The 45,112-nt window shown below is 62.9% G+C and carries 42 protein-coding genes, 1 tRNA gene and 1 pseudogene; 25 read left to right on the top strand and 19 right to left on the bottom strand.

Annotated features, from left to right (window positions below; translation table 11 throughout):
• From ASD63_RS19115 to ASD63_RS19085, 6 genes and pseudogenes are all read right to left on the bottom strand, one after another.
• Positions 1 to 310: pseudogene (locus ASD63_RS19115) on the bottom strand (electron transfer flavoprotein subunit alpha/FixB family protein); the annotation flags it as partial.
• A gap of 121 nt (positions 311 to 431) precedes the next feature.
• Positions 432 to 1,181, bottom strand: a complete 750-nt coding sequence (locus tag ASD63_RS19110) for an electron transfer flavoprotein subunit beta/FixA family protein (RefSeq protein WP_060518495.1) — start codon at positions 1,179 to 1,181, stop codon at positions 432 to 434.
• Between the two features lie 515 nt (positions 1,182 to 1,696).
• Positions 1,697 to 2,494, bottom strand: coding sequence for a rhomboid family intramembrane serine protease (locus ASD63_RS19100; protein WP_034797866.1), 798 nt, complete (start codon positions 2,492 to 2,494; stop codon positions 1,697 to 1,699).
• Between the two features lie 77 nt (positions 2,495 to 2,571).
• Positions 2,572 to 3,150, bottom strand: a complete 579-nt coding sequence (locus tag ASD63_RS19095) for a cob(I)yrinic acid a,c-diamide adenosyltransferase (RefSeq protein ID WP_034797864.1) — start codon at positions 3,148 to 3,150, stop codon at positions 2,572 to 2,574.
• Between the two features lie 67 nt (positions 3,151 to 3,217).
• A complete protein-coding gene (locus ASD63_RS19090; RefSeq protein WP_034797863.1) occupies positions 3,218 to 3,421 on the bottom strand; it encodes a twin transmembrane helix small protein in 204 nt (67 codons plus the stop codon).
• Between the two features lie 24 nt (positions 3,422 to 3,445).
• Positions 3,446 to 4,279, bottom strand: coding sequence for an SDR family oxidoreductase (locus ASD63_RS19085; RefSeq protein ID WP_034797862.1), 834 nt, complete (start codon positions 4,277 to 4,279; stop codon positions 3,446 to 3,448).
• 181 nt (positions 4,280 to 4,460) lie between these two features.
• On the opposite strand from ASD63_RS19085, the gene ASD63_RS19080 reads away from it, so the two are divergent.
• Positions 4,461 to 5,369 (top strand): YihY/virulence factor BrkB family protein, encoded by a 909-nt coding sequence (locus ASD63_RS19080; RefSeq protein ID WP_034797861.1) that lies wholly within the window; start codon positions 4,461 to 4,463, stop codon positions 5,367 to 5,369.
• On the opposite strand, the gene gluQRS is transcribed toward ASD63_RS19080, so the two are convergent.
• Positions 5,358 to 6,239, bottom strand: coding sequence for a tRNA glutamyl-Q(34) synthetase GluQRS (gluQRS, locus tag ASD63_RS19075; protein WP_034797860.1), 882 nt, complete (start codon positions 6,237 to 6,239; stop codon positions 5,358 to 5,360). The genes ASD63_RS19080 and gluQRS overlap by 12 nt on opposite strands.
• 54 nt (positions 6,240 to 6,293) lie before the next feature.
• Here gluQRS and ASD63_RS19070 point away from each other — a divergent pair, with 54 nt between their 5' ends.
• Positions 6,294 to 6,941: a DNA-3-methyladenine glycosylase gene (locus ASD63_RS19070; protein WP_034797859.1), complete on the top strand. Its 648-nt coding sequence runs from the start codon at positions 6,294 to 6,296 to the stop codon at positions 6,939 to 6,941.
• Between the two features lie 107 nt (positions 6,942 to 7,048).
• Positions 7,049 to 7,606 carry an HNH endonuclease gene (locus tag ASD63_RS19065; RefSeq protein WP_034797858.1) on the top strand — a complete coding sequence of 186 codons (558 nt, stop codon included), beginning with the start codon at positions 7,049 to 7,051 and terminating at the stop codon, positions 7,604 to 7,606.
• Positions 7,607 to 7,717: 111 nt separating this feature from the next.
• On the opposite strand, the gene ASD63_RS19060 is transcribed toward ASD63_RS19065, so the two are convergent.
• Complete coding sequence (locus tag ASD63_RS19060) at positions 7,718 to 8,230, bottom strand: disulfide bond formation protein B (protein ID WP_034797856.1); 513 nt, start codon at positions 8,228 to 8,230, stop codon at positions 7,718 to 7,720.
• A gap of 212 nt (positions 8,231 to 8,442) precedes the next feature.
• Here ASD63_RS19060 and ASD63_RS19055 point away from each other — a divergent pair.
• Positions 8,443 to 8,527 (top strand) — tRNA-Leu (locus tag ASD63_RS19055).
• A 118-nt stretch (positions 8,528 to 8,645) separates the two neighbouring features.
• Positions 8,646 to 10,307, top strand: a complete 1,662-nt coding sequence (locus ASD63_RS19050; RefSeq protein WP_034797748.1) for an AMP-binding protein — start codon at positions 8,646 to 8,648, stop codon at positions 10,305 to 10,307.
• An 84-nt stretch (positions 10,308 to 10,391) separates the two neighbouring features.
• Here the strand turns inward: ASD63_RS19050 and ASD63_RS19045 are convergent, their stop codons facing one another.
• Together ASD63_RS19045 and ASD63_RS19040 are read right to left on the bottom strand one after the other, a co-directional pair.
• A complete protein-coding gene (locus ASD63_RS19045; protein WP_034797746.1) occupies positions 10,392 to 11,666 on the bottom strand; it encodes a GNAT family N-acetyltransferase in 1,275 nt (424 codons plus the stop codon).
• Entirely contained in the window at positions 11,663 to 13,054 is a 1,392-nt protein-coding gene (locus ASD63_RS19040; protein WP_051659382.1) for a lipopolysaccharide biosynthesis protein, read from the bottom strand. The genes ASD63_RS19045 and ASD63_RS19040 overlap by 4 nt, the downstream gene beginning before the upstream one ends.
• 186 nt (positions 13,055 to 13,240) lie before the next feature.
• Here ASD63_RS19040 and ASD63_RS19035 point away from each other — a divergent pair, with 186 nt between their 5' ends.
• A complete protein-coding gene (locus ASD63_RS19035; RefSeq protein WP_034797737.1) occupies positions 13,241 to 13,459 on the top strand; it encodes a hypothetical protein in 219 nt (72 codons plus the stop codon).
• A gap of 41 nt (positions 13,460 to 13,500) precedes the next feature.
• Here the strand turns inward: ASD63_RS19035 and secA are convergent, their stop codons facing one another.
• Positions 13,501 to 16,209 carry a preprotein translocase subunit SecA gene (gene secA / locus ASD63_RS19030; RefSeq protein WP_034797735.1) on the bottom strand — a complete coding sequence of 903 codons (2,709 nt, stop codon included), beginning with the start codon at positions 16,207 to 16,209 and terminating at the stop codon, positions 13,501 to 13,503.
• A 243-nt stretch (positions 16,210 to 16,452) separates the two neighbouring features.
• Between secA and ASD63_RS19025 the strand changes: the two genes are divergently transcribed.
• From ASD63_RS19025 to ASD63_RS34400, 6 genes are all read left to right on the top strand, one after another.
• Complete coding sequence (locus tag ASD63_RS19025; protein ID WP_034797733.1) at positions 16,453 to 17,319, top strand: peptidylprolyl isomerase; 867 nt, start codon at positions 16,453 to 16,455, stop codon at positions 17,317 to 17,319.
• A 211-nt stretch (positions 17,320 to 17,530) separates the two neighbouring features.
• On the top strand, positions 17,531 to 18,772 hold the full coding sequence (gene argJ / locus ASD63_RS19020) for a bifunctional glutamate N-acetyltransferase/amino-acid acetyltransferase ArgJ (protein WP_034797731.1): 1,242 nt from the start codon (positions 17,531 to 17,533) through the stop codon (positions 18,770 to 18,772).
• Positions 18,773 to 18,893: 121 nt separating this feature from the next.
• Positions 18,894 to 19,649: a GNAT family N-acetyltransferase gene (locus ASD63_RS19015; protein WP_112771838.1), complete on the top strand. Its 756-nt coding sequence runs from the start codon at positions 18,894 to 18,896 to the stop codon at positions 19,647 to 19,649.
• Positions 19,650 to 19,653: 4 nt separating this feature from the next.
• Entirely contained in the window at positions 19,654 to 20,067 is a 414-nt protein-coding gene (gene mutT, locus ASD63_RS19010; RefSeq protein ID WP_034797726.1) for an 8-oxo-dGTP diphosphatase MutT, read from the top strand.
• Between the two features lie 179 nt (positions 20,068 to 20,246).
• Positions 20,247 to 20,567 carry a hypothetical protein gene (locus tag ASD63_RS19005; protein WP_034797725.1) on the top strand — a complete coding sequence of 107 codons (321 nt, stop codon included), beginning with the start codon at positions 20,247 to 20,249 and terminating at the stop codon, positions 20,565 to 20,567.
• 68 nt (positions 20,568 to 20,635) lie between these two features.
• Positions 20,636 to 20,803, top strand: a complete 168-nt coding sequence (locus tag ASD63_RS34400) for a Flp family type IVb pilin (protein ID WP_082566310.1) — start codon at positions 20,636 to 20,638, stop codon at positions 20,801 to 20,803.
• A 32-nt stretch (positions 20,804 to 20,835) separates the two neighbouring features.
• Here ASD63_RS34400 and ASD63_RS19000 read toward each other — a convergent pair whose 3' ends face one another.
• Positions 20,836 to 21,714, bottom strand: a complete 879-nt coding sequence (locus ASD63_RS19000) for a methyltransferase domain-containing protein (protein ID WP_034797722.1) — start codon at positions 21,712 to 21,714, stop codon at positions 20,836 to 20,838.
• A 101-nt stretch (positions 21,715 to 21,815) separates the two neighbouring features.
• Here ASD63_RS19000 and ASD63_RS18995 point away from each other — a divergent pair, with 101 nt between their 5' ends.
• The 5 genes from ASD63_RS18995 to ASD63_RS18975 all read left to right on the top strand — a co-directional run bounded on the left by ASD63_RS18995 (position 21,816) and on the right by ASD63_RS18975 (position 24,872).
• Positions 21,816 to 22,547: a ComF family protein gene (locus tag ASD63_RS18995; RefSeq protein ID WP_234798704.1), complete on the top strand. Its 732-nt coding sequence runs from the start codon at positions 21,816 to 21,818 to the stop codon at positions 22,545 to 22,547.
• 47 nt (positions 22,548 to 22,594) lie between these two features.
• Positions 22,595 to 22,852, top strand: a complete 258-nt coding sequence (gene grxC / locus ASD63_RS18990; RefSeq protein WP_034797718.1) for a glutaredoxin 3 — start codon at positions 22,595 to 22,597, stop codon at positions 22,850 to 22,852.
• Between the two features lie 66 nt (positions 22,853 to 22,918).
• A complete protein-coding gene (locus tag ASD63_RS18985) occupies positions 22,919 to 23,776 on the top strand; it encodes a carbon-nitrogen hydrolase family protein (RefSeq protein WP_034797872.1) in 858 nt (285 codons plus the stop codon).
• Positions 23,773 to 24,201 (top strand): DUF1178 family protein, encoded by a 429-nt coding sequence (locus ASD63_RS18980; RefSeq protein ID WP_034797716.1) that lies wholly within the window; start codon positions 23,773 to 23,775, stop codon positions 24,199 to 24,201. Before ASD63_RS18985 ends, ASD63_RS18980 begins: the two co-directional genes overlap by 4 nt.
• A 104-nt stretch (positions 24,202 to 24,305) precedes the next feature.
• Complete coding sequence (locus ASD63_RS18975) at positions 24,306 to 24,872, top strand: GNAT family N-acetyltransferase (protein WP_034797714.1); 567 nt, start codon at positions 24,306 to 24,308, stop codon at positions 24,870 to 24,872.
• Between the two features lie 16 nt (positions 24,873 to 24,888).
• Here ASD63_RS18975 and ubiG read toward each other — a convergent pair whose 3' ends face one another.
• Both ubiG and ASD63_RS18965 read right to left on the bottom strand, forming a co-directional pair.
• Entirely contained in the window at positions 24,889 to 25,635 is a 747-nt protein-coding gene (gene ubiG / locus ASD63_RS18970) for a bifunctional 2-polyprenyl-6-hydroxyphenol methylase/3-demethylubiquinol 3-O-methyltransferase UbiG (protein WP_034797712.1), read from the bottom strand.
• A 211-nt stretch (positions 25,636 to 25,846) separates the two neighbouring features.
• Entirely contained in the window at positions 25,847 to 26,395 is a 549-nt protein-coding gene (locus ASD63_RS18965; RefSeq protein WP_034797710.1) for a dihydrofolate reductase family protein, read from the bottom strand.
• Between the two features lie 93 nt (positions 26,396 to 26,488).
• On the opposite strand from ASD63_RS18965, the gene ASD63_RS18960 reads away from it, so the two are divergent.
• Positions 26,489 to 27,013, top strand: a complete 525-nt coding sequence (locus ASD63_RS18960) for a class I SAM-dependent methyltransferase (RefSeq protein WP_127889434.1) — start codon at positions 26,489 to 26,491, stop codon at positions 27,011 to 27,013.
• A gap of 107 nt (positions 27,014 to 27,120) precedes the next feature.
• On the opposite strand, the gene ASD63_RS18955 is transcribed toward ASD63_RS18960, so the two are convergent.
• The 3 genes from ASD63_RS18955 to ASD63_RS18945 all read right to left on the bottom strand — a co-directional run bounded on the left by ASD63_RS18955 (position 27,121) and on the right by ASD63_RS18945 (position 31,032).
• Positions 27,121 to 28,653, bottom strand: a complete 1,533-nt coding sequence (locus tag ASD63_RS18955; RefSeq protein ID WP_034797708.1) for an ABC-F family ATP-binding cassette domain-containing protein — start codon at positions 28,651 to 28,653, stop codon at positions 27,121 to 27,123.
• Positions 28,654 to 29,042: 389 nt separating this feature from the next.
• Entirely contained in the window at positions 29,043 to 30,119 is a 1,077-nt protein-coding gene (locus tag ASD63_RS18950; RefSeq protein ID WP_034797698.1) for a linear amide C-N hydrolase, read from the bottom strand.
• 76 nt (positions 30,120 to 30,195) lie between these two features.
• The gene (locus ASD63_RS18945) at positions 30,196 to 31,032 is read right to left on the bottom strand and encodes a hypothetical protein (protein WP_063979507.1); all 837 of its coding nucleotides are present in this window, start codon (positions 31,030 to 31,032) and stop codon (positions 30,196 to 30,198) included.
• A 290-nt stretch (positions 31,033 to 31,322) separates the two neighbouring features.
• On the opposite strand from ASD63_RS18945, the gene ASD63_RS18940 reads away from it, so the two are divergent.
• The 5 genes from ASD63_RS18940 to ASD63_RS18920 all read left to right on the top strand — a co-directional run bounded on the left by ASD63_RS18940 (position 31,323) and on the right by ASD63_RS18920 (position 37,967).
• Positions 31,323 to 32,597: an aspartate kinase gene (locus ASD63_RS18940; protein ID WP_034797696.1), complete on the top strand. Its 1,275-nt coding sequence runs from the start codon at positions 31,323 to 31,325 to the stop codon at positions 32,595 to 32,597.
• An 87-nt stretch (positions 32,598 to 32,684) separates the two neighbouring features.
• Positions 32,685 to 34,952 (top strand): phosphoenolpyruvate--protein phosphotransferase, encoded by a 2,268-nt coding sequence (ptsP, locus tag ASD63_RS18935; protein ID WP_034797694.1) that lies wholly within the window; start codon positions 32,685 to 32,687, stop codon positions 34,950 to 34,952.
• Between the two features lie 69 nt (positions 34,953 to 35,021).
• On the top strand, positions 35,022 to 36,104 hold the full coding sequence (gene prfA, locus ASD63_RS18930) for a peptide chain release factor 1 (RefSeq protein WP_034797692.1): 1,083 nt from the start codon (positions 35,022 to 35,024) through the stop codon (positions 36,102 to 36,104).
• A gap of 3 nt (positions 36,105 to 36,107) precedes the next feature.
• Positions 36,108 to 36,977 (top strand): peptide chain release factor N(5)-glutamine methyltransferase, encoded by an 870-nt coding sequence (prmC, locus tag ASD63_RS18925; protein WP_034797690.1) that lies wholly within the window; start codon positions 36,108 to 36,110, stop codon positions 36,975 to 36,977.
• 327 nt (positions 36,978 to 37,304) lie between these two features.
• Positions 37,305 to 37,967, top strand: coding sequence for a DUF4167 domain-containing protein (locus ASD63_RS18920; RefSeq protein ID WP_034797687.1), 663 nt, complete (start codon positions 37,305 to 37,307; stop codon positions 37,965 to 37,967).
• Between the two features lie 105 nt (positions 37,968 to 38,072).
• On the opposite strand, the gene ASD63_RS18915 is transcribed toward ASD63_RS18920, so the two are convergent.
• A complete protein-coding gene (locus ASD63_RS18915) occupies positions 38,073 to 38,657 on the bottom strand; it encodes a TetR/AcrR family transcriptional regulator (RefSeq protein ID WP_034797685.1) in 585 nt (194 codons plus the stop codon).
• A gap of 130 nt (positions 38,658 to 38,787) precedes the next feature.
• Here ASD63_RS18915 and ASD63_RS18910 point away from each other — a divergent pair, with 130 nt between their 5' ends.
• Entirely contained in the window at positions 38,788 to 39,807 is a 1,020-nt protein-coding gene (locus ASD63_RS18910; protein WP_034797683.1) for a hypothetical protein, read from the top strand.
• A 238-nt stretch (positions 39,808 to 40,045) separates the two neighbouring features.
• A complete protein-coding gene (gene clpB / locus ASD63_RS18905; protein WP_034797681.1) occupies positions 40,046 to 42,652 on the top strand; it encodes an ATP-dependent chaperone ClpB in 2,607 nt (868 codons plus the stop codon).
• Between the two features lie 83 nt (positions 42,653 to 42,735).
• Here clpB and ASD63_RS18900 read toward each other — a convergent pair whose 3' ends face one another.
• On the bottom strand, positions 42,736 to 44,703 hold the full coding sequence (locus ASD63_RS18900) for a M23 family metallopeptidase (protein WP_060529745.1): 1,968 nt from the start codon (positions 44,701 to 44,703) through the stop codon (positions 42,736 to 42,738).
• Positions 44,704 to 45,112 lie beyond the last annotated feature (409 nt).

The following is a 45,112-nucleotide window of genomic DNA, read 5'->3' as shown; positions in this document are numbered from 1 at the left end:
CTGCAACGCGCGGCATGACGTTCTTGCCGACCGAGGTCGCGGCGCTCACGATCGTGTCGTAGCTGCCAGCGAGCGAGACGATCAGGGCAGCGAGCGGTTCTGCGAGGTTGTTGGCAAGCGAGGCGTCGTCGGCAACGAGCACCTTGGCAACGCCTGCAAGCTTGGCGGCCTGTTCGGCAGCTTGCTTCGCGCCGGCGCCGGCAACGAGAACATGCACATCGCCGCCAATCTTCGAAGCGGCGCTCAGCGCCTTGGCGGTCTGGTCGGAAAGGTGGTTGCTGTCGTGGTCAGCCAGAAGAAGAATGGCCATGATAAAATCTCCCTTCCTTAAATCNGCGGCGCTCAGCGCCTTGGCGGTCTGGTCGGAAAGGTGGTTGCTGTCGTGGTCAGCCAGAAGAAGAATGGCCATGATAAAATCTCCCTTCCTTAAATCAGAGCACGCCGGCTTCGGTTTTGAGCTTTTCGACGAGCTCGGCGACCGACTTGACCTTGATGCCGGCCTTGCGGCCCGACGGCTCCTCGGTCTTCAGCACCTTGAGGCGGGCGGCGGTGTCGACGCCGAAGTCGGCCGGCGACTTCTTGTCGAGCGGCTTCTTCTTCGCCTTCATGATGTTCGGCAGTGAGGCGTAGCGCGGCTCGTTCAGGCGCAGGTCGGTGGTAACGACGGCCGGCAGCTTGATGTCGATCGTCTGCAGACCGCCGTCGACTTCGCGCGTCACGGTTGCTTTGCCATCGCCGATCTCGACCTTGGAGGCGAAGGTGCCTTGCGCCCAGCCGAGCAGGGCGGACAGCATCTGGCCGGTCTGGTTCGAATCGTCGTCGATTGCCTGCTTGCCGACGATAATCAGGCCCGGCTGTTCAGCCTCGGCCACACCCTTGACGATCTTGGCGACAGCGAGCGGCTCGACCTGGTCTTCGGTCTCAACCAGGATGGCGCGGTCGGCCCCCATGGCGAGCGCCGTGCGCAGCGTCTCTTCGGCCTTGGCCGGACCAACGGAAACGACGACGACTTCCTCAGCCTTGCCGGCTTCCTTCAGCCTGAGCGCTTCTTCGACCGAGATTTCGTCGAAGGGGTTCATCGACATCTTCACGTTCGCAAGTTCGACGCCCGAACCGTCTGCCTTCACCCGGATCTTGACGTTGTAGTCAACGACCCGCTTGACGGTGACCAGGATCTTCATGTTTGCCTCCCAAATCGTCAGCAGCCAAATCGTCAGCAGATNACGGAAACGACGACGACTTCCTCAGCCTTGCCGGCTTCCTTCAGCCTGAGCGCTTCTTCGACCGAGATTTCGTCGAAGGGGTTCATCGACATCTTCACGTTCGCAAGTTCGACGCCCGAACCGTCTGCCTTCACGCGGATCTTGACGTTGTAGTCAACGACCCGCTTCACCGTCACAAGTATTTTCATGGATTCTTCCCTCCAAGAGCTTTCGCAGGAAAATGCGCCTTAACGGAGCCGCCTGATTGTCGGTTGGCGACATCGATACGCGTTTTTTCTCCAATTACAATCGCTGTACATGGCGCTAAATCGATATAATCCCGAGAATTGGAATTACGTTTACGTACACGTAAGAATGATCGATGGCAAGTGGCTTGGGGCCTGATGCGGCACTGTCCCGGCAGGGCCGGGCGCGCTTCAGGCAAGCCATTGAAATAACGGATCATCCTCGTTGAAGGCTGGCGATTGCCGGTGTCAGGATCCGGTCTGGCGTCCCCAGGGAACGGGCGATCTTGTCGCATCTGACGACGGCGGTTGGCTTGCGGTGACCGGTTCGGCCTTGTGCCGGACGGCGCGCGGCGTGACGATCGTGCGGTCGAAAAGCGGCACATCGCGGCGTCGCAAAATGACAACCAGAACCAGGCCCGCGACGATGCCGCCGACATGGGCGCTCCAGGACACGCCGCTGCCGGGATCGACGACCAGCATGAAGAACTGCTGGCCGATCCAGAAGGCAAGCGGGATGGCCGCGGGCAAGGGCAGCGGGATGCGGAAGAAGACAAGCACCCAGACGCGCACCTTCGGGTGTAGCAGGAAATAGGCGGCAACGACGCCGGAGATCGCGCCCGATGCGCCGATCAACGGCGCCTCGGAGGCCGGGTCGAGAAGCCCATGCGCCAGTGCGCCTGCAGCCGCGCAGAGAAGATAGAAGGCGAGATAGCGGAAGTGCCCGAGCGCATCCTCGACATTGTCGCCGAACACCCAGAGGAACAGCATGTTCATGGCGAGGTGCATGAAGTCGCCATGCAGGAAGGAATAGGTGACGAAGGTGAAGCCGTCGGGGACGACGACGAGCGAGGGATCAAGCTGCGCGTAGTCGAAAATGAGCGCCGGGATATAGCCGAAGCCCAGCAGCGCGGCGTTGGTGAATTGCTCGGAGGCAATCGGTCCGGTGATCAGCCAGACGGCAATGTTGATGACGATCAGGCTGATCGTGACGTACTGGACCTTGATGTGCTTCAGGGTGTTCGTATCGTGAAGCGGTATGAACATGCGGTCTCCCGAAGCACAGGTTATTGCCCGTTTCTCCCGCCGAATCTCGATCGGGCGCGACAATGCGCGAGCCGACGTTATCTGTTTTTTCCGGGAATCCAAAGGACGTCGGCTTGACCTTTGTCATTTGCAAAGCGCGCCGCGACGAACAGGAAATCCGACAGGCGATTGATATAGGCGATGGCTTCCGTGCTGACGACTTCACCTTCGATCTGGGCAAGGGCCACCACCTGGCGTTCCGCACGGCGTGCGACCGTGCGGGCGACGTGGAGGGCTGCGGAGGCGGGGCTTCCGGCCGGAAGCACGAAGGAGCGCAAGGGATCAAGTTCGGTATTCAGCCGGTCGATTTCGGTTTCGAGCCAGGTCACCTGCGCTGCGACGATGCGCAGCGGTTCGTATTGCGGCGGCTCGCCGGTGTCGGGTGTTGCGAGATCCGCGCCGAGATCGAAGAGATCGTTCTGGATCCGCATCAGTGCGGCGTCGAGATCGACGTTGCCGGCCGTATGCTGCCGAGCCAGGCCGACGAAGGCATTGGTTTCGTCCACTGCGCCATAAGCATCGACGCGCAGATCGCTCTTCAGCCGGCGCGGGCCGGAGACGAGCCCGGTGGTGCCGTTGTCACCCGTCCGGGTATAGATCTTGTTGAGCTTCACCATGGGCGGACGCAGTCCTCTAGCGCAATTTCAGGAACGGTGTGGAACGGTTGTCCGTTCGGAATTTGCGTCAGGTCGGACGGCCGCCGCCGGTGATCCAAAGGGTCACCATGATGAGCACGATCGCGATTGCCTGCAACAGTACACGCGCCTGCATCAACTTGTTGGACGTGTTGCCGCTGCCACCCTTTGCCATGTTCACGAGGCCGCGGATCAAAACGATCACGACCAGGCCCATGACGAACAGGGTCAAGCCGGTAAAGAAGCTGGACATCGAACTCTTCCTTGCAATTCTGCTTCAGCCAAGTCGGCCGATGATGCGATAAAACAGTGCCGCCGGCAGGAGCTTCTTCAGAAGCGCGCCCTGTCTGGCTGGCCTTGTTACAATATAGTGCGGTTTCGGTTTCTTTGCTGTCAGTGCGTGCTTCAAAACCGCATAAACCGCCTCCGGGCCGAGCTTTCCGGCCGCGGGTTTGCTTTCGCCTTTCAGGCGTCGCATCTGCCGCTCGTATTCGACGCGGTGCACCGAATTCTTGAGGTCGATGAAGCGCTCGATATAGGTAACGGCATTGGCGGTGAATTTCGATGTGATCGGCCCTGGCTCGATCAGGCTCACCTCGATACCGCTGCCGGCCAGCTCCATCTTGAGGGTGAGGGACAGGCCCTCGATCGCAAACTTGGAGGCGTTGTAGGCGCCGCGCCAGCGATAGGGCACGATGCCGAGGATGGAAGAGCACTGCACGATGCGGCCGCTGCCGCGCGCCCGCATCGCGGGGATCACCCGCCGCGTCAGGTCGTGCCAGCCAATCACGTTGGTCTCGAGCTGGAGCCTCAGCGCCTCGGTCGGCAGATCCTCGACCGCACCCGCCTGGCCATAGGCGCCGTTGTTGAACAGCGCGTCGATGCGCCCGCCGGAAAGCGCCAGCACCGTATCGGCCAGGGCAGCGATGCTCTCCGGCTTGGTGTAGTCCATCAGAAAGGTCTCGATGCCCTCGCTTTCAAGCGATTGCCGGTTCTCTTCCCGGCGCACGGTCGCAAAGACCCGCCAGCCGTCGGCATGAAGCGCGCGTGCGCAATGGGCGCCGATTCCGGAGGAGCATCCGGTGACAATGATTGTGGGGCGATCCGTCATCCGGTCGAATCCTGTAGAAATCCTGCCTCGGTTTCCCATATTCATCGGCGGGATACAATTGAATTGCGCAAGCCGGAACCCGCCAGCGTTGTCGCCGTTGGGGTCATGCGAAGCCAAGGAAACGGCGCCGAGACGGACGTACTGATCGGGTAGTCCCGGCGCCTCGTAGGATTGGAATGGAATGCCAGCGTTTATACGCATCACCTGGAAAGTCGTGTTCGATGCGCTCTGGCACTTCAGCCTCGACGACGGTTGGGCGATGGCGAGCCATGTGGCGCTGTCGTCGCTGCTCGCCGTCTTTCCCTTCCTGATTTTCGGCACGGCGCTCGGCAGCTTTCTCGGGGCCGACCAGTTTGCCGAAACGGCGGTGCATCTGATTTTCGATGCCTGGCCGGAATCGATCGCCAAGCCCATCGCCGACGAAATCGTGCGGGTGCTGACGATCCCGCGCGGTGGGCTCTTGACCGTTTCGGTGCTGGCCGCCGCCTATTTCGCCTCCAACGGCGTCGAGGCGCTGCGCGTCTCGCTCAATCGCGCCTATCGAGTGACCGAGAGCCGCTACTGGTACGTCACTCGGCTTGCGAGCCTCGGCTTCGTGCTTGCCGGCGTCCTGATCCTGGCCGCACTCAGCATTCTGCTCGTCGCCGTGCCGCTGGCGGTGCGTTATGCCGGACAGTGGCTCCCCTGGCTTGGTGGCGTGCTTGCGACCGTCGACAACTGGAGCCTGCCGCTCGCTCTCGTCGTGCTGACCAGCGGATTGCTCGTGTCCCATCTCTGGCTGCCGGATGGGCACCGTAAAGTGATCGACGTTTTGCCGGGCATCGCGCTGACGCTCGTTTGCTGGACGATCGGCGCTTATGCCTTTGCTTCGTACCTCGCGACCTTCGCCACCTATGTGTCTACCTATGCTGGCCTGGCGTCGATCATGATCGTGCTGGTGTTTCTCTACATGATCGCTGCAATCTTCATCATCGGCGCCGAGATCAATGCGGCGATCCTCAAATACAGGGTCAAGAGCATGGTGCGGCGCAGCTTCCAGCTGCGCAATGGCAACGACGCGGCCCGCGAGGAGCAGGACCTAGCCGATTAGCGCGCGGATTTCCTCCGCTGTGCGACCGGCGGCGCGGAAAGCGGCGATGCCGGTATCCTGGTTGCTCTTCGACAGCTTGCGCCCATCCGGGCCGAGGATCAGCCGGTGATGGTGATAGAGCGGTTCCGGCAGATCGAGAAGCCGCTGCAGCAGCCGGTGCACGGAGGTCGCATGATAGAGGTCGCGGCCGCGCACCACATGGGTGATGCCCTGCAACGCGTCGTCGACGACGACGGATAGATGGTAGCTTGACGGCGCATCGGAGCGCGACAGGATCACGTCGCCCCAGGCGGCGGGGTCGGCGATGATGGTGCCGGTTTCGTCCTCAGGACCATGGCCGCTCTCGGCCCAGCTCAGGTGGTCTTTTCCCAAAAGCGCGATGGCCTTCTCCATGTCGAGCCGCCAAGCATAGGCCTTGCCGCCCGCGGTGAGAGCCGCGCGCTCGGTTTGGGGCAATTCGCGCTCGCGGCCGGGATAGAGCGGGCTGCCGTCCGGATCGCGCGGCCAGGTCTGGCCGCCGGCTTCCGCATCGGCAACGGCGGCCTTGATTTCGCCGCGGGTCATGACCGAGGGGTAGATGACACCCAGCATGTCCAGCCGTTGAAGCGCCGACGCGTAGGCGTCGAGATGTTCCGATTGCCGGCGCACCGGGCGCTCCCAGTCGAGGCCGAGCCAGGCAAGGTCTTCGAAGATCGCCGCCTCGAATTCCGGGCGGCAGCGGGTCTGGTCGATATCCTCGATGCGCAGCAGGAAACGCCCGTTCGCGGCCTTCGCCATGTCATGGTTCAGCACCGCGGAAAGCGCGTGGCCGAGATGGAGCAGCCCGTTGGGGCTCGGGGCAAAACGGAAAACGGGTGGCGTGTCAGGCATGCTTTCCCTTTGCCATGGAAGGGGTATAAAAATCATCCGCTTTGTGGAGGCGTCATGCGGATCATCCGGACACATGAGGATATCGAGGCCGGGCTGTCAGGCCTGGTGATGCTCGATGCGCGCCTCGGGCACGTCGTTGCGAGAGCCGGCCCGGTGCCGCTCCGGCGCACCGATCCCGGCTATCGCGGCCTTGCCAGCATCATCGTCTCGCAAATGGTCTCGAAGGCAAGTGCGGCTGCGATCTGGCGGCGCATGGAAGAAAAGCTCGGCGAGGTCACGGCGGCAGGCGTCAATTCGCTGAGCGACGAGGATTGCCGGGCGATCGGGCTGTCGCGGGCGAAGGCCGAGGCGCTGAGGCGCGTGGCCGAGGTGGTCGTCAGCGGTCAGATCGATCTCGACGCGATCTGCAACATCGAAGGATCGGAGGCGATCCGGGAGCTGACGGCGATCAAGGGGGTGGGGCGCTGGACGGCGGAAGTCTATCTGCTCTTCTGCGCCGGTCATCCGGATGTCTTTCCCTCCGGCGACGTCGCGCTGCAAAACGCGATCGGTCACGGACTGGGCCTCGAACTGCGCCCGAGCGCACGCGAAATTGATTCGCTCGCCGCTTCGTGGTCGCCCTGGCGCAGCGTCGCCGCACGCCTCTTCTGGGCCTATTATTCACAGGAAATGCGTCGTGATGCTGTTCCTGTGACACCTTGAAGGAAAAAGCGAATCCAGCGCACGCATTTTTGTTTCCGGCTTCACAATCCTGTTGCAACGGGCCTAATATAGAAGGTGCAGATGCCGAATCGATCAGGAGAATACGCTTGACGATTGCAGTCTCACCACAGGCCTTGCCGGCGCTCGTCTTGAACGCTGACTATAGGCCGCTGAGTTACTACCCCTTGTCGCTTTGGTCCTGGCAGGACGCGATCAAGGCCGTCTTCCTTGACCGTGTAAATATCCTTGCCGAGTACGAACATTCGGTGTCGTCTCCGAGCTTCTCGATGCGACTGCCGAGCGTTGTTTGCCTCAAGAGCTACGTGCAGCCCTCACGCCACCCGGCCTTCACCCGGTTCAACGTGTTCCTGCGCGATAAATTCGAATGCCAGTATTGCGGTTCGCCCGACGATCTCACCTTCGATCACGTGGTGCCCCGCGCTCACGGCGGCCAGACGACCTGGGACAATGTCGTCGCAGCCTGCTCGCCCTGCAATCTACGCAAGGGCAGCAAGCTGCCGAAGCAAGCCGGCATGTTCCCGCACCAGAGGCCTTTCCAGCCGACGGTGCAGGACCTGCACAACAACGGCCGGCTCTTCCCGCCGAACCATCTGCATGAAAGCTGGATGGACTATCTCTACTGGGACGTCGAACTGCAGCCCTGACGCTGTTCGTGCCTTCTTGCCGGATCTAAGCCCAAAGCGGGGTCAGGAGAGGTGCGTGCGCTCGCGAACCCCTTGTTGGGGCGTTGCCTGTTTCCCGAGAGCGATCTGGGATCAGCGCGCCTTTGCCGCACCGCGCAAGGCGATTGCTGCGAGGATGAGGCTGGCGATCACATTCCATCCGGCAAAGGAGAGCCCGAGCACCCGCAAGGAGGCTTCGGTGCACGACGGGCCATGCTTGGAATCGAGATCGCCCAGCAGATCACCGACATTCGACGAAATCCCTTGCGCGGTCGTGGCGCAGGTGGACGGTCCTTCCCAGAAGCCCCATTCGGCGCCCGAGTGATAGACGCCCATGCCGGCGCCGACCAGCATCAGGATGCCGACGATGAGAAGCAGCGTGCGTGTCGTCCACGCCGGCAGTTTGAACGCGGTCGTGGCGATTGCCAAAACACCGACCGGGATGCCCCAGTAGTAGGGATCGCGCTGCAACAGGCAGAGCGCGCAGGGAATATAGCCACCGACATGCTCGAAGCCGAGCGCGCCGCCCACGGTCGCCGCCATGCCGAGTGTTACGATAACGGCGATCAGCAAATGCTGGCGGGATTGGGTGGCGGCGTCGATCATCTATACCTCGCGGGCGGCAACTCGAAACCGAGGGATGCCGCAGTGCAAACTGGATGGCGCCTTCTTAGGCAGGATCGTGCGCGCTGTAAATCGCAGCGGCTGCGACCGGCCCGCACGCTTTCGTGATTGTTGGTCGTGCATCCTGAAAATGATGGTTGACCACGGCGAAATCCTTCGTGTAAATCCGAGCCGCTGATATCGCACTTCCCTGAGCCCCATTGGCGGAATTGGTAGACGCGCTCGACTCAAAATCGAGTTCCGAAAGGAGTGCTGGTTCGACCCCGGCATGGGGCACCACCACATACACTTTCTTCACATCCATCGTCCGACATGCCTGAACGCCGCCGCAGTCATTGAACTGTCGCTTGCGAAGGTGTTAGGTGCGCTGCAGCAAGAAAACTGTCATGGCAGCGTCATGTTACCGAGAATAGAGACCTACGACGAACTCTACCGCGCCTTCCGCTGGCAGATTCCGGAAAAGTTCAACATCGGCGTTGCCGTCAGCGACGCCTGGGCTGAGCGGGCGCCGGAGCGTGTCTGTCTCCAGCATTTCGATCCTGGCGGTGCGCATCAATCGCTGACCTATCGTCAATTCGCCCGGCAATCCTCGGCCTTTGCCAGGGGGCTGGCGGGGGAGGGTATCATGCCCGGAGAACGGGTGGCGATCCTGTTGCCGCAGGGGTTCGAGACGGCGATTGCCCATGCAGCGATCTATAAGCACGGTGCCATCGCGCTGCCGCTGGCGCTGCTCTTCGGCGTCGAGGCGCTCGAATACCGGCTGCGCGACGCCGGCGTGGCGGCTGTCATCACCAACGGCTTTGGCTATGAACGCATCGCGGCGATCCGTGAGCGGCTGCCTGACTTGCGGCTGGTGGTGCTGGCGGATGATCAGCCGCGTCCGGGCACGATTGTCTTCTCTGACTTGGCGTCGGGTGATCCCTCTGACTTTGTTGCGGCCGATACCGGCCCCGACGATCCGGCCTTGATGATCTATACGTCAGGCACGACAGGGCCGCCGAAGGGGGCACTGCACGGGCACCGGGTGCTGCTCGGCCATCTGCCGGGCTTCGAGTTTCACCATCACTTCCTGCCGCAGCCGGGTGACCGCATGTGGACGCCGGCCGACTGGGCCTGGGCGGGCGGGCTGCTCAACGCGCTGTTACCGTCGCTGCTGCACGGCGTACCCGTCGTGTCGTCGCCGGCGCAGAAGTTCGACCCGCATACTGCCTTTCGCATCCTGGAAGAAATGGACGTGCGCAATGCGTTCATTCCGCCGACGGCGCTCAGGCTGATGAAGGCGGTCGAGAATCCGCGCGAGCGCTATCGGCTTAATCTCCGAACCATCGGCTCGGCTGGCGAGTCCCTCGGCCGCGAGACCTATGAATGGGCAAAGGCGGCGCTCGGTCTCGAGGTCAGCGAGTTCTACGGCCAGACCGAGTGCAACATCGTCATTTCGTCAGCCGCCGATCTCGGCGTCGTCAAGCCGGGGTCGATGGGCAAGGCCGCACCCGGCCACCGGGTGGCGATCATCGACGGCGAAGGCCGCGAACTGCCGGCCGGCAGCGTCGGGCAGGTGGCGGTGAAGCGGCCGGACCCGGTGATGTTCCTCGGCTACTGGGGCAACGCGGCGGCGACGGAGAAGAAGTTCATCGGCGACTGGATGACGACAGGCGATCAGGGCGTGATGGACGAGGAGGGCTATTTCACCTTCTTCGGGCGTGACGACGACGTCATCACCTCGTCGGGCTATCGCATCGGCCCGGGCGAGATCGAGGATTGCCTCGCCGGCCATCCGGACGTGCAATTGGCCGCCGCTGTCGGCAAGCCCGATCCGGTGCGCACCGAGATCGTCAAGGCCTATGTCGTGCTACGGCCGGGCGTCGTTGGCGACGCGCGTGTGGCAACCTCCATCCGCGAGTGGGTGAAGACCCGGCTCTCGATGCACGAGTATCCGCGCGAAATCGCCTTCGTCGACAGCCTGCCGTTGACGACCTCGGGCAAGGTGATCAGACGATTCCTGCGCGAGCAGGCGGCGGCGGAAGCGCGCGAGGCGATCGAGGTTTCCGAAGCGTCGTAGTCCCTCGGCCGCCGCGCGATTGATTTGAATTGGCTGGAGCGGGATGCGGGCGGAAAACCGCGCCCGCTTTTTCCTCATCCCGCTCTAGCGTCCGGCAAGCGCCTTGATCTTGTCGCGCAGGATCCGCGCCATGTTGCGGGTGTTGCGATAGAGGTGGAGCTGGGCTGCCACCTGGCGCACTTCGCGGTCTCGGGTCTGCTGCAGGCCGATCACCATCGTGCCCATGTCTTCGCGCTCCTGCCAGAAACGGCTCATGATCGGGTGGTCCGGCACCGCGCAGGAATCGGAGCGGGCGATGTTGGCGTCGTCGAGATGCCATTCCGTCAGTTCGGCGAGAAGCAGTTTGCCCGGCGAAAACCTGGCATAGCGCTCGTCATAGGCCGTCTTCCAGGTATAGGCCTCGCCCGACATCAGGAAGACGACCATCGAGGCGATCGCCTTGCCGTCGAGATCGAGCGTGTGGATGCGCACGCTGTCGCCGTCGGCCAGATTGGTGATCGCCTCGCGGGCAAAGGCGGCCCGGAAGCGGTCGAGCACCATGGCGCTGCGCGCCTTGCCCTTCCAGCCGGATGCTTCCAGCGCTAGGAATTCCTCCATGCGCAGGCGGACGTCGGCGGGCTGACGGGCGACCGAATAGACGAGCTCGCCCTCTTTTTCGAGATTGTTCCACTGCCGCCGCAGCTCGCGGAAATGCGCCGGGCTGATTGCCTTGCGCAGATAGGTCGGGCCGTCGAGCAGGCTTTCGAGCATCGGCCGGCTGAAGGTGTCGGTCACCGTCAGAGGCAGGTTGCGGCCGATGGCGACGGCGCGGGTGAGGCGGGCGACCTTGCCGTTGAGCCGCATGTCGGGCAGCACCAGGATCGAGGGCAGCCCGGTTGCCGGCGCGGCAAAGGCTTCGAACAGGTTGTCGATGGTCTCGGCCGCATCCTCGGCGTCGAGCAGTGGCACGCCCAGTGGTCCGAACGGGTTCGACCAGGCGCGAATGATCGGCGCGCCGATCGAGAAGCCGGGCTTTTCGATCGAGAACGGCATCAGGAAACGCAGCCGGCTGCGGCGCTCGTCGTTGTCGCGCATGATCGCGAGCCGGATGACTCGCTCTTCCAGGCGTGGCATGGCCGGCGCCAGGAAGCGTCCGGTGAAGAAGACGTTCGGCTCCAGCGCCCGGTTCGACAGAAAGTCGAGTTCGCGCTGCAACTCGTAGCCGGCCCTTGCCGGATAGATGGCAAGATGCCGTCCGGGACGTCCGACCTCGATCAGATGCTCTGCGGTCGGTCCGCTTTCGCCGTCCTGCGCCAGACCGCCGAGAACCCGTGCGGCCCGGCTGTTTGCATCGCTCGGAAGATTGGTATTGCCGATCATGGATGGACAGCCCCGTTGTTTTCATTGCCGGCCCGCGCTCTTGCGAAGGCAAAGAGCGCAAAGCCGAAGGTACGCCGGACGGCGAGGTGCAGCAGCATCGCCTCGACGAACATAGCACCAGCGGTTGCAAAAGCAGCACCGTTCAGTCCGAAAAGAGGGATGAGGCTGAGGTTGAGTGCGATGTTGACCACCAGCGCGCCGGCGTAGAGGATCACGCACAGCGTCTGCTGGCCGGCCATCGTCAGCAGCGTTTCGGCCGGGCCGATGAAAGCCTTGGCGAGGATACCCGCGAAAAGCACCATCATCAGCGGCAGCCCGGTGACGAAGGCCGGGCCGAAGAGCGAAAGCAGGAACGGCCCTGCCAGTAGCACCAGCGCGCCGACCAGAAGCGACGGCCAGAAGGCCCAGCGGGCGCTTTCGACCGCGATGCCGGGGATCTGGCCGGGATCGCGGGCCATCGCGTTGGAGACGCGCGGGCCCGCGGCTGCCTTGACCGCGAACATGACGAAATGCACAAGCGCCATGGTCTTGGCGGCAGCGAAATAGATCGCGACGTCGTCCGGCTCCAGGTAGAGGCCGACGATCACCACATCGGAATTGGTCAGCAGGAAGCCGAAGCCATCGACCAGGAAGACGGGGATCGAGACCTTGAGCCAACGGCGAAGCTCGATGCGTCGCGGTCCCGGAACATAGCGCGAGCGCAGACGGTAGGTGAGCGCGAGAAACTGCGAGACACTGGTGACATAGGCCGCGGCCATGGCTGCCATCATGGCGGTTTGCGCGGTGTGGGGCGCGCCGGCGGTGACGGCGAGCACCATGAAAACGAGCACGAGCAGCGGCCGGATGATGAAGGTGGGGCTCATCGCGGCAATCGGCCAGCCATGGGCACGCGCCGTTCCGTCCATGACGTCGCCCAGCGAGATCATCGGCAGGGTGAAGAGGCCGAGATAGAGGGGCACAAGGTAATAGGCCTCGATGTGCCCGGAAAAGAACCAGAGGCCGGCAAGGCCGAGGACGGCGACCGTGGTGGCGGAGGAAAGCGCGAAGATGCGCACCGTCGTCGTCACGCCGCGGATTTCGTCCATGGCGGCCGACGCCTGGTATTCCGGCAGGAAGCGGATGACGACGGAGTGAAAGCCGACGCAGGAGAGGCTGCCGAACAGGATGACCAGCACCCAGACGAAGACGAAGATGCCGTATTCGAACTCGCCCATCAGCCGCGCGAGGATGATCTGCGACAGGAAGGCGATGGCGGCGCTGACGATGCGAACCGTGAAGGCGACGAGCGCCATGCGGCGCGCAGCGTTCGTGGCGTCGGAACTTGTCAGGATGGGGAGAAGCCGGGCGATAATTGCGGACAGGCGGTGTCTCAGTGCCGACGGCAGCATTCGTCCGGCCGTTTGACATACCGCCATGAACACGAGAACACCCTGAGATTACGCAATACAGGGGTTCAGTACTGCCAGAACAGCGTTAACAAAGGGTGCAGCGCGGTTGTAAGGAATGGGGGCAACCATGCCGATTGTGGACAGCGAGCGGCAGCGGATTATGCAGGCGAAATCGATTGGCCGCACATGGTCGGCGATCTCCAGAAGATCGGCATCGAGCGGCTGGAGGACCTGACGGTCGCCAACGCGGAAGACCTCGCACTCCGTATCAACGCCACGCTCGGCCGCCGCCATATCAACAGCACCGGCATTCGCGCGCTCGAAAACCTGATCGCCCAGGGCGTGCCATCGCTAGCAAACTGGCTCCAGGAAACGAAAATGCCGCCCGGGGGGCGGCATTTCTGAAGGGCAGGGGGCGCAGACAGTACCTGCATTCCGCGGCTGGCTTATGCCTCGTAGATGCCGTGGCAGTGTTTGTACTTCTTGCCCGAACCGCAGGGGCAGAGCTCGTTACGCGAGACCTTGCCCCAGGACAATGGGTTGGTTGCGTCTCGCTGCACTGGCGGGGCGGCCAGCAGCGTGACGTCGCCGAAATCGTCCTCGCCGGTGAGCGGATCGATATGGTGGCCATGCATGACAGGCGGAGCCGGCTGCGGCGCTTCGGCTGCTTCGCGCACCAGCTCGACGCGCATGAGCTGTGCGGTCACGGCCTGGCGCAGGTTGCCGAGCAGGGCCTGGAACAGCTCGAAGGCTTCGGACTTGTATTCCTGCAGCGGATCGCGCTGGGCGTAGCCGCGGAAGCCGATGACTGAGCGCAGGTGATCGAGGTTGACGATGTGCTCGCGCCACAGATGGTCGAGTGTCTGCAGCACGACCGAGCGTTCGACATACTGCATGATCTCCGGACCGAAGCGTTCGGCACGGTCGGCGGCTTCCTTTTCGGCAGCGGTCATGACGCGCTCGAGAATATCGGCTTCGTCGATGCCTTCCTCGGCAGCCCATTCGGTGATCGGCAGGTCGAGATTGAGGTATTGCTGCACGTCGGCCTTGAGACCGGCGACGTCCCACTGCTCGGCATAGGCCTTCTCGGGAATGCGCTTGCTGACCATGTCTTCGACGACTTCGGTGCGCATGTCGGTCACGGTTTCGGTGACGCTTTCGGCATCCATCAGCTCGATGCGCTGCTCGAAGATCACCTTGCGCTGATCGTTGAGAACGTCGTCGTACTTCAGAAGGTTCTTGCGGATGTCGAAGTTGCGGGCTTCAACCTTCTTCTGGGCGCGTTCGAGAGCCTTGTTGATCCACGGATGGATGATCGACTCACCTTCCTTGAGGCCCAGCTTCTGCAGCATACCGTCCATGCGGTCGGAGCCGAAGATGCGCATCAGGTCGTCCTGGAGCGACAGGTAGAACTTCGATCGACCCGGGTCGCCCTGACGGCCGGAACGGCCGCGAAGCTGGTTGTCGATGCGGCGGCTTTCGTGGCGCTCGGTAGCGAGAACGTAAAGCCCGCCCGCGGCCAGCGCTTTTTCCTTCAGCTGCTGCACTTCGGCGCGGATCGCCTGTTCGCGCTGTTCGCGCTCGGGGCCGGGCTCAACTTCCGAGAGCTCCTGCTGGATGCGCATGTCGACGTTGCCGCCGAGCTGGATATCGGTGCCGCGACCGGCCATGTTGGTGGCGATCGTGACGGCGCCGGGCACGCCGGCCTGGGCGACGATGAAGGCTTCCTGCTCGTGGTAGCGGGCGTTGAGAACCTGGAAGTTGGCAAAGCCGGACTTCTTCAGAAGGTCGGCCAACTGCTCGGACTTTTCGATCGACGTCGTGCCGACCAGCATCGGCTGGCCGCGCTCGTGTGCCGACTTGATCTCGTCGATGATGGCGTTCAGCTTTTCGCCCTGCGTACGGTAGACCTCGTCATCCTCGTCGATACGCTTGATCGGCAGATTGGTCGGAACTTCAACGACTTCCAGGCCGTAGATGTTGCCGAATTCTTCCGCTTCGGTGGAGGCCGTACCGGTCATGCCGCCGAGCTTGGAGTACATGCGGAAGTAGTTCTGGAAGGTGATCGATGCGAGCGTCTGGTTCTCTGGCTGGATCTGCACCTTTTCCTTGGCTTCGAGCGCCTGGTGCTGGCCTTCCGAATAACGGCGGCCCGGCATCATGCGGCCGGTGAATTCGTCGATGATGACGATCTCGCCGTTGCGAACGATGTAGTCCTTGTCGCGCTGGAACAGCTTGTGGGCCTTGAGCGCATTGTTGACGTGGTGGACGATTGCGACGTTTTCGATGTCGTAGAGCGATTCACCCTTGAGCAGGCCCGCCTCGCGCAGCAGGTTTTCGAGCTTCTCGGTGCCTTCTTCGGAGAAGTTGGCCGAGCGCTGCTTCTCGTCGATCTCGTAGTCCTCAGCCGAAAGCAGCGGAATGAATTCGTTGATTGTGTTGTAGAGATCCGAGCGGTCGTCGAGCGGGCCGGAGATGATCAGCGGCGTGCGCGCTTCGTCGACGAGGATCGAGTCCACTTCGTCGACGATGGCGAAGAAGTGGCCGCGCTGGACCATCTGTCCGCGCTCGTACTTCATGTTGTCGCGCAGATAGTCGAAGCCGAGCTCGTTGTTGGTGGCATAAGTGATGTCGCAGGCATAGGCGGCTTTGCGCTGCTCGTCGGTCAGGCCGTGGACGATGACGCCCGTGGTCATGCCGAGGAAGCTATAGATGCGGTCCATGGTGCCGGCGTCGCGCTGGGCGAGGTAGTCGTTGACGGTAACGACGTGCACGCCCTTGCTCGCAAGCGCGTTCAGGTAGACCGGAAGCGTCGCGACGAGGGTCTTGCCTTCACCGGTCTTCATTTCGGCGATGGCGCGCTCGTGCAGGATCATGCCGCCGATGAGCTGGACGTCGAACGGGCGCAGGCCGAGCACGCGGCGGGCCGCCTCGCGGGCGACCGCAAAGGCCGGAACCAGAAGGTCGTCGAGCGTCTTGCCTTCTTCCAGCTGCTTGCGGAATTCCACCGTCTTGCCGGCGAGCGCCTCATCCGACAAAGCCTTCATGTCGGCTTCAAGTGCGTTGATGGCGTCCACCCGTGCCTTGTAGCCACGCACGCGGCGATCGTTGGAGGAGCCAAACAACTTGCGGGCTAGGCCGCCGAGACTGACCATACGAATGGTCCTTTCATTTTTGTTGCCTTGGGTCTCATGGCCACGCCGCGAAAACCGCGCAATGCCGTGAAACGCCCGGAAACTGTTCTGGACGCGAGGTTGCGTGACAGATAAGAGGGGGGTCGAATTATGTCAACGCAATTGCACTGCCGGACGGCTACAGAACCGCCACATTCTGGTGTTGTGCAGCCGCTACAAGCTGCAGGCAATTGCGCCGAAGGCCAATGTGAAAGGTTAGTGAGCATGACCAAGTTGAAAACCCTGGCCGCCGTGGCACTGGTTGCGGCGATGGCCGTACATGGTGGCGCGCGGGCGGAAGACGCCGATCCGGTGGTCGCCAAGGTTGGCGGCGAGGACGTGCGTCAGTCCGAACTCAATCTTGCTCTGGGTGGCCTCGACCCGCAGCTGCAGCAGATGCCGGAAGAACAGAAGCGCGCCGCAGCACTGTCGGCGATCATCGACGTTAAGCTTCTTTCCGCCACGGCCGAGAAGGAAGGCCTGCAGGACGACGCCACTTTCAAGCAGCGCGTCGCGTACCTCACCGAGCGCGAACTTCACAACGCCTACTTCAAGAAGCATGTCGTCGACGCCATCACCAAGGAAGAGGTGAAGGCACGCTACGACAAGGAAGTCGCGGCCATTCCGGTTCAGGACGAAGTGAAGGCCCGCCATATCCTGGTCAAGACGGAAGACGAAGCCAAGGAAATCATCAAGGAACTCGACGCTGGCAAGAGCTTCGTCGAGCTTGCCAAGGCGAAGTCCACCGATCCGAACAAGAACGACGGCGGCGACCTCGGTTACTTCACCAAGGGCCGCATGGTGCCGGAATTCGAAACGGCTGCCTTCGCTCTCGAGAAGGGCGCCTACACCAAGACCCCGGTCAAGACGCAGTTCGGCTTCCACGTAATCCTGGTCGAAGACAAGCGCCCGCAGGCCCCGCCGCCGCTCGAGCAGGTCGAGCAGCAGGTTCGTCAGCTTGTCATGCGTGACAAGTATGTCGAGCTGCTTGCCGCCGCCAAGAAGGATGCAGGCGTCGAAATTTCCGACCCGGCGCTGAAGCAGGCCTATGACGAGGCCAACAAGGCGCAGGAAGCGCAACAAGCCAAGTAATTCGATCGGCGGGCCCTGCCACTGGCGGGGCCTGTCGTCACCGCTTTTTGTCGATGCCCGGCGGTGAAAACCGTTCGGGCATTTGTCGCAAGATGGATCTGGAGCCGTTTCGGTTGTAGACCGCTCCGGATCCTTGTTCTTAGGCATTTCCTGAAGGCCGCCAGGCTCTTTTGGAAGTGCTTTGGCTCCAACACGTCACAGCAGGTTTCCCATGTCCGGCTCCGTTTCTCCGCTCGCTCCGAAAACCTTTGCCGAAATGCCCTCCGTGCGTGGCGTCCGCATGGCGACCGCAGCCGCCGGCATCAAGTACAAGAACCGCACCGACGTGCTGATGATGGTGTTCGACCGGCCGGCCGTCGTGGCCGGTGTCTTCACCCGTTCCAAGTGCCCTTCGGCCCCTGTCGATTTCTGCCGCAAGAACCTTGCCGGCGGTGTCGCGCGCGCTGTCGTCGTCAACTCCGGCAACGCCAATGCCTTCACCGGCAAGAAGGGCCGCGAGGCGACGGAACTGACGGCAAAGTCGGCGGCAAAGGCTGTCGGCTGCGCGGAGAGCGAAGTCTTCCTGGCGTCGACCGGCGTCATCGGCGAGCCTTTGGACGCGACCAAGTTTGCCGGCGTGCTCGACGATCTGGCTGTTGCCGGCAAGGAGGACTTCTGGTTCGAAGCCGCCAAGGCGATCATGACGACGGATACCTATCCGAAGGTAGCGACACGCAGCGCCGAAATCGACGGCGTCAAGGTGACGATCAACGGCATCTCCAAGGGCGCCGGCATGATCGCGCCCGACATGGCGACGATGCTCTCCTTCGTGGTCACAGATGCCGACATTGCGCCTTCGGCGCTGCAGGCCCTGCTTTCGGCCGGCGTCGGCCCGACCTTCAACTCGGTCACGGTCGACAGCGACACTTCGACGTCCGATACGCTGATGCTGTTCGCTACGGGCGCGGCATCGGCCGACGGCCAGCCGGCAATCTCCGATGCGGCCGACCCGCGTCTTAATGCCTTCCGCGCCGCACTGAACGACCTTTTGCGCGATCTCGCGCTCCAGGTCGTGCGCGACGGCGAAGGCGCTCGCAAGATGGTCGAGGTGACTGTCGAAGGCGCCGAGAATGATGCGGCCGCCAAGCGCATCGCGCTTTCGATCGCCAATTCGCCGCTCGTCAAGACGGCGGTCGCCGGTGAAGACGCCAACTGGGGCCGCGTGGTCATGGCCGTCGGCAAGTCCGGAGAAATGGCCGAGCGCGACCGGCTGGCGATCTGGTTCGGCGACGTGCGCGTCGCCGTCGAGGGGGAGCGCGATCCCACCTATTCTGAAGCTGCGGCCACGGCCGTGATGAAGGAAGAGGACATCACGATCCGCGTCGAAATCGGCCTCGGTTCCGGTCGGGCCACTGTCTATACCTGCGACCTGACGAAGGAATATGTCGAGATCAACGGCGACTACCGGAGCTGAGGCGCCGGTTATGTGATGGTGAGCGGCCTGGCGCGCCAGACCGTGCAGAGGTAGCAAGATGACATCGAATGATATTCGGCACGTGGCGGGCAAGGCACAGGCCGAAGCTGGGGAAGTGGCAATGGTGGATCTTCCGAACGTGCGCCGTCTCGAGGCCGTGGGTTTCCGCGCCTGGCCGGCAGCGTCCGTACAATATGATGGCAGCTGGCTGATCCGGCTCAATGCAGGCCATGATTCCAAGCGGCTGAATTCCGTCAATCCGCTTGATCCGTCCGACTATCGCGACATCCCGGTCCGTCTCGAAAAGGCTGCCCGGCGCTTTGCCGACTACGGCCGGCCGCTGACTGTGCGCCAGACGCCGCTGACGCCGCCGCAGCTTGTCGCCCATATGGATGCCGAGGGCTGGAATGCGTTCAGCCGCAGCCTGGTCATGAGCGTCGACCTGGTCGAGCGCGAGTTCGGTGACGGCATCGATCATCTGCCGATCAAGGATGTCGGCCGGTTCGTCGATGCGTGCATCGGGATTGCGAAGAGCGATCCGAAGCGCAAGGCGGCGCTGGCCGAAATCATCAACGCGATCAAGCCGGAGAGTGGCCTCTTCCTGTTCGAGGATGCCGAGATGGGGCCGACGGCCGTGGCGCTCGTCGTCCAGGACAACGATCTTGCCGGCATCATGCAGTTTGCCGTGGACGAGCGGGTCCGTGGCCGGGGCGTCGGCAAGGCGATGCTCGACGTCTGCCTGCGCTGGGCGCGTCTGCGCGGAGCCAAGAAGGCCTGGCTGCAGGTGGAAGCGGATAACAGCTCGGCTATGGCGCTTTATCGCGGCGCCGGTTTCTCCGAGGTTTACAGCTACATCTATCGAACGCCGGGAGCTTGAGGCCATGGATGCCAACGGAAAGAAGATCGTGCTTGTCGCGGCCTGCGCGCTTGTCGATTCCGATGGTCGTATCCTGCTCGCGCAGCGACCGGAGGGGAAATCGCTTGCCGGCCTATGGGAGTTTCCGGGCGGCAAGGTTGAAGCCGGCGAGACGCCGGAGGAAACCCTGATCCGCGAGCTTGAGGAAGAACTCGGCATCCGCACCAAGGTCGCATGCCTGGCGCCGCTCACCTTCGCCAGCCACACCTATGACGACTTCCATCTGCTGATGCCGCTCTATGTCTGCCGCCGCTATGAAGGGGTTGCGATCGGGCGGGAAGGCCAGGCGATCAAGTGGGTCCGGCCAAAGGCCCTGCGCGATTTTCCGATGCCGCCGGCAGACGAACCGCTTATCCCGTTTATTATGGATTTGCTCTGAACCTACCCGAAATCTGATTGATTATTAATCGATCGTTTATCTCCCTGGCGCAAAGATAGCTCCAATTCAGTTTTGGTACGTATCGTTGGCAACGGCGTATCGATTTCAGGCAGTGCGGTGGAACCAAGCTTGGGAAGGGCGCTTGCGTTCGCCGTATTTTGCGCGTTTGTGAGGCTGGGATGGTGGACGACGATTTCTGGAACACGGTTCAGGAAAAGGATCTGATGAATAATCAGTCCCGCCGGACAGGTGTGCTCAATCTGTCGCTGTTGTTCGGAACGGCGGTGATCGCGCTGACACTGATCCTGACGCCCATGCTGTCATCCAAGACCGACAAGCGCATCATGGCGAACACGCCCGTCGATTACGACAACATTTCCACCGGCTCCATCCCTTCGAAGGGGACCACCAAGCGCTACACGGTTCGGCGCAGCGTCCTTCAGGAAATGCCCGGAGCGGTTTGCATTATCGATGCCGACGGCCGCAAGAGCGGCTGCTGAGGCGAACGCCATCGGCCCGTTTGGCGCTGGCGTCCGATTCGGATTGAACACAAATCTGGCTGGGACGCATGGAAACGCTTAGACGCTTGTTTGGTGGCACGGACGGCGGCATCGCCATCGAGTATGCGCTGATCGCCGCCCTCGTCTCCCTCAGCTTAATCTTCGGGGCCAACCAGATCGGCAACGCCCTGACCTACGTCTACGACTCGCTCGCCGCAGCGTTCCCGAGCGCATAAGCACTAAGACCGGATCTGGGGTGGATGCCGCCCTACAGCGGCTGCTCCTTCGTGCCAAGCGCTGCCGAAAGCCGTTGCTTTGCTGAACCCGGCTTCAGCGGCTTCTGCTGGCTTTCGTGCGGCGCCCAGCCGGACAGATAGATGATGGAGAAGGTAGCGCGAACGCGGCCGTCCGGATCGGAGAAGCGCTCCGCGTAAATTTCCGCAGCCCTGAGGAAGAACCGCCTGGAAACGGGCGTGCGGCTGCGCGCCGAAAGCGGGCTGGTCATGCCCATGGCGCGCAGGTCGCGGATCAGCGCGAACAGCGAATCATAGCGCACCGTGTAGGTTTCCGTGTCGGTGACCGGCAGAGCGAAGCCGGCGCGTTGGAGCAGAGCGCCGACGTCACGGACATCGGCGAAGGGAATGACGCGCGGGCTGGCGCCGCCGGTCAATTCGGCCTCTGCAGCCAGCAGCGCTTCGCGCAGCTCCTGCAGCGTGCCGCTGCCCGGGATGGCGGCGAGGAACAACCCATCGGGCTTCAGCGCCCGCCGCACCTGGATGAAGGCGCCCGGTGTATCGTTGGTCAGATGCAGGGACAGCGGCGAGACGATCAGGTTGACGCTTTCCGGTTCGGCCGGAACTTCCTCGAGCGAGGCGATCGTCACCGGCGCCTCGGTCGAGCTGAAGCGGGCGTCGGTCTCGATGCGCTCGATGGCGTCGATCTTGCCGGTCGCCATCAGTTGGCGGGCCGTTTCACCGGTATAGCCGTGAAGTTCGAGTGCGCGATCAAAATGACGCTCGACCACGCCGACACGCTCGGCGAGCTCTTCGGCAACGATGTCGAGAAGGAAACCGGCCTTCGGATCGGCGTTTCTGAGCGCCCTTGCCCGGTGCGCCTCGACGAGGCTCTGGTCAAAGATTTTTTCCACGATAGTCTCTCCGCGATGGGCAGCAAAGAGACCTTCGGAGGCACAAAGTCAACCGCATGGCATGGGAGAGGTTGCGTATTCCGCAGGCGTGGCGCGCGGGCATGCTGAGACGATTCGGACTGGGGCTCGTCGATCTCGTCTTTCCGCCTGTCTGTTGCGGTTGCGGCCGGCTGGTCGGCGATCATCGCGCGGTCTGCGCCTCCTGCTGGGCGACGCTGCCGCTGATCGAGCGGCCCTATTGCGATATTCTCGGCATGCCGTTTTCGGTCGATCACGGCGCCGGAGCGGTGTCACCGGAGGCGATCGCCAACCCGCCTGCATTCGATCGGTTAAGGTCGGTGGCGATCCATGAAGGCGTTGCCCGCGATCTGGTCCACGGGCTGAAATATCGCGACCGCACGGATCTCGCGCCGATGATGGCGACATGGATGATCCGGGCGAGCGACGGTGCCGTCGCTTCCGCCGACGCGATCATCCCCGTGCCGCTGCATGCCTTCCGGCTGTGGAAGCGGCGGTTCAACCAGTCGGCGGAATTGGCGCGAGCCATTGCGCAGCTCTCCGGTCGTCCGTATCAGCCCGACATCTTGAGGCGCATCCGGCGCACGAGCCCGCAGGTACGCTTGGGATTGCGCGCCCGCGAGGAGAACGTCCGCGGCGCCTTCGCCGTCTCGGAAAGCGGCAGGGCGGGTCTCAGTGGGAAAAGCGTGGTTCTCGTCGACGATGTATATACGACCGGCGCAACCGTTGCCGCAGCGACCCGTGCGCTGAAGCGGGCGGGAGCCGGGTCGGTCACGGTTTTGACCTTTGCAAGAGCCGTATCCGGTCTTATATGACAATCAGATGTCCGGCACGGTCGCCGGCAAAGGAGCGGTTCAGGATCATGGCTTCGGTGGTCATTTATACGCGTCAGTTCTGCGGCTATTGCTCGGCCGCAAAGAAACTCCTGGAAACCAAGGGCGTTTCCTTCCTCGAGCACGATGCCACCTATGATCCGAACGTTCGGCAGGTGATGATCGACAAGTCGCACGGTGGGACGACGTTCCCGCAGATCTTCATCAACGACATTCATGTCGGTGGCTGCGACGACCTGCACGCGCTGGAACGCGCCGGCAAACTCGACGCGATGCTGGCTGCCTGAGGCACCGTACCCTTGCATGAGGCGACGTCCCGTTTATCAGCGGTGAGCGCTTAGGAGTTGGACGTGATGACTTTCAAGGCCGCAGCCATTCAGATGTGTTCCGGCGTCGATCCGCGCAAGAATGCGGAGACGATGGTGCGGCTCGCGCGTGAAGCGGCAGCCCAGGGTGCGACCTATATCCAGACTCCGGAAATGACCGGGGCGCTGCAGCGGGACCGGGCGGCGCTGCGCGCGATCCTGAAGGACGAGGCCAACGATCTTATTGCCGCGGCGGCGGCTCAGCTTGCCGGCGAACTTGGCGTCTACCTCCATGTCGGCTCGACGCCGATCGCGCTTGCCGACGGTAAGATCGCCAATCGCGGCCTGCTGTTTGGCCCGAATGGCCAAAAGATCTGTGACTATGACAAGATCCATATGTTCGACGTCGATCTCGACAACGGCGAGAGCTGGCGGGAAAGTGCCGCCTATCAGCCGGGCAGCATTGCACGCCTGGCCGAACTCGATTTCGGCAAACTTGGCTTTTCCATTTGCTACGACGTGCGCTTCCCGGAGCTTTTCCGGCAGCAGGCCGTTGCCGGCGCCGAGATCATGTCGGTGCCCGCCGCCTTCACACGGCAGACGGGCGAGGCGCACTGGGAAATCCTGCTTCGCGCCCGCGCGATCGAGAACGGCCTCTTCGTCATTGCCGCCGCGCAAGGGGGCACGCATGAGGATGGGCGTGAGACGTTCGGCCATTCTATGATCGTTGATCCCTGGGGGCGCGTGCTCGCTTCGGCTGGCCCTACGGGCGAGGCGGTTGTGCTTGCCGACATCGATGTCGCCGCCGTGCATGCGGCGCGTGCCAAGATACCGAACTTGAAGAATGCCCGTAGCTTCGTGCTCGATGAAGTGGCGCCGACCGGGAAGGGAGGCGTTGCCGCTTGATCCGCTACACCCTTTCCTGCGACAACGGCCACGATTTCGAGGGTTGGTTCTCGTCGAGTGACGATTTCGACCGCCAGGTCGAGCGCAAACTGGTCTCCTGTCCGAGCTGCAACTCGACATCCGTTGCCAAGCAACTGATGGCGCCCTCGGTCGCGACCGCGCGCAAGAAGGAGGCGACGCGGGCGGTGATCATGGACCAGGCGCAGAAGGAAACGGTCGCCAAGATCCGCGAGCTGGTGAAGTCCGTACGCGAGAACGCCGAGGATGTCGGCGAGCGCTTTCCCGAGGAAGCCCGCAAGATCCACTACGGCGAGGCGGAAGAGCGCGGGCTGATCGGCAAGGCGACGGCGGAAGAGGCCGTGGCGTTGCTCGAAGAAGGGATCGCGGTCGCGCCGCTGCCGATCTTGCCCGACGAGGTCAACTGACGCGGGGCACTTTCGCATCTGCGCGTCTAAACTTTGGTTCTCACCCTTTAAATACAATGCCTTGGCTCCCATCTCGCAGCTTTGCAATGGGAGTTTTCCAGCCAATGGCATTGTCCGATGTTCACATTTCCACTGATCGCCTCGTTATCCGGCCCTTCGCGCCTGGCGATTTTCCGGCATTCTTTGCCTATCACCGCCTGCCGGAGGTCTACCATTATCTCTATCAGGACCCGCTCGACGAAACGGCAGCGCGGACAAAATTCGCCAAGGCTTCGGCGCCAAAGCTCGTTGACGATGGGGACGTCGCGGTGTTTGCCGTCGAGCGCCGCGAGGATGGTGTACTGATCGGCGAGGTCCTGCTGAAGCTCGCAAGCAGTGCGGCGGAACAGGCGGAGACCGGCTACATCTTCAATCCCGACTTTGCCGGCAAGGGCTACGCTACGGAAGCGATGCGGGCGTTGCTTGATCTCGGCTTTTCGACGCTGAAGTTTCACCGGATCTTTGCCCGGCTCGATGCCCTCAACAAGGGATCCGTCGGCGTCGTCGAGCGTCTCGGCATGCGCCGCGAAGCGCATCTGATCGAGAACGACCGGTTCAACGATGTCTGGGGCGACGAATACGTCTATGCGCTGTTGAAGCGCGAGTGGCAGGAGCGTCGGCAGGCTGGCTGAGACCGCCGACAGTTGCTCATAGCGGCCGCTTGGCGACGATCATGTAGTTGACGTCCATGTCCTTGGACAGGTTCCACTGATTGGAAAGCGGATTGAAGAAGACGCCGGTCCGCTCGGTCACTTCGAGGCCGTTGGCCACGAGCGGCTTTTCCAGTTCCTCCGGGCGCACCAGTTTTTCATACTGGTGCGTACCGCGCGGCAGCCAGCGCAACACGTTCTCGGCTGCGAAGATGGCAAGCGCCGCTGCCTTCATGGTGCGGTTGATCGTGGCGACGAACATCAGACCGCCGGGGCGAACCATATGGGCGCAGGTGGTCATGAAGAAATCGACATCGGCGACATGCTCGACCACTTCCATGTTGAGCACGATGTCGAAGCTCTCGCCGGCTTCGGCAAGGGCTTCGGCGGTCACGGCGCGATAGTCGACCGCCACACCGCTTCCGGCCGCGTGCGTCTTGGCGATGCCGATGTTCTTTTCGGAGGCGTCGGCGCCGAGAACATCGGCGCCCATGCGTGCCATCGGCTCCGACAGGAGGCCGCCACCGCAACCGATATCGAGCAGGCGCAGACCTTTGAGCGGCTGCGGGCTCCTGGGATCACGGCCGAAATGCCCGGCCACCTTGTCCCGGATATAGGCGAGGCGAACGGGATTGAACTTGTGCAGCGGCCGGAACTTGCCGGTCGGATCCCACCACTCCGCGGCCATGGCGGAAAAGCGGTCAACCTCGCTCTGGTCGATCGTCGTGCGTGCGGTCTCGCTCATGTCGCCGTCTCCTTGCATCGTCCCGACAGCGCCGCGCGTCTTTCAAGGCGCGCTAAGGACGCTGTAGCACTTTAAAGTGCTGCAAAATTCTATCCTTAAATCGATCCCGATTTAGGGACTTGTGCAGCAGTGAAGTCGGACGATCGGACAAGGAAGTCAAGAGGCGGCGCTGGGCCAGATCGGCGCACACGCGTGCGTGGCGCCCGCCCTGCTAGGCGTCCGCTTCTGGCTGGTAGTGCAGGATAACCACGCCGGACGTCAGAGGGCGTGTGTGGGTCAGTTTGAGTTTCGTCCGCTTCAGCCCTGGTTTGAACAGCGGCATACCCTCGCCGAGCAGCACCGGATTGATGCCGAGGCGGTATTCGTCGACGAGGCCCTTCTCGATCAGTTCGCTCGCGAAGTCGGCGCTGCCGAAAACGAAGATCGTGCCGCCATCCAGCGCCTTCAGTCGTTCGACTTCGCTTGCGGCGTCGCCGGTCACGAGCGTCGTCCCCGCCCAATCGGCGGAGGTCAGCGTGCGCGAGAAGACGAATTTCTCGACGCCGTTCATGAAGGTCGCGATGTCGCCTTCAGCGGATGGCCAGTAGCCCGCCATCATTTCATAGGTCACGCGGCCGAAAAGCAGGGTGTCGGCCTCGAGCTGCGTTTCGCCGATATAGGCGGCGAGCTCGTCCTCGAAGACGAACCACTCGATGTCGTGCCCCGGTGCTTCGAAGAAGCCGTCGACGCTAACCATGTCCCACATGATGACCTTGCGCATTGTATCTCTCCCGTTGCGGCATGCCTGTCACGGAAAGGGTGGCAAATCTGATATGGTTTTGCAAGTGGTTTTATTTTTGCATCGGATTGGTTGGTGCTGCGGCTCTTCCGCGTGCTAGTTTCTGCGCTGGCGAGGGGAGGAATCCACATGGGCTTGAACAGGATCGACTGGGCGGTCGGCGTCATCGCGCCGCAGCCGTCCGATCATCTGCTCGAAGTCGGTTGCGGCCATGGCATTGCCGTGACGAAGGTTTGCGATCGGCTCGGCGAAGGGGAGATTGTCGCCATCGACCGCTCGGCTGTGATGATCGCGGCGGCAGCACGCAGAAATGCTGAACATGTTGCTGCAGGCCGGGCGACCTTGCGGGTTGCGGAGCTTCGCTCGTTCGATCTCGGTGGCCGTCGCTTCGACAAGGCGTTCGCCATGCGCGTCGGCGTGTTCACGCGGGGCGATCCCGCTCGAGAGTTTGCGGCGCTGGCGCAGCTGTTGAAGCCTGAGGGACGTCTTTTTCTTTTCCATGACGAGCCGTCCACGGGGGCGGACGACGTTGGCGCGGCTCGCGGCGGCGGCCCTTCGCCAGAGCTGGCAGGTCGAGGCACTGTCGGCGCAGATTTTTGACAGCAGCGAGGTCGCATGCCTGATTGCGCGGCCGCCCGCCTGATGATGTTGGCATTTGTGACGCCCGCTTGTTGCGGGCGTCACACTTGCGATGATTGCGCTTTATGTCAGCCGACGTCGCCTGCCGCCGCCGAGGCGAAGAAGTCCTCCGGGTCCTCGACCTCGACGAGGCGGCGCTTCTCGATCAGCCAGAAGCGGTCGCCGACATTGCGCACGAAGCTGCGGTCGTGGGAGACGAGCAGGCAGCTCGTCTCGTTTCTCAACAGCTCCGTTTCGAGCGCTTCCTGGCCCTCGATGTCCAGGTGGTTGGTCGGTTCGTCGAGCAGGTAGAAATTGGGCTCTTTCAAGCGCAGCACCAGCATGGCAAGACGCGCCTTCTGGCCGCCCGACAGCCGGCCGATCGCCTTTTCCTGCATGTCGATGCCGACGCCGACACCGACGAGCAGGCTACGGGCGCGCTGGTCGCCGAGCGAGAAGCGGCGGGACAGCGCGGCAAGCGGCGTCTCCTCGTCCGACAGGCCGGCAAGCGCCTGGTCGCTGTAGCCGAGCACCAGCGAGGGTGTTGCCTTCAGCGTCTCCGGCGCGCGGGAGGGCTCCTCGATCGCCGTGCGGATCAGGTTGACGAGCCGGGTCTTGCCGGCGCCGTTTTCGCCGAGCAGCACGATGCGGTCGCCCTGGCAGATCCAGCGCTTGCCGGTGCGGAAAAGCGGGGTGCCGTCGGGCGTTTCGACCTGGACGTCGTCGAGCGTCACCAGGATCTTGGCATGGGTGCCTCGATTGGCGAGCCGGATCGCGCCGGCGGAACGTTCCTGATGCGCGGGCTTTGCCGCATCCTCCAGCCGTTCTGCGCGCTGCTTCAGTTGCTTCGTCTTTATCGTGAGCAGGTCGCTGCCGGAGTTGATGCCGATATTGTTGAGCTTGGCGGCCTGGCGACGCAGTTGCTGCGCCACCTTCATGTCGCGCTGGTAACGCCGCTCCTCCGATGCGTCCACCTCATCGAGAGCGGCGCGCGCCCGCGAATAGGGGAGCGCGAAGATCGGCGATTGCTCTGGCCTCAGGAACAGCGTGCGGTTGGTGGTTGCGTCCAGGAAGGCGCGGTCGTGGCTGGCAACCAGCACCGGCACGTCGCGTGGCAGCGCATTCAGCCAGGCCTCCAGCCGGGCGATCTTGGCGAGATCGAGATGGTTGGTCGGCTCGTCCAGCAGCAGCGCGTCTGGCTCGCTGACCCAGACGCGGGCAAGCAGCATCAGCCGCTGCCAGCCGCCGCTCAACTCCGAGACGGCGCGAGTCCGCAGAACCTCCGGCACATCGAGGGAATCGAGCACGATATCGACGCGCCAGCTTTCGTTTTCCGCCTGGTCGGCCGGGAGGGCCGAAAGAACGGCGTCGTGGAAGGAGAGAGGTAAAAGCGACGCAGGCACGTTCTGCTCGACGTGACCGACCGTCAGCCCGCGCGAGCGGGTGATTTCGCCGGCGGTCGGATCAAAGCTGCCGGCGATTGATCTCAGCAGGGTCGACTTGCCGCGGCCGTTGGCAGCGACGATGCCGATACGATCACCGGATGCGACGGACAGGCTAAGACTGGAGAAAAGCGGTGCGCTCAGGCTGACGCCGAGGTTGCGGATATTGATCAAGGCCATGGTCGTTCTCTGGACTGCACGAGCGACGGCGGATCATCCGGGGCGGCACTTCAGGCCGGGGTTTCGGATGGTCGAGCCCGCAGCACAGACATGCTGTGCTCGGGCCGCATCTACTCGGTATTGGAAGACGATGCAGGCGTTCAAACCGAAACGGTTCCGCACTGCATCACTCTGGGCAGACCAGGGATAGGCTCGCGATCTTCGCGAAAGGATGTCTGGTCAGCCCTGCAAACGCATCTGCAGGGCTTGGACGGGGCCACGCTGGCGGTGGTGCCGGAAAAATGTCATCACGTGCAGCCCCCCTTTCTCGAATTTGAACTTACGGCAGCGTCAATAACACCGTCGCGCGCAATTTTCAATGGCTTCGCGCCGGCCCCGAGCCGGTGTGCTCACATCTGCAACCCGAGGAACTTGAACGGTTCGGCCTGCTTGAAGTCGCCGGTCGCGTCGCCCGAATAGGTGTGATCCTGGTTTTCGCCGAGATCGAGCTTCATCACCTTGCCGGTCTCCTTGGTAAAATCGATCTTCTTCAGGTCGACCCAGAAGGTGTTCGGGGTCAGCGCCGACTCGAAGAAATAGAGCTTGCGCTTGTGATCGACCACGGTGCGCCAGCGGGTCGAGGAAATGTTCGGTTCCTCCGGCGTGTTGAGCCCATAGGGAACCGAGACATTGCGAATGACGCTGAAGACGCTGGCCAGCGCACGGTCGGGGTTCTCGTCCTTCGGAATGGCGTTGACGTAGAACGAGGCGCGCGCGAAACGATCGGCCGCGCGGTTCGTGCCCGGCAGCATCACGGTGCCGCCGATCTGCTTCCAGTAGGCGTTCAGGGCCAGTTGCTGGTCGAAGACAGGCGAATTGGTCATCACCTGATACGGGCGACCGTGATGGATCACCTGCTTGCCGCCGATATACTCGACGATTGCGCTGTCGCCGGTCTTGTCCGAGATCGAAAGGTGCAGCGTCGTCAGCCGGTTCTCACCCGGTACGTTGTCGGTGACGATCGTGAACGGTTCTTTCTCAAGCGCCTTCACCGCGTCCTCGACAGTGGCGAAGCTGTCGAGCACATATTGCGCCCAGGCGGCGATCGTCAGGCCCGGCTTCGATTTATCGTTGAAGTCAGGGTACTCGGATTCGACCAGCCACAGGAGATTGGCATTGAGGCCGGCCTCGTTGACGCCGTCGGTGGTCGAGACATCATAGCCGGTGGCCACGACGCTTCCATACTTCGCCGTCCATTTGAACGAGTTCGGCCCTGCCTGACCGTTGCGCTCGATGCCGCGCGGCAGGACCCAGAGGTTGGTCGCGACGTCGCTCTTCCAGTCCATCGATCGGGCAGTGATGATATTGTCATCGGGGCCGAGATAGACGAGGCGGGTGCAGGCTTCCGCCGTCGTCTGACCGAGCATGAGAAGGGCGGCAAGCGCGGATGTGACCGATCGGACGGCCGGCTTTACGATGAACGTCATACCATTCTCCTTCGCGGGCAAAGCGTATGCTGGGTATCCGCCAGTCGGTCCTTGAGCGTTGAAGCAGGCCCAGGTTCTAAAACAACATGGAAAACCCGATCACCGGGCCGTGCTGGCTCACGTCCCAGCGGAACTTGTTCGCGCCCGTGAAGTCGTCGCTTTCGTAATCCTGATAGAGCAACCGGTACCCGGCGCGCAAAATTGTCGGCTGGCCAAGCATTTCGGTTCGGTATCCGAGATAGGCCTGGGCGTTGACGCTGAGCTTTGAGCCGACATCGAAGCCGCCGACATCGGCCTCGGCGACGAGGTTCCAGCGCTCGCTGAGATCGGCGTTGAGCCGCAGGCCGACGAAGGGGTCGGTCCAGTCGGCGCTCTTGCTCGTGTTGAAGCCGGCCACGGACACGTCCGCCTCGAGCTTCGTCCAGCGCAGACCGATCGTCGGCTCGATCGACAGCGTCCGGGGCTTGCCGAAGACGGTGTTGCCGCCGAGTTCCTGCTCATAGACCTGATAGAACGCGCCGAAGGCCAGCGTCGTCATCTTGATGTCGAGGCCGATCTCATGGCTGAGCAGCTCCTCATCCTGGCTGGTACGGACGTATTGGCCGTCGAAATAGACACCCCATTGGCCGTTGGTCAGCTCGATGTTGCCCATCAGCGCCAGGTCGAGATGGTCGAGCGTGTCTTTGAAGGGCACGTCGACATCGGTGTCGAAGCCCGCAAGCGATGCGTCCCCCTTGAGGCTCGCCGCCCAGACATAGGGGCTGACGATCACCGTCCAGTCGCCTTGCGGCGCCATGCGTGCCTGGTCGAAATCGGCGGCGTTCGACGGTGTCGAACACAAGAGCGTCACGGAAAGCGCGACGGCACAGCGGGCCATCATTCGTGCGGTTGCGGGTATGCGATGTGCTTGCATGTCTGCCCCCTCAAGCGTCCGTTGGCAGCCTAGCCGGCGCTGCCGCAATTTCAAGTGGCGCAAACCGCGACCGCGCACGTTTCCCCACCGTGCGTATGGAGCCTTATTCCTGCCGCCCTGCCATTGCGCGCAGGCCCCTGATCCGCTAAGAGACGCCGCGACTTTCCGCTCCCCGAAGCGGTGACTGCCGATGTGCGAGAAGTCTCCCAAGCTTTTTGACCGTCGGGCGCCGGCGGGGGCTTTCCTGTCACGCGCGCAAGCGCGCGCAATTTGGGTACCGGTAGAGGCACATGGCACGCATCGTGATGAAATTCGGCGGGACGTCCGTCGCTGATTTGGAACGCATCCACAATGTTGCCCGCCATGTGAAACGCGAGGTCGATGCCGGCCACGAAGTTGCCGTCGTCGTTTCCGCGATGTCCGGCAAGACCAATGAGCTGGTCGGCTGGGTGCAGAACATGCCGAAGGCAACCGGCGCCAACTCGCCCTTCTACGATGCGCGCGAATACGACGCGATCGTCGCGTCCGGCGAACAGGTGACCTCCGGTCTTCTCGCCATCGCGCTGCAGTCGATGGGCATCAACGCCCGCTCGTGGCAGGGCTGGCAGGTCCCGATCCGCACCGACAACGCCCACGGCGCTGCCCGCATTCTTGACATCGACGGTGCCGAGCTCATCCGCCGCATGGGCGAGGGCCAGGTCGCCGTCATCGCCGGCTTCCAGGGGCTTGGGCCCGACAACCGCGTCGCCACGCTCGGCCGCGGCGGCTCCGACACCTCGGCGGTTGCGATCGCCGCCGGCGTCAAGGCCGACCGTTGCGACATCTACACCGACGTCGATGGCGTCTACACCACCGACCCGCGCATCGAGCCGAAGGCGCGGCGTCTGAAGAAGATCGCGTTCGAGGAAATGCTGGAAATGGCATCGCTCGGCGCCAAGGTGCTGCAGGTGCGCTCGGTGGAGCTTGCCATGGTGCACAAGGTCCGCACCTTCGTGCGTTCGTCTTTCGAAGATCCCGATGCGCCGGGCATGGGTGACCTTCTCAATCCGCCCGGTACGCTGATTTGTGATGAGGATGAGATCGTGGAACAGGAAGTCGTAACCGGCATTGCCTATGCCAAGGATGAAGCCCAGATTTCGCTGCGCCGTCTCGCCGACCGGCCGGGCGTCTCCGCCGCGATTTTCGGCCCGCTGGCTGAAGCCCATATCAACGTCGATATGATTGTCCAGAACATCTCCGAGGACGGTTCGAAAACCGACATGACCTTCACGGTTCCCTCCGGCGATGTCGACAAGGCACTGAAGGTGCTCGGCGACAACAAGGACAAGATCGGTTACGACGTTGTCCAGTCCGAAGCCGGCCTCGTCAAGGTGTCGGTCATCGGTATCGGCATGCGCAGCCACGCCGGTGTTGCAGCGTCGGCCTTCCGTGCGCTTGCCGACAAGGGCATCAACATCAAGGCGATCACCACTTCCGAGATCAAGATTTCGATCCTGATCGATGGACCCTATGCGGAATTGGCGGTTCGCACTTTGCATTCCGCTTACGGTCTCGATAAGAGTTAATCGACAGACGACCGATTTGGGATTCGCGGCGACTTGGCCGCGCATCCCCTTTGCTGCCGTCCCCTCTATTTCGGGAGACCCCACGCGATGAGAGACCTTTCCGCAGGTCCGCGCGTTCTCCTCAAGCGGTTGCGCGAGTTGATGGCGGAACCGCTGGAGCCGCAGGAGCGCCTTGACCGTATCGTGCGCCAGATCGCGCAGAATATGGTCGCGGAAGTGTGTTCGGTCTACGTGCTGCGCTCCGACGGCGTGCTCGAACTCTATGCGACCGAAGGTCTGAACAAGGCCGCCGTTCACCTGGCGCAGTTGAAGATGGGGCAGGGCCTCGTCGGTACCATCGCCGCTTCGGCCCGGCCGCTCAATCTGTCCGACGCCCAGTCTCACCCGGCCTTTACCTACCTGCCGGAGACCGGCGAAGAGATCTATCATTCCTTCCTCGGCGTGCCGATCCTGCGCACAGGGCGCGCGCTCGGCGTTCTCGTCGTCCAGAACAAGGCGATGCGCAACTATCGCGAGGACGAGGTCGAGGCGCTCGAAACGACCGCCATGGTTCTCGCCGAGATGGTGGCAACCGGCGAGCTCAAGAAGATCACCAAGCCAGGGCTCGAACTCGATCTCTCGCGTCCCGTCTCGATCGACGGCAACAGCTACGGCGAAGGCATCGGCCTTGGCTATGTCGTCCTGCACGAACCAAGGATCGTCGTCACCAATCTTCTCAACGAGGATACCGACCAGGAGTTGCAGCGGCTTGCAGAGGCGCTCGGGTCGCTGCGGATCTCGATCGACGACATGCTGTCGCGCCGCGAGGTGTCGATGGAGGGCGAGCATCGGGCAGTGCTCGAGACCTACCGCATGTTCGCGCATGACCGCGGCTGGGTGCGCAAGCTCGAAGAAGCGATCCGCAACGGCCTGACGGCGGAAGCCGCCGTCGAGCGTGTGCAGAGCGAAACCAAAGCGCGCATGATCCGCCTGACGGACCCTTATCTGCGCGAGCGCATGCATGATTTTGACGATCTCGCCAACCGCTTGCTGCGCCAGCTCTCGGGCTACGGCGCCAAGCTTTCGGCGAGCGACTTCCCGAACGATGCGGTGATCGTCGCGCGCGCCATGGGCGCTGCCGAGCTGCTCGACTATCCGCGCGAAAATGTGCGCGGCCTGGTGCTCGAAGAGGGTGCCGTCACCAGCCACGTGGTGATCGTTGCCCGCGCCATGGGCATTCCTGTGATCGGCCAGGCGACCGGTGCCGTGGCGCTTGCGGAAAACCGCGACGCGATCATCATCGATGGCGATGACGCCAAGGTGCATCTGCGGCCGCTCGCCGACCTGCAGCGCGCCTATGAGGAAAAGGTTCGCTTCCGGGCGCGGCGTCAGGCACAGTTCCGCGCGCTGAAGGACGTCGAACCGCTGACCCGGGACGGCACGCGTATCACGTTGCAGATGAATGCCGGCCTATTGGTCGACCTTCCGCATCTGAACGAGGCGGGTGCCGAAGGCATCGGCCTCTTCCGCACCGAACTCCAGTTCATGATCGCCTCGACCATGCCGAAGGCGGAGGAACAGGAAGCCTTCTACCGCAGCGTGCTGAAGCAGACGGGCGGCAAGCCCGTAACCTTCCGCACACTCGATATTGGCGGCGACAAGGTGGTTCCCTATTTCCGCGCTGCGGAAGAGGAAAACCCGGCGCTCGGCTGGCGCGCCATCCGGCTTTCGCTCGACCGGCCGGGTCTGCTGCGCACCCAGCTCCGCGCGATGCTGCGGGCGGCGGCCGGTGCCGAGCTCAAGCTGATGCTGCCGATGGTCACCGAGGTCTCCGAACTCAGGATCGCGCGCGACCTCCTGCAGAAGGAAATCGAGCGGCAGTCGAAGCTCGGCGAACAGTTGCCGCGCAAGCTGCAATTCGGCGCCATGCTGGAAGTGCCGGCGCTGCTCTGGCAGCTCGACGAGCTGATGACCGAGGTGGACTTCGTCTCGGTCGGCTCCAACGACCTCTTCCAGTTCGCGATGGCCGTCGACCGCGGCAATGCCCGCGTGTCCGATCGTTTCGACGTGCTCGGGCGCCCGTTCCTCAGGATCCTGCGTGATATCGTGCGCGCCGGCGACCGGCACGATACGCCGGTGACGCTCTGCGGCGAGATGGCGAGCAAGCCGCTCTCGGCCATGGCGCTGCTGGGTCTTGGCTTCCGTTCGGTGTCGATGTCGCCGACGGCCGTCGGACCGATCAAGGCGATGCTTCTGGCGCTTGACGCGTCCAAGCTCGGCGCACTGCTCAACGCTGCACTGGACGACACGCGAGATCAGACGCCCGTTCGCCAGATGCTGGTGGATTTCGCCGCGGAAAACGGCATTCCGGTTTAGATTGAAGTGACGCGTCGCAACCCTCGTCCGGAGCTGATCCGGCCGGGGCGAGACGCATTGGAGTGAGACTTGGCAAAGCTTCCCGTTGAAAAGATGCGCGAACTGGAACGGCGGTTCGGTGAAATCGAGGCGCGCATGTCCGCCGGCCCGGCCGCGGACGTCTACGTCAAGCTCGCCTCGGAGTATTCCGAACTGCAGCCGGTGGTGACGAAGATCCGCGCCTACGAAAAGGCGACGGCGGAGCTTGCCGACATCATCGCCATGCTCGCCGACAAATCGACCGACCGCGAGATGCGTGATCTCGCCGAAATGGAAAAGCCCGAGGTCGTCGAGGCGATCGAACAGCTGGAACAGGAGATCCAGATCCTGCTCCTGCCGAAGGATGCGGCCGACGAAAAGAGCGCGATCCTTGAAATCCGCGCCGGAACCGGTGGTTCCGAGGCGGCGCTGTTTGCCGGCGACCTGTTCCGGATGTACGAGCGTTATGCGGCGGGCAAGGGGTGGAAGGTCGAAGTGCTGTCGTCGAGCGAAGGCGAAGCCGGCGGTTTCAAGGAAATCATCGCTACAGTTTCCGGGCGCGGCGTGTTCGCGCGGCTGAAGTTCGAGTCTGGTGTGCACCGCGTACAGCGCGTGCCGGAGACGGAGGCGAGCGGTCGCATTCACACCTCGGCGGCAACCGTCGCAGTGCTGCCCGAGGCCGAAGACATCGATATCGAGATCCGGCCCGAGGATATCCGCATCGACACGATGCGCTCGTCGGGCGCCGGCGGACAGCACGTCAACACGACGGACTCGGCCGTGCGCATCACCCACCTGCCGACCGGGCTCGTCGTCACCAGCTCGGAAAAGTCGCAGCACCAGAACCGTGCGAAAGCGATGCAGGTGCTGCGCTCGCGCCTCTACGACATGGAGCGCCAGCGCGCCGACAGCGAACGCTCGGCCGACCGCAAGAGCCAGGTGGGATCGGGCGATCGCTCCGAACGCATCCGCACCTACAATTTCCCGCAGGGACGCCTTACCGACCACCGCATCAACCTGACGCTCTACAAGCTCGACCGGATGATGATGGGCGAGATCGACGAAGTCGTCGATGCGCTGCTTGCCGACTACCAGGCGAGCCAGCTGGCGCAGCTCGGCGAGCAGCGGGGCTAAGAGATGGCCGAGACGCTCGCGAGTCTGGTTGCCGAAAGTCGCGATCGCCTGCAGGCGGGTGGCATCGAGCATGCGGCGCTCGACGTCCGGCACCTGATCTCGGGCCTGCTCGACCTGTCGCTGAGCGCGGTCGTGTCGCGGGGCAGGGACCCGGTTTCGGATGAGGATGCCCAGCGGATCCGGGCGGCGGTTGCGCGCCGGCTGGCGCGCGAGCCGGTCTATCGCATCCTCGGTGAACGCGAGTTTTTCGGTCTGCCGCTGAGGCTGTCGAAGGAAACCCTGGAGCCGCGCCCGGACACCGAGACCTTGGTCGACCGCATGATCCCCTATCTGCGCGCGGTGGTCGCGCGAAAGGGAGGTTGCGAGATCATGGATCTCGGGACCGGCACGGGCGCGATTTGTCTCGCGCTTCTGTCTGAGGTTCTTGAAGCCAGGGGCACGGCTACCGATATATCCGGAGACGCGCTGGCAACGGCGACGGCAAATGCCGTCGCTCTCGGACTTGCGGATCGCTTTCGGCCGTTGCTCAGCAACTGGTACGAAAAGGTGGACGGTCGTTACGACGTTATCGTCTCAAATCCGCCGTATATCCGGTCCAGTGTGGTTGAAGAGCTTGAGCCGGAGGTGAGACTTCACGACCCGGCCGCAGCGCTTGATGGCGGAGAAGATGGGCTAGATGCCTATCGCGCCATCGCTTCTCAAGCTGGTCATCATCTTGAGACAAACGGCGTGATAGGCTTGGAAATCGGTTTCGACCAGAAAGAGGCGGTAACGGCGTTGTTTTACGCCGAAAAATTCCGTCTGCGTGAAGAGGCGAAGGATCTCGGCGGCAATGACCGCGTCCTGATCTTCGAACGCGACACAAACCGTTGAAAAAATGCTGCACTGGCGCATCTTCTTTCTTGCAGAGGCAAAGAAAGGGCTTGGAATCCCAGAGGAAGCGGGCTAGTTTGCCCGCGCACTGGGCAGAAGGTCATGGACCTAAGATTCGTTCCGGTATGACCTGGCCACGGGGATTGCTCTCAAGAAAGAGTTGCTAGGGTTCAACACGTGCCTTGTGCGGGTACCTGTTAATTTGACGTCAGTCGGCGCCGAAGCCGCCATTGTGCGAGCGCAACGGTGCGTGCTCTGTCGGGCGGATCCGGCCGGAAGACGAAACCACATGATCATCATTATCAAGAGAATTCGGGTGAATGTACTATGAGGCCAGGACAGCAAAACAAGCGCGGCCGCGGGCGAAATAACAACAACAATAACAACAACAATGGAAGCAACAACAATCACAACCGCAAGGGCTCGAATCCGCTGACGCGGACCTACGACAGCTCCGGTCCGGATGTGAAGATTCGCGGTACGGCCCAGCACATCGCCGAGAAGTACTCTGCACTTGCGCGCGACGCCCAGAGCTCCGGCGACCGGGTCATGGCGGAAAATTACCTGCAGCACGCCGAACACTACAACCGCATCATTGCTGCCGCGCAGGCGCAGATGCAGGATCGTTTCCAGCGTGACGACCGTCAGGACTTCCGCGGCCACGACGCAGCCGACCAGGACCAGGACGATCTGGATCAGGGCTACGCCGACGACATGCCGGCTTCGGGTGCCGCAGCCGTAACGCCTGTTGCCGAGCCGCAGCCCGTTGTCATCGACGGTACCGGCCCGCAGCCGGTGATCGAAGGCACGCCGGCCGAAGTTGCGATGGAAGAAGAAGCTCCTGCCGCTTCCGGCCGTGCCGCAACGCGCCGCCGCAACGCGCCGCGTCCGCGCCGTCCCCGCCGCAGCGCCCAGGAAGGTGCTGCCGACGAGGCTCAGCCGTCAGGCGATGACGCTCCGGAAGCGCCGGCTCTGGCTGCTTCCGAGTAAGCGAAGTCGCTTTAGTCAGCCTGCCCGGTGCAGGCATCAAAAACCCGGCCCATCGCGGCCGGGTTTTTCTTTGCACGGCAAACGCTGATCAGCCAGTTGCACTGGTCAGCTTTTGGCACTGTCGATGATGAGTGCAGTTAGGTTGCTGCTCGCAGCGGTCTCGTTTGTGCGCCCGCGGATCAGTTCGCGGCCGATCGCCTCGGCCGCGCCGGCGATACCCGTGCATCGAAGCCTCAGATCGTCCTCGGGGACTTCCGAGAAAGGAGAGAGGGCTGCCTTGATCATGGCGACGTAATCGTCAGCCTGCTGTTGCTGCGTGGCGATCATGTCCGCATTGCCGCGCAGCGCGCCGGAGATCGCCTGCCATTCCTCGCCGCTTTCGACAGCACAGTTGATGTAGACGGAACTGATGATATCGGCGACCGCTTCGAGCCGATTTAATGCACCCTTCAGCGCGACCTTCAGTTTTTCCGTGTGCCGGTCTTCGATTTCCTGGGAGAGCGCGATCAAGAGCCCCTCGCGCGTGCCGAAATGTTCATAGGCGATCGGCTTGCTGACGCCAGCGCTTTCGGCGAGATGGCCAAGCGTCAGGGCGTCGGCGCCCCGTTCGCGCAGGATCTCCCTGGCGGTCTCGAGCAGCTGGGCGCGCCGCTCGGGCTTCGCAAGCTTTCGGCCTTTCGTCCGGCTCATCGATCACAATCCTCTATTCGCGTCGGCCCATGCCTCTTGAAAGTGGTATTCGGCATCTTACTTACCAATAGTAAGTTACTAATGGTAAGTTCGGTAGGTGCCGCTTACCTCTCGTTTAGGAGATAGGAAGATGTCGAGCAAGTTTCTGCCCGTTTTGATTGTCGGTGGTTCCGGTGTCGTCGGGTCGCAGGCCGCAAGGATCATTCGTCGTCTGCACCCGACGCTGCCGATCGCGATCGGTGGCCGCGATCTTGGCAGGGCCGAGGCGGTCGCACGTGAGGTTGGCGGCGCGGTCGGGGTCAGCGTCGACCTCAGTCGCCCGGATCTCGGCCTTGGCGATGCGCCCCGCTTCAGCGCCGTCGTCATCTTCCTGAAAGACGAAAAGCTGAGTTCGATGCGTTACGCCCAGCGCCACGGCATTCCCTATATCAGCCTATCGAGCGGCACCTTCGAGGTCGGTCCGGAGATGGCGCAGTATATCCACGCGCCGGACAGTGCGCCGATCCTGCTCGCCAGCCACTGGCTCGCCGGCGCCGCGATCTTCCCGATCCTCGACTTTGCCAAAGCCTATGAGGCGATCGACACGATCCGCATCGGCGTCTTGCTCGACGAAGAGGACATGGGTGGGCCGGCAGCACTTGCGGATTACAACCGCATCACCGGCCTTGCGCCCGCCGCTTTGACCGTCGCGGATGGCAAGTTCCACTGGGCCGGCGGCGAGGATTCCAAGGCGCGCTTCAGAAGCGTTGACGGCGTCGAACTCGAAGCGACCGCCTATTCGCCCTTCGACGTCATGGCGCTTTCGGCCCGTACCAACGCCAGCGATATCCGCCTGGATCTTGCCTATAGCGTGTCCGCGAGCAGGCGGCGCGGCGAACCGTTCTCGACGGAGATCGCCATCGATATCAAGGGCCGCGACAAACACGGCGAACTGGTCGACCGTCGCTATGAGATCGTGCACCCTCAGGGCCAGGCCCCACTGACGGCGCTTGGCGTCGCCCTTGCGGTCGAGCGCATGCTCGGCCTTGAAGGAGGGGCCGCCCCGACGCCGGGCCTCTATCTGCCGGAGGTCCTGATCGAGCCGGCCTACTATGTGCGGCGGATGAAGGAATTCGGCGCGTCCTTCGCCGAGCGGACCCCCGCGGCATAGACGATCCCGCGGCCGCGTTACCCTTTCGGTGCGCGGCCGCCTCGTGGTTGCAGATTTCCGTCTCACGAGCGCCGGGAGGCTCTTTAATTTCCAAAATCGCTGCCCCATATTCGCTTCGGACGCGTTGATCCGACGCAAAGCGGGGATCGCGCCACTGACAGGCTTGCCGAATGCGGGAGCCTGATCCTGAAACACCGACGGGTGCCATGATGGGCCTGCCGGGCTATGGAGGTAGAGTATGAACATCGAAAAATATTCCGAGCGCGTGCGCGGTTTTCTGCAGTCGGCGCAGACCTACGCGCTGGCGCAAGGACACCAGCAGTTCACGCCGGAGCATGTGCTGAAGGTACTGCTCGATGACGACCAGGGCATGGCCGCCTCGCTGATCGAGCGGGCCGGTGGTGATGCCCGCGAAGCGCGCGCCGGCAATGACGTAGCGCTTGCAAAGCTTCCCAAGGTTTCCGGCGGCAACGGTTCCGTCTATCTGTCGCAGCCGCTTGCGCGGGTGTTTTCGAGCGCCGAAGACGCAGCCAAGAAGGCTGGCGACAGCTTCGTCACCGTCGAGCGCCTGTTGCTGGCGCTGGCGATCGAAAGCTCTGCGGCCACTGCTGACATCCTGAAGAAGGCCGGCGTCACGCCGACCAAGCTCAATCAGGTGATCAACGACATCCGCAAGGGCCGCACCGCCGACAGCGCCACTGCCGAACAGGGCTTCGACAGCCTGAAGAAATACGCGCGCGACCTGACGGCCGACGCGCGAGAAGGCAAGCTCGACCCGGTCATCGGCCGCGACGACGAGATCCGCCGCACCATCCAGGTGCTGTCGCGCCGCACCAAGAACAATCCGGTTCTGATCGGTGAGCCCGGCGTCGGCAAGACCGCGATCGCCGAGGGCCTGGCACTGCGCATCGTCAATGGTGACGTGCCGGAAAGCCTCAAGGACAAGCGGCTGATGGCGCTCGACCTGGGCGCGCTGATTGCCGGTGCGAAGTTCCGCGGCGAGTTCGAGGAGCGGCTGAAGGCCGTGCTCAACGAGGTGCAGGCCGAAAACGGCGAGATCATCCTGTTCATCGACGAGATGCACACGCTGGTCGGGGCCGGCAAGGCCGATGGCGCCATGGACGCCTCCAACCTGTTGAAGCCGGCGCTTGCGCGCGGCGAACTGCATTGCGTTGGCGCGACCACGCTCGACGAGTACCGCAAGCATGTCGAAAAGGACGCGGCCCTTGCCCGTCGCTTCCAGCCGGTCATGGTCGAGGAGCCGACGGTCGAAGACACGATCTCGATCCTGCGCGGTCTGAAGGAAAAGTACGAGCAGCACCACAAGGTCCGGATTTCGGATTCGGCGCTGGTTGCCGCCGCGACCCTTTCGAACCGCTACATCACCGACCGGTTCCTGCCGGACAAGGCGATCGACCTGATGGACGAAGCCGCCTCGCGGCTGCGCATGCAGGTGGATTCCAAGCCCGAGGAGCTCGACGAGCTCGATCGTCGCATCATCCAGCTGAAGATCGAGCGCGAGGCCCTGAAGAAGGAAACCGATGTCTCGTCGAAGGATCGGCTCGAGAAGCTCGAACTTGATCTTGCTTCGCTCGAAGAGCAGGCATCCGCGCTGACGGCCCGCTGGCAGGCGGAAAAGCAGAAGCTCGGGCGTGCCGCCGATCTCAAGAAGCAGCTCGACGAAGCCCGCAACGAACTGGCGATCGTCCAGCGCAAGGGCGAGTTCCAGCGTGCCGGCGAACTGACCTACGGTGTCATTCCGAAGCTCGAAAAGGAGCTCTCGGACGCCGAAAGCCAGGAGAACGCCAATGCCAACCCGATGGTGCAGGAGGTCGTGACCCCCGACAACATCGCGCATGTCGTTTCGCGCTGGACGGGCATTCCGGTCGACAAGATGCTGGAAGGCGAACGCGACAAGCTGCTTCGCATGGAAGACGAATTGGCGAAGTGGGTTGTCGGCCAGGGTGACGCCGTGCAGGCAGTTTCCCGTGCCGTCCGGCGTGCCCGTGCGGGTCTCCAGGATCCGAACCGGCCGATCGGCTCGTTCATCTTCCTGGGCCCGACCGGCGTCGGCAAGACGGAGCTGACCAAGGCGCTTGCCCGGTTCCTCTTCGACGACGAGACCGCGTTGCTGCGTGTCGACATGTCGGAATATATGGAGAAGCACTCCGTCGCCAGGCTGATCGGTGCGCCTCCGGGCTATGTCGGCTATGAGGAAGGCGGTGCGTTGACCGAAGCCGTTCGGCGCCGGCCCTATCAGGTCGTGCTGTTCGATGAGATCGAGAAGGCGCATCCGGATGTCTTCAACGTGCTGCTGCAGGTGCTCGACGACGGCCGCCTGACCGATGGTCAGGGTCGCACTGTCGACTTCCGCAACACGATGATCATCATGACCTCCAACCTCGGCGCGGAGTATCTGGTTGGGCTTGGCGAAAATGAGGACAGTGATGCGGTTCGCGACCAGGTGATGGAGGTGGTGAAGTCCGCCTTCCGGCCGGAGTTCCTGAACCGCGTCGACGAGATCATCCTGTTCCACCGGCTGCGTCGGTCGGAGATGGGGGCGATCGTCGATATCCAGCTCGAAAGGCTGCGCAAGCTGCTTGCCGAGCGCAAGATCACGCTGGAACTCGACGACGATGCCCGCGCGTTCCTGGCCGACAAGGGCTACGACCCGGCCTATGGTGCCCGTCCGCTGAAGCGGGCGATCCAGAAGTTCGTGCAGGATCCGCTCGCCGAGAAGATCCTGCAGGGCGAGTTCCCTGATGGTTCGACCGTCAAGGTGCTTTCGGGCTCGGACCGCCTCAACTTCAAGCGCGGGGCGGGGCCGGACAAGGAAGCCGCCTAAGTCCGGCAGCGCACAAATCAAGAGGCCGCCCTTCGGGGCGGCCTTTCTGTTTGTGCCGATTTTCGAGCAGGGGAGGGGAGCGGTTAGTTGCTCGCGACCTCTGCGCCCGTGCCGTCCTTGTTCAGCAATTCGTCGATGCGGTCGCGTTCCTTCTCGAACTTCGCCAGCGCGTCGCCCGAAAGCGACTTGCCGCCGGGCAGTCGGATGCGCAAGGGGTCGACCTTGTTGCCGTTGACGATCAGCTCGTAGTGCAGGTGCGGTCCGGTCGAAAGGCCGGTCGTTCCGACCCAGCCGATCACCTGGCCCTGGACGACCTTGTTGCCCACCTTGACGTTTTTGGCGATCGCGCTCTGGTGGTTGTAGGAGGACACGTAGCCGTTGGCATGGCGGATCAGCGTCTGATTGCCATAGCCGCCGGAATCCCAGCCGGCCTTTTCGACGACACCGCCGCCGGCGGCGATGATCGGTGTGCCGCGCGGGGCTGCCCAGTCGACGCCGGTGTGCATGCGCGAGAAACCGAGGATCGGGTGCCGGCGCATGCCGAAGCCCGAACGGAAATGGCCATTCGGCACGGGATTGCGCAGCAGGAACTGGCGGATGCTTTTGCCGTCCTGGTCGAAATAGTCGATCGTGTTGTCGCTCGGATCCTGGAACCGGTAGAAGGCGGTAACGGCATCGCCGAATTTGGCGCGAACATAGAGGAGCTCGGATTCCTCCGTCGCCATGCCGCGTTCGTCGGTCACGGAGAAGAAGGCTTCAAGCGAATCCGTCGGCTTCAGCTGCGCCTGGAAATCGACATTGCTGGCGAGCAGCTTGACGACGAGGCCGACCATGTCGGCGTTCATGCCGTAGGAAAGTGCCGCCCGGTAGATGCCGTCATAGACCCGCGGCAGGTCGTGGCTGCTGGTCATGACCGGCGCGCCGTTGTCGTCGAAGGCGGTGGCGACCGCGTCGAGCCTCGGTGGCTCGGCGCCGGGGACGAAGCGGCCCTTGTCATCGACCGCCATCGTCAGCACATGCCGGTTGCGCGAATAGATCGTGGCCCGCACGATGCGTGCGTCCTGGCCCTTCTGCGTCTCGCCGTTCTGGATGATGCCGATGCGCAGAACATCGCCTTCGGAAAGCTCGCTGGCGCCGAGCGCCTGGCCGAGATAGCTGGCGGCGTCCTCGGCCTGCGCCTTGGTGTAGCCGGCACTGCTCATGACTGTCGCGATGTCGGTCTCGCGCCGCACCGGAATGATGTCGTCGGCGTATTCGGTGGTTTCTTCGTCGATCGTCTCGTAGGCGGCGTCACTCTTGTTCTGCTCGACGATGCGCGCGGTCAGGCCCTGGAGAAGATCGAGGCCGTCACTCTCCGAGGCGAAGCGCTGCGGATCGACATAATAGAGCGAGGCGACCTGGGTGCTGCCCTCGGTCAGGACAGAGCCGTTGGTGCGGACATTTTCCTCGACCTCTTCCAGCGACATCGAACTGTCGAAGGTGGGGCCGCCGCGCAGCGGGAAGTCGACGGTTTTCAGCGCCACTTCGGAATCGACGTTAGAGCCGTAAAGCGTCCCGGTTCGCGAAACGGGGGATTCCTCGTCTGCCTCTTCCGTCGAGAAGATCGCCAGAGGATCGAAGTCCGGATAGCTTTCCGAGGCCTGATGATTGGCGGCGAGTGCCATCTTTACGTGAACGAAGGGCTGTTTGCGCACCACTTCCTTCTCGCCGTCATGGGTCATCGTCGAGACTTCCATGATCGTCTTGTCGGCCGGCTTGGCAACGAGCTTCGGCGACAGGATGCGGCCGCCGCGAACGGCGATCGCTTGCTCGTCGCCATTCGAACCGGCATCAAGTGCGGCATAGGCTTCGGCCGGGATTGCCAGCTGCTGGCGTCCGTCAAGCGCTGCAAAGAGCGCGACACCCATCAGGAGGCTCGAGGTGATCCCCGTCAGGAAGGTGCCCGATAGCCAGCGCAGCGAAATCTCGCGCCTGTCGGGCGCGCGCCGGCCATGCGCCAGGATCGGTGGCTGGTCGCCAAGCGACCTGACCATGTTCTTGTCGGTGATCATGCCGAACTGAGGGTCCCCGATTTCTCTAAACCGTATTCTTGCCTGCGATACGTTGCGCGAAGGTGTGCATCTTTCACGCGGCGGAGTCAAATCACGCGCGGAGCTGCAAGGGCGATATCCTATATATCCCAAGCCTGTCCGCGCGCCCGCATCCGCGACGCATCTTCGTTTTCGCTTAGATAGGCCGATTGTGAAAAAGGTAGGGCCAAATTGTGTCTCCACAGGCCCGGGGGAGGGGGCAAAACTTTTTTGGGGGCGCAAAGCCCTGCGTTTGTGGGCTTTGTCAGAAATCTGTCATTTTTTCCGAAAATCCCTGTTGACGTCTGTGAGGATGGGGGTCTATAAGCCCGATCACTGACGAGGGCGGCGGCGCTGCTGGCGACGACGACCTTCGCTCTAGAGTTTCCTG

It is taken from the genome of Ensifer sp. Root558, assembly GCF_001427045.1.
GTDB classification, from domain to species: Bacteria; Pseudomonadota; Alphaproteobacteria; order Rhizobiales; family Rhizobiaceae; genus Ensifer; species Ensifer adhaerens.
Note: the sequence above shows the minus strand (reverse complement) of the source record. Positions and strands in the feature narration are given on the sequence as shown.

Coding starts and splice junctions, on each gene's coding strand:
- ASD63_RS19005 (WP_034797725.1), top strand. CDS start 20,247: ATGGTGGACGACGATTTCTGGAACACGGTTCAGGAAAAGGATCTGATG.
- ASD63_RS18995 (WP_234798704.1), top strand. CDS start 21,816: ATGCTGAGACGATTCGGACTGGGGCTCGTCGATCTCGTCTTTCCGCCT.
- ASD63_RS19025 (WP_034797733.1), top strand. CDS start 16,453: ATGACCAAGTTGAAAACCCTGGCCGCCGTGGCACTGGTTGCGGCGATG.
- grxC (WP_034797718.1), top strand. CDS start 22,595: ATGGCTTCGGTGGTCATTTATACGCGTCAGTTCTGCGGCTATTGCTCG.
- ASD63_RS18975 (WP_034797714.1), top strand. CDS start 24,306: ATGGCATTGTCCGATGTTCACATTTCCACTGATCGCCTCGTTATCCGG.
- ASD63_RS18955 (WP_034797708.1), bottom strand. CDS start 28,653: ATGGCCTTGATCAATATCCGCAACCTCGGCGTCAGCCTGAGCGCACCG.
- ASD63_RS19040 (WP_051659382.1), bottom strand. CDS start 13,054: ATGCTGCCGTCGGCACTGAGACACCGCCTGTCCGCAATTATCGCCCGG.
- ASD63_RS19095 (WP_034797864.1), bottom strand. CDS start 3,150: ATGGTGAAGCTCAACAAGATCTATACCCGGACGGGTGACAACGGCACC.
- ASD63_RS19090 (WP_034797863.1), bottom strand. CDS start 3,421: ATGTCCAGCTTCTTTACCGGCTTGACCCTGTTCGTCATGGGCCTGGTC.
- ASD63_RS18915 (WP_034797685.1), bottom strand. CDS start 38,657: ATGAGCCGGACGAAAGGCCGAAAGCTTGCGAAGCCCGAGCGGCGCGCC.
- ASD63_RS34400 (WP_082566310.1), top strand. CDS start 20,636: ATGGAAACGCTTAGACGCTTGTTTGGTGGCACGGACGGCGGCATCGCC.
- ubiG (WP_034797712.1), bottom strand. CDS start 25,635: ATGAGCGAGACCGCACGCACGACGATCGACCAGAGCGAGGTTGACCGC.
- ASD63_RS18940 (WP_034797696.1), top strand. CDS start 31,323: ATGGCACGCATCGTGATGAAATTCGGCGGGACGTCCGTCGCTGATTTG.
- gluQRS (WP_034797860.1), bottom strand. CDS start 6,239: ATGCCTGACACGCCACCCGTTTTCCGTTTTGCCCCGAGCCCCAACGGG.
- clpB (WP_034797681.1), top strand. CDS start 40,046: ATGAACATCGAAAAATATTCCGAGCGCGTGCGCGGTTTTCTGCAGTCG.
- ASD63_RS19100 (WP_034797866.1), bottom strand. CDS start 2,494: ATGTTCATACCGCTTCACGATACGAACACCCTGAAGCACATCAAGGTC.
- ASD63_RS19110 (WP_060518495.1), bottom strand. CDS start 1,181: ATGAAGATCCTGGTCACCGTCAAGCGGGTCGTTGACTACAACGTCAAG.
- ptsP (WP_034797694.1), top strand. CDS start 32,685: ATGAGAGACCTTTCCGCAGGTCCGCGCGTTCTCCTCAAGCGGTTGCGC.
- ASD63_RS18945 (WP_063979507.1), bottom strand. CDS start 31,032: ATGCAAGCACATCGCATACCCGCAACCGCACGAATGATGGCCCGCTGT.
- ASD63_RS19015 (WP_112771838.1), top strand. CDS start 18,894: ATGGTGGATCTTCCGAACGTGCGCCGTCTCGAGGCCGTGGGTTTCCGC.
- ASD63_RS18900 (WP_060529745.1), bottom strand. CDS start 44,703: ATGATCACCGACAAGAACATGGTCAGGTCGCTTGGCGACCAGCCACCG.
- ASD63_RS19080 (WP_034797861.1), top strand. CDS start 4,461: ATGCCAGCGTTTATACGCATCACCTGGAAAGTCGTGTTCGATGCGCTC.
- ASD63_RS19060 (WP_034797856.1), bottom strand. CDS start 8,230: ATGATCGACGCCGCCACCCAATCCCGCCAGCATTTGCTGATCGCCGTT.
- ASD63_RS18985 (WP_034797872.1), top strand. CDS start 22,919: ATGACTTTCAAGGCCGCAGCCATTCAGATGTGTTCCGGCGTCGATCCG.
- secA (WP_034797735.1), bottom strand. CDS start 16,209: ATGGTCAGTCTCGGCGGCCTAGCCCGCAAGTTGTTTGGCTCCTCCAAC.
- ASD63_RS19050 (WP_034797748.1), top strand. CDS start 8,646: ATGTTACCGAGAATAGAGACCTACGACGAACTCTACCGCGCCTTCCGC.
- ASD63_RS19045 (WP_034797746.1), bottom strand. CDS start 11,666: ATGATCGGCAATACCAATCTTCCGAGCGATGCAAACAGCCGGGCCGCA.
- mutT (WP_034797726.1), top strand. CDS start 19,654: ATGGATGCCAACGGAAAGAAGATCGTGCTTGTCGCGGCCTGCGCGCTT.
- ASD63_RS19070 (WP_034797859.1), top strand. CDS start 6,294: ATGCGGATCATCCGGACACATGAGGATATCGAGGCCGGGCTGTCAGGC.
- ASD63_RS18950 (WP_034797698.1), bottom strand. CDS start 30,119: ATGACGTTCATCGTAAAGCCGGCCGTCCGATCGGTCACATCCGCGCTT.
- ASD63_RS19085 (WP_034797862.1), bottom strand. CDS start 4,279: ATGACGGATCGCCCCACAATCATTGTCACCGGATGCTCCTCCGGAATC.
- ASD63_RS18965 (WP_034797710.1), bottom strand. CDS start 26,395: ATGCGCAAGGTCATCATGTGGGACATGGTTAGCGTCGACGGCTTCTTC.
- ASD63_RS19035 (WP_034797737.1), top strand. CDS start 13,241: ATGGTCGGCGATCTCCAGAAGATCGGCATCGAGCGGCTGGAGGACCTG.
- prmC (WP_034797690.1), top strand. CDS start 36,108: ATGGCCGAGACGCTCGCGAGTCTGGTTGCCGAAAGTCGCGATCGCCTG.
- argJ (WP_034797731.1), top strand. CDS start 17,531: ATGTCCGGCTCCGTTTCTCCGCTCGCTCCGAAAACCTTTGCCGAAATG.
- ASD63_RS18920 (WP_034797687.1), top strand. CDS start 37,305: ATGAGGCCAGGACAGCAAAACAAGCGCGGCCGCGGGCGAAATAACAAC.
- ASD63_RS18910 (WP_034797683.1), top strand. CDS start 38,788: ATGTCGAGCAAGTTTCTGCCCGTTTTGATTGTCGGTGGTTCCGGTGTC.